The 42444-nt window shown below is 41.5% G+C and carries 36 protein-coding genes and 1 pseudogene; 10 read left to right on the top strand and 27 right to left on the bottom strand.

Annotated elements, in window-relative coordinates; translation table 11 throughout:
- Positions 1 to 43: 43 nt before the first annotated feature.
- Positions 44 to 354: pseudogene (locus tag AAEY99_RS19065) on the bottom strand (transposase); the annotation flags it as partial.
- Between the two features lie 320 nt (positions 355 to 674).
- A complete protein-coding gene (locus AAEY99_RS19070; RefSeq protein WP_162022577.1) occupies positions 675 to 1559 on the bottom strand; it encodes a LysR family transcriptional regulator in 885 nt (294 codons plus the stop codon).
- Positions 1560 to 1733: 174 nt separating this feature from the next.
- On the opposite strand from AAEY99_RS19070, the gene AAEY99_RS19075 reads away from it, so the two are divergent.
- Entirely contained in the window at positions 1734 to 2411 is a 678-nt protein-coding gene (locus AAEY99_RS19075) for a pirin family protein (protein ID WP_162022576.1), read from the top strand.
- 155 nt (positions 2412 to 2566) lie between these two features.
- Positions 2567 to 3106 carry an NADPH-dependent FMN reductase gene (locus AAEY99_RS19080; RefSeq protein ID WP_162022575.1) on the top strand — a complete coding sequence of 180 codons (540 nt, stop codon included), beginning with the start codon at positions 2567 to 2569 and terminating at the stop codon, positions 3104 to 3106.
- Between the two features lie 920 nt (positions 3107 to 4026).
- Here the strand turns inward: AAEY99_RS19080 and AAEY99_RS19085 are convergent.
- The 4 genes from AAEY99_RS19085 to AAEY99_RS19100 all read right to left on the bottom strand — a co-directional run bounded on the left by AAEY99_RS19085 (position 4027) and on the right by AAEY99_RS19100 (position 7651).
- Complete coding sequence (locus tag AAEY99_RS19085; protein WP_011636566.1) at positions 4027 to 4371, bottom strand: zinc ribbon domain-containing protein YjdM; 345 nt, start codon at positions 4369 to 4371, stop codon at positions 4027 to 4029.
- A gap of 285 nt (positions 4372 to 4656) precedes the next feature.
- Positions 4657 to 4848: a ribbon-helix-helix protein gene (locus tag AAEY99_RS19090; protein ID WP_101085561.1), complete on the bottom strand. Its 192-nt coding sequence runs from the start codon at positions 4846 to 4848 to the stop codon at positions 4657 to 4659.
- A 196-nt stretch (positions 4849 to 5044) separates the two neighbouring features.
- Positions 5045 to 6367, bottom strand: coding sequence for a leucine-rich repeat-containing protein kinase family protein (locus AAEY99_RS19095; RefSeq protein ID WP_351011601.1), 1323 nt, complete (start codon positions 6365 to 6367; stop codon positions 5045 to 5047).
- A 240-nt stretch (positions 6368 to 6607) separates the two neighbouring features.
- Entirely contained in the window at positions 6608 to 7651 is a 1044-nt protein-coding gene (locus tag AAEY99_RS19100) for an alkene reductase (protein WP_351011586.1), read from the bottom strand.
- 145 nt (positions 7652 to 7796) lie between these two features.
- On the opposite strand from AAEY99_RS19100, the gene AAEY99_RS19105 reads away from it, so the two are divergent.
- Positions 7797 to 8393, top strand: coding sequence for a TetR/AcrR family transcriptional regulator (locus tag AAEY99_RS19105; RefSeq protein ID WP_101085568.1), 597 nt, complete (start codon positions 7797 to 7799; stop codon positions 8391 to 8393).
- Between the two features lie 99 nt (positions 8394 to 8492).
- Here AAEY99_RS19105 and AAEY99_RS19110 read toward each other — a convergent pair whose 3' ends face one another.
- Entirely contained in the window at positions 8493 to 8750 is a 258-nt protein-coding gene (locus AAEY99_RS19110; RefSeq protein WP_101085570.1) for a TIGR02922 family protein, read from the bottom strand.
- A gap of 607 nt (positions 8751 to 9357) precedes the next feature.
- Here AAEY99_RS19110 and AAEY99_RS19115 point away from each other — a divergent pair.
- Positions 9358 to 10083 carry a YebC/PmpR family DNA-binding transcriptional regulator gene (locus AAEY99_RS19115; RefSeq protein WP_059746407.1) on the top strand — a complete coding sequence of 242 codons (726 nt, stop codon included), beginning with the start codon at positions 9358 to 9360 and terminating at the stop codon, positions 10081 to 10083.
- Positions 10084 to 10654: 571 nt separating this feature from the next.
- Positions 10655 to 11728 carry a GGDEF domain-containing protein gene (locus tag AAEY99_RS19120; protein ID WP_101085573.1) on the top strand — a complete coding sequence of 358 codons (1074 nt, stop codon included), beginning with the start codon at positions 10655 to 10657 and terminating at the stop codon, positions 11726 to 11728.
- Positions 11729 to 12046: 318 nt separating this feature from the next.
- Here AAEY99_RS19120 and hpf read toward each other — a convergent pair whose 3' ends face one another.
- The gene (gene hpf, locus AAEY99_RS19125; RefSeq protein WP_011636558.1) at positions 12047 to 12403 is read right to left on the bottom strand and encodes a ribosome hibernation-promoting factor, HPF/YfiA family; all 357 of its coding nucleotides are present in this window, start codon (positions 12401 to 12403) and stop codon (positions 12047 to 12049) included.
- A 425-nt stretch (positions 12404 to 12828) separates the two neighbouring features.
- On the opposite strand from hpf, the gene AAEY99_RS19130 reads away from it, so the two are divergent.
- Positions 12829 to 13479: a DsbA family oxidoreductase gene (locus AAEY99_RS19130; protein ID WP_101085574.1), complete on the top strand. Its 651-nt coding sequence runs from the start codon at positions 12829 to 12831 to the stop codon at positions 13477 to 13479.
- 70 nt (positions 13480 to 13549) lie between these two features.
- On the opposite strand, the gene AAEY99_RS19135 is transcribed toward AAEY99_RS19130, so the two are convergent.
- Complete coding sequence (locus AAEY99_RS19135) at positions 13550 to 13828, bottom strand: early set domain-containing protein (RefSeq protein ID WP_101085576.1); 279 nt, start codon at positions 13826 to 13828, stop codon at positions 13550 to 13552.
- A gap of 331 nt (positions 13829 to 14159) precedes the next feature.
- Here AAEY99_RS19135 and AAEY99_RS19140 point away from each other — a divergent pair, with 331 nt between their 5' ends.
- A complete protein-coding gene (locus AAEY99_RS19140; RefSeq protein ID WP_101085578.1) occupies positions 14160 to 14597 on the top strand; it encodes an OsmC family protein in 438 nt (145 codons plus the stop codon).
- A gap of 115 nt (positions 14598 to 14712) precedes the next feature.
- On the opposite strand, the gene AAEY99_RS19145 is transcribed toward AAEY99_RS19140, so the two are convergent.
- From AAEY99_RS19145 to AAEY99_RS19160, 4 genes are all read right to left on the bottom strand, one after another.
- Complete coding sequence (locus AAEY99_RS19145) at positions 14713 to 18009, bottom strand: S41 family peptidase (RefSeq protein ID WP_351011591.1); 3297 nt, start codon at positions 18007 to 18009, stop codon at positions 14713 to 14715.
- A gap of 203 nt (positions 18010 to 18212) precedes the next feature.
- A complete protein-coding gene (locus AAEY99_RS19150; protein WP_101085582.1) occupies positions 18213 to 19061 on the bottom strand; it encodes a hypothetical protein in 849 nt (282 codons plus the stop codon).
- Positions 19058 to 19675 carry a sigma-70 family RNA polymerase sigma factor gene (locus AAEY99_RS19155; RefSeq protein ID WP_351011603.1) on the bottom strand — a complete coding sequence of 206 codons (618 nt, stop codon included), beginning with the start codon at positions 19673 to 19675 and terminating at the stop codon, positions 19058 to 19060. The genes AAEY99_RS19150 and AAEY99_RS19155 overlap by 4 nt, the downstream gene beginning before the upstream one ends.
- A 21-nt stretch (positions 19676 to 19696) precedes the next feature.
- A complete protein-coding gene (locus AAEY99_RS19160) occupies positions 19697 to 21529 on the bottom strand; it encodes a vWA domain-containing protein (protein ID WP_351011593.1) in 1833 nt (610 codons plus the stop codon).
- Positions 21530 to 21833: 304 nt separating this feature from the next.
- Here AAEY99_RS19160 and purE point away from each other — a divergent pair, with 304 nt between their 5' ends.
- Entirely contained in the window at positions 21834 to 22325 is a 492-nt protein-coding gene (gene purE, locus AAEY99_RS19165) for a 5-(carboxyamino)imidazole ribonucleotide mutase (protein ID WP_101085588.1), read from the top strand.
- Entirely contained in the window at positions 22325 to 23410 is a 1086-nt protein-coding gene (gene purK, locus AAEY99_RS19170) for a 5-(carboxyamino)imidazole ribonucleotide synthase (protein WP_351011594.1), read from the top strand. The genes purE and purK overlap by 1 nt, the downstream gene beginning before the upstream one ends.
- A gap of 284 nt (positions 23411 to 23694) precedes the next feature.
- Here purK and AAEY99_RS19175 read toward each other — a convergent pair whose 3' ends face one another.
- The 5 genes from AAEY99_RS19175 to AAEY99_RS19195 all read right to left on the bottom strand — a co-directional run bounded on the left by AAEY99_RS19175 (position 23695) and on the right by AAEY99_RS19195 (position 30238).
- Positions 23695 to 24312, bottom strand: a complete 618-nt coding sequence (locus tag AAEY99_RS19175) for a transglycosylase SLT domain-containing protein (RefSeq protein ID WP_162022564.1) — start codon at positions 24310 to 24312, stop codon at positions 23695 to 23697.
- A 186-nt stretch (positions 24313 to 24498) separates the two neighbouring features.
- Positions 24499 to 24933 carry a hypothetical protein gene (locus tag AAEY99_RS19180; RefSeq protein ID WP_162022563.1) on the bottom strand — a complete coding sequence of 145 codons (435 nt, stop codon included), beginning with the start codon at positions 24931 to 24933 and terminating at the stop codon, positions 24499 to 24501.
- Positions 24934 to 24935: 2 nt separating this feature from the next.
- Positions 24936 to 26573, bottom strand: a complete 1638-nt coding sequence (gene gshA, locus AAEY99_RS19185; RefSeq protein WP_502959514.1) for a glutamate--cysteine ligase — start codon at positions 26571 to 26573, stop codon at positions 24936 to 24938.
- Between the two features lie 327 nt (positions 26574 to 26900).
- A complete protein-coding gene (locus tag AAEY99_RS19190) occupies positions 26901 to 29744 on the bottom strand; it encodes a M16 family metallopeptidase (protein WP_351011605.1) in 2844 nt (947 codons plus the stop codon).
- 65 nt (positions 29745 to 29809) lie between these two features.
- Positions 29810 to 30238, bottom strand: coding sequence for a YqaA family protein (locus tag AAEY99_RS19195; RefSeq protein WP_351011595.1), 429 nt, complete (start codon positions 30236 to 30238; stop codon positions 29810 to 29812).
- A 577-nt stretch (positions 30239 to 30815) separates the two neighbouring features.
- Between AAEY99_RS19195 and AAEY99_RS19200 the strand changes: the two genes are divergently transcribed.
- The gene (locus AAEY99_RS19200) at positions 30816 to 32063 is read left to right on the top strand and encodes a dicarboxylate/amino acid:cation symporter (RefSeq protein WP_162022561.1); all 1248 of its coding nucleotides are present in this window, start codon (positions 30816 to 30818) and stop codon (positions 32061 to 32063) included.
- 213 nt (positions 32064 to 32276) lie between these two features.
- On the opposite strand, the gene sugE is transcribed toward AAEY99_RS19200, so the two are convergent.
- From sugE to AAEY99_RS19245, 9 genes are all read right to left on the bottom strand, one after another.
- Positions 32277 to 32597: a quaternary ammonium compound efflux SMR transporter SugE gene (gene sugE / locus AAEY99_RS19205; protein ID WP_101085602.1), complete on the bottom strand. Its 321-nt coding sequence runs from the start codon at positions 32595 to 32597 to the stop codon at positions 32277 to 32279.
- 145 nt (positions 32598 to 32742) lie between these two features.
- On the bottom strand, positions 32743 to 33225 hold the full coding sequence (locus AAEY99_RS19210; RefSeq protein WP_351011597.1) for a DUF3465 domain-containing protein: 483 nt from the start codon (positions 33223 to 33225) through the stop codon (positions 32743 to 32745).
- Between the two features lie 357 nt (positions 33226 to 33582).
- A complete protein-coding gene (locus AAEY99_RS19215) occupies positions 33583 to 34746 on the bottom strand; it encodes an alginate export family protein (protein WP_162024291.1) in 1164 nt (387 codons plus the stop codon).
- A gap of 179 nt (positions 34747 to 34925) precedes the next feature.
- Positions 34926 to 35798 (bottom strand): ABC transporter ATP-binding protein, encoded by an 873-nt coding sequence (locus tag AAEY99_RS19220; RefSeq protein ID WP_351011599.1) that lies wholly within the window; start codon positions 35796 to 35798, stop codon positions 34926 to 34928.
- Between the two features lie 10 nt (positions 35799 to 35808).
- On the bottom strand, positions 35809 to 36741 hold the full coding sequence (locus AAEY99_RS19225) for an ABC transporter permease (protein WP_197708419.1): 933 nt from the start codon (positions 36739 to 36741) through the stop codon (positions 35809 to 35811).
- A 72-nt stretch (positions 36742 to 36813) separates the two neighbouring features.
- Positions 36814 to 38199, bottom strand: a complete 1386-nt coding sequence (locus AAEY99_RS19230; RefSeq protein ID WP_351011600.1) for a CmpA/NrtA family ABC transporter substrate-binding protein — start codon at positions 38197 to 38199, stop codon at positions 36814 to 36816.
- Positions 38200 to 38592: 393 nt separating this feature from the next.
- Positions 38593 to 39723, bottom strand: coding sequence for a sodium ion-translocating decarboxylase subunit beta (locus AAEY99_RS19235; RefSeq protein WP_101085612.1), 1131 nt, complete (start codon positions 39721 to 39723; stop codon positions 38593 to 38595).
- A gap of 9 nt (positions 39724 to 39732) precedes the next feature.
- Positions 39733 to 41511 (bottom strand): sodium-extruding oxaloacetate decarboxylase subunit alpha, encoded by a 1779-nt coding sequence (oadA, locus tag AAEY99_RS19240; protein ID WP_101085614.1) that lies wholly within the window; start codon positions 41509 to 41511, stop codon positions 39733 to 39735.
- 13 nt (positions 41512 to 41524) lie between these two features.
- Complete coding sequence (locus tag AAEY99_RS19245) at positions 41525 to 41767, bottom strand: OadG family transporter subunit (RefSeq protein WP_101085616.1); 243 nt, start codon at positions 41765 to 41767, stop codon at positions 41525 to 41527.
- Between the last annotated feature and the right edge of the window lie 677 nt (positions 41768 to 42444).

Below are 42444 nucleotides of genomic sequence, written 5' to 3' on the forward strand. Positions count from 1 at the left end.
TTCATTACTTTTTTACACCGTTTTATCTTAAAGGAAGTTTACCTCAATCGGTGTACAGATTCATTAAGCCACAATACAGCCAGCGCTGGCAGTTTGAAGCGCTTTGCGTCGTTTTCGCTCTTGATGCTCACAATCTTCTGTTAAGGCAGGTAACGCCCCGACTGCACCTTTAAATAAGGCACCAAACTCTGTGGTGATTTTTAACCAGTTTTCAGCGGGTATATTCAGTCTATTGAGAATATCTTGGTTACTTTAACTCATTGCCCATCGCTTATCTTGACGAATAATTCGCCCGGTATCTTTAACCAGCACTATGTAGTCTTTTACACAGAACATTAAACCATTAGGTATGTTTACACCTGTCTTGGACTAGCCATCATTCATTACCTGCAAGTAAATATAGATAACTAAAGACTAGAGTGATGGTTAAATATTCGCCAATAATTTGGAGTGGCCTTGTTATTAAGGTTCAATCTCGCCGTAAATAATTCAAAGGTTTACGGCAGGAAATCCGATATTGCAGCCATTAACCTTTTAGATAATTTAAATGAAATAGAATCTTATTCTTAACTAAAAGCAGTCTAGTGAAGTGGATGAAATGCATGATTTTTAGGCTACTGACCACTTAATTTAGCCTAAAAAAGTTATGAATTTACTTCTTTAATATGTGCGTGTTATTTATTACATTCACGAAATTTATCGATGAACCATCTTATTGCCCTGCCTTTGTTATTTGTTCTCCAGCCAATGAACAGAGGAGTTAATGGTGCATCTTTAGCGATCTTAAGGGAAACCAGCTCCCCAGTTTCAAGGTGATTAGTAATACGATGCGTTGGTAAAAAACCAACTCCTAGCCCTCTAATTTGAGCTGATATCTTTTGCTCCATCGAGGCAACTCGTAACACTGTTTGCTTCTCAAATATCCTATGAGTCATGGCGGGGGACCTTTTTGAAGAATCTTTAATGATAATTGAATGAAATGGCTTGATATCATCTTCTGATAAAGGGAGATCGTATTCGAGTAAAGGGTGATTTCTCCCTACCACAAATTGCCAATCTGCTACTTTAATTTCTTCAAACTTAATTCCTTGAGTGTTTATTTCTGGGTGGGGTGCACCGATGACTAAGTCAGCTCTATTTTCAATAATTGCATCCCAACTCCCTGCTAATACTTCTTCAGTGATATTAACTTCAACACGGGTTTGAAGTTTATAAAACTCTTCAACGACATTATATAACTCTTCAATATCATAAATAGTATCGAGTGCTATAGTGATATGAGATTCCCAGCCACTGTCTACTTGTTTTGCTGTTTCTACAATACTTTGAGCTGCTTTTAGTAACTCTCGACCTTGATCAAGTAGCACTTTACCCGCAGGCGTTAAGATTGATCTTCGACCTTCTCGTCGATAAATCATAATCCCTAAATCTTCTTCTAATTTCTGTACCGTATAAGTAATTGTGGACGGTACGCGATATAGAGCGGCTGCGGCTGCGGCAAAGCTGCCTTTTCTGTCTATCGCATCCAACACCTCACAAGCTTCTAAAGATAATTTCACTAGCCACCTATTGATACTTTGATACTGATATTAATGTACAGTCAATTCGAACATATTTGTCAGTATTACTTTATTTTAATCAAATATTTTAAATATATAATAGCTTTACAGTTCGAAAAGACCAAACAGTAAGTTGATTTTTGTTATCAGCTAGTAATGAAAGAGGAAATTAAAATGCAGTTATTAAGTAAAGATTCATTACACAGAGGTGGATTTGCAGGATTAAAAGAAACCCGTCTTGTTGTTGATAACAAAATTGGCGGACAAAACGATACATGGAATGGACTTGGCAACTTTATATATTTAGCTGATGCGCGTTTTACGCCTAAAGGTCAAACGGGCATGCACCCACATAAAGAATTGGATGTCATTTCGGTTATGCTTGAAGGAAGTATAGAGCACCAAGGCTCTATGGAAAACGGCAAGTCAATGCAAGCCAATCAAGTGCAAGCACAACGTGCTGGTGGTGAAGGTTTTGTACACAATGAAATTAACCCTGATAATGTAGAAAACAGAATGCTGCAATTATGGGTCTTACCTGAAGCGGCCGGTGAGCCTGCAAGTTATAAATTTCATGATCTTAAAAAAGACCAAATGATACGTGTTTATGGTGGCAATAAATCACAAAGTGTCACACTTGATAGCGAAACTGTTATTGAAGTTGGTTTGCTCAGCAAAAATAAGAATGTCACCCAGGAGGGCGAGTTTATTGCTTATGTCACTGGTGGTGAAGGTGTTCTTAATGGTGTTGAAGTAAAAGATGGTGATTTGGTACGTGATGAAAAATTAGATTTTACTGCGCTCAGCGAACAAGTTCATCTAACACTTATTTATTTAAATAAGGCGAATTAAATATGTTATTACTTAAGGTTATCACTGCTGAGAGAACGGCTGGAGATTACGCTTTATTAGTACTAAATTAGCTATAACTAAAAAATTAATTTAAAAACCAAAAGGATTAATTGTTAATTCAACAATCAATCTTTCATAATATAGGAAATTTAATCTTGACAAAAATACTCACCGTATCAGCAAGTAACAGTAAAAACTCTATCAATAGAATGCTACTAGAGTTAGCGTCGAGCAAAATTGAAGGGCATGACGTTGCCATGCTAGATATTCGAGATTATCCAATGCCTTTCTTTAGTTTAGATAGAGAAGAAAGCGAAGGCCATCCTGAAACGGCTCAACAAGTACGTGCGTTATTTGCTGAATATGATGCTTTCATCATTGCTTCTCCAGAGCACAATGGTGGAATACCTGCAGAATTTAAAAATTTAATCGACTGGGTTTCTCGTTTAGGCGATTTACAAAATCCAATGTTTGCAACGAAGAAACCAGTATTGTTACTTAGCACTTCTCCAGGCCCTAATGGTGGTGCTACTAACCTTCAAACATTATCGCAATTAATGCCGTGGTGGGGAGCCGATATTAAAGGTACGTATAGCTTAGGTCGTTTTTATGATTACTTTGTTGATGGTAAATTAAATGCTGAAAAAGATCAGGAGCTTACAAACGTTGTAACAGCTTTTGTCAGCGCAGTTTAATATCCTTTCAGGTCTAGGCATTATTTTGTGATACTCAACTCTTTTTTGTAGTCCAAACGTCAACAATAAGGGGTTCTGGTAAGGCCTGGGAACGCTAGAAACATTTGGATTAGAGTTAAGTAGGTCATTCCATCTTCAATTTCTCGAAACTGGCGAGTCTAAGCAAAATGAAATGGGGAGAAAATGATTTGCATACCTTGCTTGCAATTGGCGTGATTCAACTCTGAACTTGATGACGTTGAAGACTCTTTACAACAGAATGCATGAGCTGATCCATAGTTTCAGGCTTAATAACAATTGAGGCCGTTGAAGACTCTTTACAACAGAATTCGTGAGTCTGACAGGCCTTTCTCGCACATCTGATCTATATGGATATTGGAAATGTCATTATGATGTCGGGAACATCATTGACCATGTGCTATAAGGCATCCTACCTATTAGATGCCTATCGGAAACGTTAGCATTTTCACTTTTTACTGCAAGATGGGCCGAAGCAAGATTCAAACGAAGTTAAAAGCTGGATCTATCCCCATGACGACCTTTTCGCAGCTGTTGTTTAATCCATTTGGAAAATGTTGTGGGACGGCTTGTAATGGCCAATTCTTGAGCAAAGAGCAAAGAGCAAAGAGCAAAGAGCCAAGAGGGAATAGCCGTTGATTTCCTCTTGGTCGGGTGTGGGCAAAGCGCCACGACGTTGATGTTAGTTTAAAAATGAAGTTAATGTATAAAGTTACCATGCAAAAATGGACAAAGAAAAAGGGCTTAGCATTGTTGCTAAGCCCTTCTATAAATTGGTGGGGCGGCGGGACTTGAACCAGTGTCCATAAAAAATCCCTGCTGGCATTGCTGCCTGCGGGGATTTTTTGTTAATCAGCCACAAGCTGATTAATGGTCACTTATAACAATTAGATTAATCGTTATTAGCTTTGTTTTTTCACAAACTTCGATTTCAGCATCATTTGGCCATTGCCATCGACTTTACAATCGATATCGTGGTCGCCGTCGACAAAGTGGTTGATCACTGCTTTAGTGCCGACTTTAAGCACGAGTGATGAACCTTTTACTTTAAGATCTTTGATTAAGGTGACTTTGTCGCCTTCTGCTAATAAGTTGCCGTTGGCATCTTTTAAAATGATGGCGTCTGGATCAACCACTTCTTCATTTGGGTTCCATTCATTGGCGCATTCTGGGCAAATTAACAATGTGCCGTCTGAATAAGCGTACGGAGACTCACATTTTGGGCATGGCGGGATTACATCACTCATATCTTTACTCTCTGTGTTCTTGGCAGTTGTCGAATAAGTTAATAGCGCTAATACGCAGTTCGACAGGCTTTATCGATTGGCGTGAGATAGAAAAGTATCTATCCTGCCGAATATTGTAATGACATTATAATGCCATTATCACAAATTGACTACCCTAGGGTGATAAACCAGCTGATCCACTTGCCCGCTAATGTAACGGCTAGCGTAACGACTAGCGTAGTAATTTGCATAGCCACTAGGTGACTAATAGTGTCACCAATAGCCTAACAATAGGCGAATTAAAGCTTAGCTTTTTACCTGTGGGTTCGGACGACTTTGATTGTCAGCAAAACTCACATCATGCTTTTCGAGGTATTCGCGAATAAGCTGACGGGTGACTTGTGATGGGGTGAGATCTTGCGCAGCACACAGTTGTTCAAATGCCTGCTTTTTTAGCGGGTCCATTAATACAGTAAAACGTGCAGTTTTATTTTCCACAGTGGCTAGCCTTTCATTACGACATGATAATTTGATTATAATCCAGTGTGTGGCTAAAGACCATATTCTGGATTTTTTATTCGCCGTACTATTAGCTCGATCCATTCACTCAGGCCATTAAATAGATCTATTCACTCGAGCTAAACAACTAGGCTGGTTAAACCTAATCATGTCTTAGCCCGAGTGTGTTTATCTGTTAAGCAATGCTCGCTAAACGGGGTAACAGCGCTTTAAAACTCGGTCTTGTTGATGAACTATGCTGCAAGCAATCTTGCACTAACTGGCGCAACATTGCCGCTTGTGGTGTGTTTGGGTTATCGATGAGGTTTAGCATGTCATCGACCAAATAACCAAACGCCCTAACCTCAATCGCTTGCATTAATTGCAAATGCTGTGGGGTAAACTGCTTTAAATTTGAGGCGGCACCAAAGTCACCAAACAACACGTTATCGTGGGTATTTATCATGATGTTGTGGGCATAAATATCACCATGGCTTATACCATTTTGGTGTAAATGAGCTAAAATATCAGCCATTTGGCTGGCAATATGAGTAATGCGCGCCCAGGTAAATACCGTTTGCGCTTCAAAAGTGTCACGGCTACAGGTTTGCAACGACGGCGGTAAACCTAAATTACCGTAGCTTGGTGGAATAAGTTGCATCACTAAACCCAGTTGTTCTGGTTGATTAATTTGTGCCACCACATTAATCAGATTAGGGTGCTCGCCAGCGGTTAAGCAACAATCAAGCTCATCTGCTGGATAACCATCACTGGTCACCATGCCCTTAAACAACTTAATTGCGACATCAGCGTCGCAGCTAAAGTTTGCCTCAACTGAGTTTTCTGTATGGTGAGTCGCTTGATAAATCAATCCTGATGCACCCTGCCCGAGTAACTGACCTAAGGTAAACTGGGTTAATGGCACGATAGGTACGCGAGTATTATCGCAATGTTCTACATGACTAAACGCGTTACCTGCAAAAGCCAACCAGGCTAAGTTAGGTAGCTCAAATAACCAATGTGGTAAGGCGGTAAGCTGGTTAGCCGATAAACGGATAAGAGCCAATTGATGACAATTAGCCATGCTATTAGGCAGTGCGGTTAATCGGTTACCCGCTAACGCGAGTTTTTCCAGACGATGACATTGACCTAAACTGTCTGGCAACTGCTCAATGTGGTTATCGGTTAATATTAACCAACGGGTTTGCTTTGGAATGGATGCTTCGGGTACGGTGCGAATTTGATTAGCTTTAAAACCTATCATTTCGAGCTTTGGACACTGGCCTAATACTGCTGGCAGATGATCAAATAGGTTATTCGACACAAACAAGATTTTAAGTTGATACAAGTCAGCAAAGTTATCGGGCAATGACGATAATTGGTTATTGCCAAGATCGAGCACTTCTAGGGTATCGGCTAACTCAAACAGTTTTACAGGAAATTCCGTCAGTTGTTCTGCGATACTGACCCGTTGATAACCTAGTAACAAACCATCATTTAATTGTTGCAGTGTTTGCATCATGTTTCTCTTTGCCGAAAATTGTCGACATAGTAATAGAGTGCACTCACTGAGACAAATTTCTGCCAAAAAAAAGACCACAGCAAAAGCTGTGGTCAAGACGGATGCTAAAAAACACAAATTGGGGTTGATAGTTTTAGCGCCATTTCTAGCATAGAAAATACTGCTTAGAAATGAATTCCTACAAACTACGTTTGACTAACCTCTGCTGAAATCAGTAACGTAAAACAATAAACTAGGTTAAATCAATTCCGTTAACATGGTGTCGGCGTATGCCACTAATTCGCCGCCATCACGCACTTTTGCCACATAATCTGGATTAGCAATAAATGGACGGCCAATCGCCAACAAATCAAACTTATTGTCGCTAATGGCTGCACTGCCCGTTTCGGCGGTATAGCTACCTACACCCACTAACGTGCCAGTGTAAACACTGCGTAGGTAGGTCGATATGCTGCCACCTAAGTAATCAAACTGCATTGAGTCGTCAAAAATACCGCCATGTAAAAATGCTAAATTGCGTTTAGCCAACTCAGGTAATAAATAGTCAAACACGCCACGGTCGCGAGGATCGGCTGCCATATTAAAATAGGCACCAGGAGATACTCGAATAGCGGTGCGATCTGCGCCAATTCTAGCCACAATAGCGTCAACCACTTCTAAGGCAAAGCGTGACATATTTTCAGGAGTTTGGCCGTATTCGTCTTCACGACGGTTACTGTCATGATGTAAGAATTGGTCAATCAAATAACCATTTGCAGCATGAATTTCGACGCCATCAAAACCAGCATCAATCGCATTTGCAGCGGCTTGAGCATAGTCAATCACTAACTGCTTAATATCATCTAATGTGGCAGCCTTTGGCGTTTGGTAAACTAATTCGCGCATTCTAGGCACAGTACCTTCTACAGCTTGAGCAGAAGCAGATAACACGTCGCCACCATCAAAAAAGTGTGAGTGTGCGACACGGCCAGTGTGCCAAAGCTGAGAAAAAATTTTGCCATCATTTTTGTGCACCGCATCGGTCACTGCGCGCCAGCCGTCGATTTGAGCTGGAGTAAATAAACCAGGGGTATTTGGGTAGCCTTGCGCATCTGGACGGATAATTGTCGCTTCACTGATTATTAAGCCTGCTTCAGCACGGCGAGCATAATAGTCTGCAATAGCTTGAGTAGGAACAAGATCATCATCCGCCATACAACGCGTTAATGGTGCCATTAAAATCTTGTTTGATAATGTTAGGGTGTCATTGAGTTTGTATGGTGTAAATAAACTTGCCGTCATGTGACGATCTCCTTTCTTGAATATACATTCAAGATTAATCTTAATTGAATACACATTCAAGTATTTTTTGAATAATCGATCAAATTTAGTTAGACTCGAGCGTTATGAGTTATCACGCTTTGATGTTGACCAGAAGTGACCAGATATGAGACACGCTGAATTTAATAGAGAAACGGTTTTACGTGCTGCCATGAGCACCTTTTTAGTGAATGGATACGCTAAAACCAGCATGCAAGATCTCACTAAAGCAACGGGGCTACATCCGGGGTCAATTTATTGCGCTTTTGACAATAAAAAAGGCTTGTATATTGCGGCTATTGAGCAGTACCAACAAGATCGCAATGAACAGTTTCAGCAATTGTTTGCTAATGACCGTTCAGCAGTAGACAACTTAGGGGCTTATTTAGCCTTAATTGTACAAGAATGCTTAAGTTGTGATGCTACTCAGGCGTGTTTACTGACCAAGTCACTCAGTGAGATGGGCGAGCAAGATGAGCAAATTAAACAAATGACTTGTCAGTTTTTGCAGCTATGGCAGCAGTCATTAGTAATGGTGTTCGATACAGCAAAAGCGCAGAAGCTAATAGCTCAAGACTGTGACAGCCAATTTTTAGCACAGTATTTAGTGATGGGAATTTACGGTTTACGAACGGTAGCTCACACCCAGCCTCATGAGCAAGTATTACAGCCTTTAGCAGATAAACTGTTAGCCGACTTATTACGCTGCGAGTCGCTAAACTAGCATGCCTAACTCTTGCCGTTAGCTCATGCGTGAAAGGCAACACATACAAAAATTACAAAAAAAAGACACTTTACGTGTCTTTTTTTACTTAAGGTTCATTTAATTGTCTATTTTGCTCATAACTCGTTGCGAATACACTCGCTCACCCAGTGAGTTAAGTATTTTGCACTCGCCTTCTAATACCGCAATAATAGATTTACCTCGACGAAATGATTCAGGGATCATTACACGCCCAGTTTGGCTGATTTGCAGATCGGTCATCACAGCATTATGCATTTCTAAACCGACTGGGGCTTCGTAATACAAAATAGTCACCGTCGCATTTGACGTTTGACCTTCAGCAGATTCAGATTTCATATTTGGACTCTCATTTCTAGCATACTAATTAAGTGTAGAAATGATATTGATCATCTAACTCATCAATTCATCTCAGGATAAAATGGATCAAACTATGGACTTTCAATATTGAGTTAACCCAATAGAGAAATCCTTTTTCTTATTTTTATATTTAGGCTTTATACGCTAATACTCTACTAAATTGTATTATCGATTGAAGCTTCATGATACATAAACTTAACACATCTGATGTGTAAATATGAATACTTATGTCCTGTAAGTGCGAAGCACTAGCGCTTTATTTTACCGTATTTACAATGTAAACAAACCGACTAAACCTCATCTCGGGATGATAAATAGGCCCGTTCAAAAAGTCAGATGATTTCAAGTAGATCATCGACATCGTTTTTGTTGTCTTACAAACAGTGCAAATTTACTTGGCAAAGGCAGGTCTATGGTAAGTGAATCCAACTAGTGACTAGGGCAAAGGACTGTTTGATAACCTTTTATTATTTTGCTAAAAGATTATTTATGCAAAATTTAGAACCAGCACCTAAACAGCACAACTTATTCCTGCTAGAATCGATGACAATTTTTAGCCTTAAACATTTAATAAAACGAGATTAAGATGGGCAGAGCATATCAAAATAAAAAAGAGTCCATGGCGAAAACCGCTGGCCAAAAGACACGAATTTACTCACGTTACGGTAAAGAGATTTATATTTGCGCTAAAGGTGGCGTCGACCCAGACGGCAACCTAGCACTACGTAGCTTGATTGCCCGCGCGAAGAAAGATCAAGTTCCGGCACACGTTATTGAACGTGCCATTGAAAAAGCTCGTGGTGGTGGTGGTGAAGATTATGATACCGCCCGCTATGAAGGTTTTGGTCCTGGCGGCTGCATGGTGATTGTTGACTGCTTAACAGACAACGGTAACCGTACCTTTACTCAGGTTCGCCAAGCATTTGTTAAAAATGATGCCAAGTTAGGTAGCCCTGGTACTGTTGGCCATATGTTCGAACATCAAGCCGTTTTTGTGTTTGAAGGCGAAGACGATGAAGCTATTCTTGAATTGCTTATGATGGCTGATGTCGACGTTGCCGATGTAGAGCTAGAAGATGGCATCATCAGTGTATTTGCACCCGTATCAGAGTTTAACAATGCGCGCACGGTGTTAACTGAAGCCTTTCCAGAGATTGATTTTAAGGTAGAGAATTTAGCATTTGTGCCACAAACCATGACTGAACTTACTGGTGAAGATATTGAAAGTTTTGAAAAGTTCTTAGCCGCTCTTGATGATTGTGATGACGTTCAGAACGTTTACCACAATGCAGACATTAACGACGACGAATAACTCAAACTTAGGCTGTTAAAGTGTTCTAAGCCTACGTACTAGAACACTTTTCAGCTTGTTTCTATTAAAGCCGTCACGTCTTTTTTTCACTCTCAAGATCCACAACCTAAACGCCTCAATGTTAAAATGCCAAGACGCTTCGCTGATAAATTCTATAAAAACGATAATGCTGAAACGCTAAAAGTTCAACAGTCTAACCGAATCCCCCTTCCTGCTTTATTTTGCTATAGCTTTATGTTGCTATAGCTTTATGTTGCTATAGCTTTATGTTGCTATAACTTTATGTTGCTATAACTTTTTAGTGATCGACGTAAGTGAAGCATGCGCTTTTCATCGTTGTTATCTGCCTAATAATCCACCGAACACTTTATTAGCAATGCATTAGGGGTTATCACCCTTACCGATGTTACCGCTTTGATTACTTTAAGCATGATCAAAAAAGATCATTGGATAATAGCTCAATTCATGTCACTCTAAATAATACTCTTTATACATGTTATTTTTGAATAGCTAACATCGCTAAAATCAATTCAAATGTCATATCGGCACCAAACATTTAAAGGATGACCCATTGCTAACATTCATTAAAAATGAAAGTAAAAGTAACGGAGAACTTCAGCAAACTCACGTTATATCCCTGTTTTCATTGGTCGGAATGTCGATGACTTTTGTGATGGGAGTAATAAGCTTATTTAACAGTAATTATGTGTTAACCATCACTCTATTTGTCTCCAGCATTATTTATTGTTTGGCTTACGTGGCGCTAAAAAAATACAACAAGCTTAACCTTAGCTCTTTTATTATCATTTACTCGTTATATATACTGATGTTCTACTTAGTCTTTACTGGCGGGGTGGAACAAACAGGTCCATTGTGGATATTTATTGTGGCGCCAGTTTCCGTTTATGTACTGGGATTAAGTTATGGTCTGGTTAACCTGCTATTTTTCATAAGTGTTGTCGCTATTATTATGTTTTCACCGATAGAGATGCCTCAATATGCAACTTACTCAACTGAGTTTAAAGTCCGGTTAATATTGTCATTTTTAACCACTACCTTCCTCTCCGCGTTATATGAATATTCAAGAATGTTATCCTACAATAGTGCGCTGAAGCTCGGTAAAAAATATCAACAACTCGCGTTATCAGATCCATTAACGACACTGGCTAACCGACGTAATGCATTAACTATTTTACAGCAGGAAAAATCAAGAGTATCAAGAAACAACGAATCATTATCCGTTTTGCTGTGCGATCTTGATCATTTTAAAATGGTCAATGACAAATACGGTCATAATTGCGGAGATATCGTGCTTACCGAGCTAGCGCAAGTGTTTAAACAAAGTGTGAGGCAACAAGATTGCGTTGCACGCTGGGGTGGCGAAGAGTTTCTGTTTATTCTGCCGCAAACCTCGGCGGAACAAGCTTTTATCATTGCTGAAAAAATTCGTACTAATGTACAACATCATAAGGTGCTTTTTCATAAGCAAGAGATTAGCCTAACCATCAGTATGGGTATTTCACAGTTAACCGATAACCAAACTATTGATGAGCTTATCAACAATGCCGACAGATATTTGTATCAAGCGAAAAAGAATGGCAGAAACCAAGTATATCCACAGCAAACAACATCTATCGACCTATGAGCCGATTGGAGTGTTTTCCATCCCATAAATGTTGTACTGTTTTATATCCAACAATAAATGCTAAATGCTAGAACGCTTCGCGGCTAGATTCTATAAAAGCGATAGCGCAGATGCTTTACAAACTTAACAAGCTGCAACGAATGTATTGATGCTTTACTGCGCTTAGCTTTTTAACAATGCAGCGTTCTAGCAAGTTGAAGTTAGCTTGAGTTGCTAGGTTGTTATGACTGCACAAGGTTAGTTTTTATGATGCTTTAACAAAAAACGCAGCCTAGGCTGCGTTTTGGATATCGTTGAATAAACGACTAGGGTTAACGGTTAACGTAAGTCCATTTCTTGAACTTTTTCGTAAGCGATTTCAGGTGCAGTTACATCTGGTTTTTCATGTAAATCTGCTTTTAATTGGCCTTTACGATGCTTTAGTGCCGCATCTAATTTTTTAGCGGCGCTCGTGATAGCGGGATACATGACTAAGTCAGTACCTTTGGCAGCAATGCGAGTTCCTTCATAGTTAGTTCTAATTTCAACATCATATTCACCATGCTCTTTAGCTATGATGATATCTAGCGAGATAAGCGTCGGGAAATGGCTAGCTATTTTAGCGAATTTTTCATCTACGTGTTGTTTGACAGTATCAGTAACATCAACATGGTGACCAGAAAGATTTATTTTCATAGATTATCCTTAAAAGAATTTACTTGCCAAATGTATTGCGTATTACAATTGCATGCTGACATAAATAGTGTTGTTGTACAAATGCAGGCTGACATATTTAGACATGGAACGTGTGCTTTGTATCACAAGTGCTCAAGCCTATAATGTGTTTTATATCTACTTGTATACTTTAACAGCGACAACATTGATAAACGTGCATGGGGTATATCTAATTGACCTAACCCTTACATTGATTAAACATCAGATTACTGATTAAGTATAGACACAATTTAGTCCCAAAGGTTGCAACTTTTGTGTTGTTTACACAAGTGATGGTAAACCAATCAATTAACCGCTAAAAACAGTTAATTTATAAGCAATTATACTTATTTTATTTTTATAGACTTAGCTAAATTAAGTCGAATTAATCATTAACAGGAACATTTATGACGACTAATCAGCTCCAAATTGACATTATTTCCGACGTAATGTGTCCGTGGTGCATTGTCGGTTATCGCCGACTTGAACAAGCATTGAGCAAATTTGATGATTTAGAAGTTACATTGCAGTGGCATCCGTTTGAGTTAAATCCAGCAATGGGGCCTGAAGGGCAACATTTAGGCGAGCACATTGCTGAAAAATACGGTTCAACACCTGAGCAAAGTGCTCAAAATCGTCAACGGTTAACCCAAATGGGTGCCGATTTAGGCTTTGAGTTTAACTTTTCCGACTCATCACGTATTTACAACACGTTACTGGCCCACCAGCTACTGTATTGGGCTGCCGAGTCTGGTAAGCAAACTGACTTGAAATTGGCGCTGTTTAGCAGCTATTTTACTGAGCAGAAAAACCCCGATGACATTGAAGTACTCATTGAAGCTGCAGCAAAGGTAGGGTTAAATGCTGATGAGGCTCGTGCTGTGCTCACCGACAAACGCTTTGAAGCTGCTGTAAAAGAGGAAGAGCAACTGTGGATCAGCCGCGGAATTCAAGCCGTACCTGCCATTGTGTTTAATCAACAATATTTAGTCTCTGGCGCACAAGATCCCGACACTATTGCTGAGTTGATTACCAAACTGACTACAGAAGAAGCTTAAGCCGTTTTCATTAAACAAACAAAACCCAGCTTTAGCTGGGTTTTGTTTGTTACGAGGCAATCACTTAAGCCTAGTTCAACTTGGTAACTAATAAGGTTGGCGATTCAGTGCTTGAACCTGTCACCGTAAAGCAATAGGTACCGACGCTTGTGGCATTAAAGTGCATGTTGGCGCCTTTTTCCACTAAGGTTTTCAACACCCCTTCAGTCACAGCGTCATCACCGGCTATTGCGCTAAAGTCAATTGTCGACCAATCTGCTGTCGCTATTTTAAATTCATTATCATCGGTAGCTAACGCAATATCGACGTGGTAAATGACATAGCACAGCACATATGCATTGATTACCAATAGATAGTCTTCCGTTTTTTTAAAACAGATAGTCTTTCGTTGTTTTAAAACAGATAGTTAAATAGTAATAAATCCATCTAAAAAGCTGATTTAAATGGTATTTAAATCGCTTTAATGGAAAAGGCTTTATCAATTTTGTTTGTATCGATTTCGCCACATGTAGTGGTCGTTTCGGTTTGACTATTTAGCTCAAATTAATGGACATTAAGGTACGCCTAGTGTTGAATCAATAGAGATGTGTTACCGTTTGGTGAGTGACCGCTTTTCAGGGTAATACACGCTAAATTAAGTTGTTATAAACACCACTTTTATGTGGTTTGGGGAGTACAAAATGGGCTTTAAATTAACGGTAAATTGGCAGTCTTCACCAAGTGAGGAAGGTGAATTTAATCGCGACCATGAGGTTAAGTTTGGTACAGGGCAAACGATTCAAGCGTCATCAGCCCCTGAATACAAAGGCAATGCCGATAAAGTGAATCCAGAAGAAAGCTTACTGGCTGCTTTGTCTTCTTGCCACATGTTGACCTTTTTAGCGATTGCCCATTTAAAGCGACTGCCTGTTGCCAATTATGTTGATAATGCTACTGCTGATTTAGGTAAAAATGAAGCAGGTAAAGTCGCCGTGGTTAAAATGACATTAGTGCCTAAAGTGACGTTTGCAGAAGGGATTGAAGTTGACGCAGAAACGTTAGCGAAGATACATGAAAAAGCCCATGCAAATTGCTTTATTGCTAACTCATTAGCATGCGAAGTTGAAATAAAGCAATAAGCTTTTTACTGTTTCGCTGTTTTAATGTTTTAATGTTTTAATGTTTTAATGATAACCCTCTCAACATGACGCTGAGAGGGTTATTTTTTATTGGTTTACTGAAGCCAATTTAAAGTTATTTGGCTTTTATGTCAGATGCTTTACCTATTTTTGGCATTGGCAAGCCTTGTAATGGCGCAATAGGTTGTTGTACTAGTTCATCTTTCAAATAACTGATAGCAGCATCAAGTTGTGCATCTTTACCGCTAAAAGTGGCATAAGGTAAGTTATCGACTTCAATGTCTGGCTCAACCCCGTGACCTTCAACAACCCAACGCCCATCGATGGCATATTGTGGGTATTCTGCCACTCGTGCCATGCCTTTATCGGTCACCGAATTGCGACCCGATAACCACACTCCAGCGCCCGCAGTTTGCTTACCGATAATAGGCGCAATGTTTAGCGCTCTAATTCCGGCAGAAAAAGTCTCACCATCTGAGTAGGTCATTTGATCGGCTAATATCACTAAATGGCCTCTAAAGGTTTGCTGCATGTTTGCGTTGGTGCTGCCATGAGTTGGCTGCCAAAATGCCCATGCACGGCGTAACAGTTTTTCGATAATCCAACTGTCGATATTGCCACCACGATTGCGACGAACATCGATGATTAAGCCATCTTTGTCGTAATTGGTATAAAACTCGCGAGCAAAGCTTTCGACATCACCGCTGCCCATGGCATATAAGTGTAAATAACCAATATTCCCTTTAGAGGCTTTAGCCACTTTGTCGCCGTTATGCTCAACCCAATCAAGGTAACGCAGCTTGGCATCGGTACCTATATCATGGGGAGTTACTATGGTATTGATGGCTGTTTTACCACGGACTAAACCGAGCAACACTTGCTTGTTGCCTTGGTTTCGCAGTAGTTGAGTCACATCAGCAATGTTAGTGATTTTCTTACCATTGATGCTCGCAATCACATCACCTTCTTTCGCATCAACCTCAATACGGGCCAGTGGTGAGGCTGATAACGGCAACTCAGGGTCGGTTTGATAAATATGGCTTATGACCACGCCTTTATCGGTTTGTGTCAGCCTAGCTCCTAACGCAGCGGCTTTGGCTGCATCGGCATCTTGGGCAATATCTCCACCTCGTACTTGTGAATGTAATGAGTTCAGTTCACCCATCATTTGGGTGAAAATATCATTCAGCTCATTACGATCGGTCAGTCTGTCTACCAAAGGTTGATATTTAGCTTTAGCTGCTTGCCAATCTACGCCGCGCATTTTTGGATCAAAAAACGAATCGCGATGCATTAACCACGCATCTTCAAAAATTTGTTGCCATTCTTGCTGCGGAGAAATACTTAATTGCCATTGGTCGGTGCTGACTTTGGCGCGCGATACATCGCTGGGCAGTTTGTCACCGGCATCGACAATCATAAGGCTTTTAGGATCAGACTGTTTGCGCAGCATGATTTTACTGCCATCTTTTGATAACGAATATTGGCCGACATCTTCACCAAAGGTGTCGACTTTAATATTGAGCGGGTCAAACTTAATCAGTTTTAGCTCGCTTTTATCTTGGCTGCCATCTAATAAATACAGCTTATCTTTGGTTGCGGTTAAGCTATTGTAGTTACCTGCATCAACTGGCACTTGCCATAAGCGTTGGTTTAATCCGTCCCACTCTACTTTGACTTTTGCTGGGGTGTCTTGGTCTTTACTGTCAGCTTTTTTAGCGTCTTTGTTAACGGTAAGCTCGGTTGGTTTGGCAAACGGAAACGACGCTTTAGCATCTAACGCTAAGGCAAACACTTGAGTGCGCTTGTCAAAAATCGGCCCCATGTTACGGTCGCCCCAAGGCGAGCCAGGATTGGCTTTAAATTCGCGGTTAGACAAGAAATACAACCATTTACCGTCGTGGCTAAAACTAGGCGAAAAAGACTCGTATTTGTCTGTAGTCAAGGTTTGTGATTTTGACTCGTTAATGGAATACAACACAATTTGCGGACGTTGTTTGCCAATCTCAGCCTTGGTTAGCGCAATAAATTGACTGTCGCCAGACCATTTTATGTCTTGGTAAGGGCCTAAACCTTCGCCATTTTTAATGATTTTTTGGTTATTGTTGCGACTTAAATCGAGTAACCACACATTACCCATGTAATCGTCATGCACTAAATAACGGCCATTTGGTGATAACGATAAACTGGTGCGTAAGGTGCTGCCATCTTTAGTAAGTTGCTTAGCACCGGCAGAACCGTCGGCAGGATATTGCCAAATTTCTTGTTCGCCAGACGCATCGCTAATGCCATAAACCCATTTGCCGTCATCACTTAATAGTGCATCACGTACACGACTATCGGCGGGTGAATCTATTTGCACTAAACGGCGACCGTCGTTGCTGGCAATAGCTACATGGCTACGGGCCGTTATGACGACGTTATCGCCTTGATGAGAAAATACTGTCGAGGTGGCGTAATCCATTGGGTCGTTAACCCACTGTTCGCGGCGATGCGTAAAGTCGCTGGTAAGCTCTATGGCTACTGTTGATTCCGCAAGATCGGCTAGATTAAGTAACTTAATGTCGGCGCCCTGCTGAAACACAATACGGCCGTTATTAAGCTGAGCGTCACGCACTTGCCAGTCGGAATATTGAGTGTGTTGCTTAATGTCTTTGCCATCTAGGGTCATTGACCAAATGTTGTCATTGCCAGATTGATCACTGACAAAGTAAACACGTTGGTTCCATAGCATTGGCTGTTTAACCGAGCCTTCGTGGGCGTTGGTTAACTGTTGTGCTTCTTGTTTACTGCCTAACTTATAACGCCAAATTTCACCTTTAGCGCCGCCGCGATACACTTTGACATTGTCGCCGCTAACTTGCAGACCAAATTGGGTAAAATAAACATATTCACCTTTATCATCAATGGTGCCTTCGACTGCGTCAGCTAACGGTAAATCGGTAATGGTTAAGGATTGTGGGTCAACGGTTTTAAGCACCCAAAAGTTAGCCGGGCCAAAGGCGTTGTCGGTTGAATACAATACTTCGCCAGATGCCGTCCAACCTTGCAGACGTACTCGACTGTTTTCAAAGCTCACCCGTTTAGCTACGCCGCCTTGAATCGGCATCACATACACTTCGGTAGCGCCTTCATAATTGGCAGTATATGCCACCCATTTACCGTCTTTAGAAATGGTTGCGTCCAACTCTTCAGCCGCTAAACTGGTTAAGCGGCTGGCTTTAGTTTGGTTATTTTTTTGACTGAGTTCTGTGGTCCAAAGATCGCCTTCGGCAGTAAACACTAAGGTTTGATCGTGTAATGCAGGAGCGCGGTAATAGCCTTGATTAGAGGCGTTGGCGAATATCAATGATGAACACGCTAAAGTGCCTAGTGCCAACATACAATGCGCAACGGAGCGACGAAGTTTCATGGTGAGGAGCTTCCTTATAAAGTCGATAATTAGAGATAACGCGTTATCGAGTAGGCTATTTTTATTGATTGATTCACGTTATCAGAGTTATGCCAATTGTTGCAGTACAAAAATGTAACGAACCTCTACAGGGAACAAAAAACGGCTAAGCAATAATTGCTTAGCCGTGGGTATTTTACCGTCTTAGTATTCTGGTATTTTGCTTACTGCGAAGTCAGTTGCAGTACAATTTTATGGTATTGCTCATAAAGTGGATGCGACGGATCTGATAACTCAGGAAAGCGTTGATCTATGGTGATCATATAACGCTCAGCTTGAATCAGTTTATTGTCGGCCATTAATACTTTTAAACGAGCCAAGGCAACATCAGCAGTATCTAACTCAATGTCCCCTTTTAACGAACCATTAAATGACTGTTTCACTTGCTGTACCTCCTTGGCATTACTGCGTGATTGCAGATCTAATGCTTTCTTTTGTGCTTCTGTATTTACTTTGGCAGGTGCTGGCGCTGCACTCATTGCCGCGGACGATGTATCTGCCATTTGAGATTCAATGGATCCATTGCTATCAGAGCGATTGTCATCAGATGCTTCACTGATTGCATCGCGATTTCTTGACTGATTATTTACAGGTGCCGATTTCATCGACAATCCCTGCACTGCAATGGATTCTGCTGCTGCGGCATCTTCAACTGGTGATTCAGTTAGTTTAGGTACATCCGATGTCGATTTGGCCTGCTTAAATGGTGGCTGCTGAGCAGGTACGCTTTGCTCCAAGTCAGAACCAAGGTTTTTTTGCAAACTTGGATTTAATATAAATAATCCCGCCACCAGCAACACTGAGGCAGCACTTGAGTACACCCATGCATTGCGTTGCCAGATTGATTTTTTAGCTGAACTGGCTTTAGATACATTAGCCTCCGAACGCGCCTTGGTTAATATGGCTTCATCAAGTTTTGCAGAAGGTTGCTCTAATGGTTGTTGATGATAAGCATCTTTGATTTCAGTTTGTAATGCAGTGAACTCTGCATCATGATCTTGTTGCTGACTCATAACGTTGTCTCCTGCCTTTGGGTAGCAATACATTGCTTAATACTCTGATATGCATAACGAATACGACTTTTAGTTGCTTCTAAAGTCACATTAGCAATGTCGCTTATCATGGCGGCGGTCATGCCCATTTCAATGTTGAGTAAAAAAGCTTCTTTTTGCACTGGCGGTAACTTAGCAATGCAACCCTTCATCATATCGGCTTGTTGCTGCTGCTCAACTTGTGGCTCGGGCGAAGCTTGATCGTCGGCTTGTAAGCTGTCCATGGTTTGATCTTCACCAAGCGGGGTCACTTTATCGAGAGGCTTAACGGCTCGCACGTGGTCAATCAATAAATTATGGGCAATTTTATATAACCAAGTGGTGAATTTGGCGGTGACTTGATATTGCCTCGCCGCATTAATCACCTTACCCCAGGTGTCTTGATACAAATCTTCGGCGAGCTGCTGGTCATGTAATTGACGCACAAAATAACGATACAAAGGGCCTTTGTGTTTAAGGTATAAGGCCTCGAACGCGCGGACGTCACCCGCTTGGTAGTCGAGCATCAGTTGCTCGTCACTTCCCACTTGGGGAATTAACGGCTCATCCTTAGGGTATATTGATGTTTGCACCATTTTATCCTTTTTGTGACGCATTTATTGGCTAACCCAACGAGTATCAGGTTCAGTCATCATAACCTGACCGTCGAGTACACTTGCAGTTTTTAACATTTGCACAAACTCATGACGATAGCCAAAACGGTCTTGGCCCATTGCAGACTCAGCAAGTGTAATTAACTTAGCATAATCAGTATCGTGGACATAATTATTCTGGTTAAGCAGCTGACAAAATCCAGCGACTGCCGCGGCAAACCTAAAGTCATCGCTGGCTTGATGCAAATGAGTCAGCTGCTGCTCACGACTAATAGGATAGGCGATTAATTGACTGGTTTGTTCGCCAATCGCTTTATAACGCAGCTTTAAATAAGCCACTTCATTTACAGTGTGTTGATGAACTTTAGCATCATCTATTTGCGTTGATTCCGTGGCGGTATAACGCAGCGGATCAACTAGGCGATTATGGCTGTCGTTATAACGGATTTCATATAATGCAGTAACGGTATGACCCGCACCAATCTCGCCAGCATCAACGGCGTCGTTATTAAAGTCACTACGATTTAACAAGCGATTTTCGTAACCAATCAGTCGATATTCTGAGACCACTGCGGGGTTAAATTCAATTTGCACTTTAACATCGTGAGCAATGGTTAACAGTGTGGCACTGAGTTGATCAACTAGTACTTTTCGTGCTTCATTTAAGGTGTCGATAAAGGCATATTGACCGTTAGCTTTATTCGATAATTGCTCCAACAAATGGTCGTTGTAACTTGCAGTACCCGAACCTAGGCCAAAACCAAGCGTTGATAAGCCAATACCCTTTTTACTTTGACTGGCAACGAAATCGACCAATTGCTGATGATCTGTTATTCCCAAGTTAAAGTCACCGTCGGTGGCTAATATGACTCGGTTACTGCCGTTTTCGATAAAGTGCTTTTGCGCTAATTGATACGCCAACTCAATACCTTGGCTGCCGTTAGTGCCACCTTGCGCGTTTAACTGACTTAGGGCTGTTTTAATGGCAGTAAAGTCATTACCTGCGACACCGTCAAGCACTACACCGCTGGCACCGGCGTACACCACAATCGATACTTTATCTTGCGCCGATAATTGCTGACTCAGCATCAGCATGGCTTGTTTCAATAATGGCAATTTATCAGCAGATGACATAGAGCCTGACACATCAAGCAGTAACACCAAATTACTTGCACCAAGCTTATCAGCCGCAACATCAAAGCCTTTAATACCAATGCGCAGTAATTGAGTATCAGCATTATACGGTGATGGTGCTAATTCAGTATTAACCCTAAATGGTTGCTCAGTGGTTGTCGGTACTGGATAGTCATAGCTGAAGTAATTGACTAACTCCTCTACCCTAACGCTATTCTTTGCCGGCAGTTGGCCTTGACTGATTAATCTGCGCGTAGTGCTGTAACTGCCAGTATCAACATCGATTGAAAACGTCGATACCGGCGTTTCACCTGCTACCATATTGCCGTTTTGTACTAGCGACTCAAATTTGTCATTAACATTAGGGGCTAATAACAAGCTGCGATCGCTTGCGCTGACATGCTGAGGACTCACAATACGCTCCGCCATTGACGATGCCATGACTTTAGCGCTGCGATGCACCTCCTTTGATCCTTGGTATGCATCAGCCTGTGGCTCAGATGCCATCACTAAACCTGCTACCTCAGATAACTCGGGACGCGCTTGTGCAGAGGAATCCGTTTTACTCGCGGATTGAATTTTAGAAGCGGGCTGACTTTGTTTCGCACTGTCTTTGGATTCTTGCGCACAACCACCGATAATAATCGCACTAATCACGATGGCTAATACACTGCGAGTGAGTTGCTTATGGGTATTGTTCATGGTTATTTTCCTCATCTATCGACTGATTCTTCATTTTGGTCACGTCAACAAAGTGACTTTGCATACAGCTAATAACGAGCGCGATGAGCAAAAGGGTTATTGATATAAAATGTGTTTAAGTAGTTTTCGTATTTAGAAACTGAGTGTTAGCCTCAAGAAACACTGAAATGAAGCCAACAGAGCATGGCTTATGCTATTATCTAGCACCTTTTTTATCGCCTTAATATTGACGTTAACCGCCGCTATACTCTAGTGAGCAAATTAACTAAATATACTAATAGAATAAGTACGTTAAGGAGTTAACATGCAAGCCCTAGTTGCTGTTGTAATGGGTTCGAAAAGTGATTGGCCTACAATGGAAGCCGCCGCTGAAATTATGGATAAGTTACAAGTGCCTTATCATGTTGAAGTTGTTTCAGCTCACAGAACACCAGACAAGCTAATGGAATTTGCAAGTTCTGCTGCAGATAAAGGCTATAAAGTCATTATTGGTGGCGCAGGCGGAGCAGCCCATTTACCAGGCATGATCGCCTCTAAAACGCGTTTGCCAGTGTTGGGTGTCCCAGTACAAAGCAAGGCGCTATCTGGTATGGACAGTCTATTGTCTATTGTACAAATGCCTAAAGGGATTGCCGTTGGCACCTTGGCCATTGGTACTGCCGGCGCGTTTAACGCCGGTTTATTAGCCAGCCAAATTTTGGCGATTAGCGATGCCGCTTTAGCTGAGCGTTTAGAAGCATTTCGTGATGAGCAAACTCGCTCGATCCTTGATAATCCCGATCCGAGAGAAGACTAATGACGTTGCCAAAAAATCTTTGGGTATTGGGTGACGGTCAATTAGGTGCCATGCTCAGTCATGCTGGTCAGCCGTTAGGCATTAATGTGCGCCCAGTCGATATTATGACGCCATCCGATGTACAATTACCGCTAGAAGCTGACGACATCATTACCGCTGAACGTGAACAATGGCCTGAGTCGCAGTTAAGTTTACAACTAAGCCAACACCCACATTTTATTAATGGTCCTGTGTTTGGCCGTTTAGCAGATCGTTTTAGCCAAAAAAGTCTACTCGATGAATTAGCGGTCGCCACATCACCATGGCAATTAGTTGATGACAATACCAGCACTGAAGCGTTACATAAGGCTTATGGTGAACGGGTATTGTTAAAACGTCGCACCGGTGGTTATGACGGTAAAGGTCAACACTGGCTTAAACAGGCTGAAGCAACAACCATCCCTGCCGATTGGCGCAACGAAGCCATTGCAGAACAAGCGATTAACTTTGATGAAGAAGTGTCGTTAGTCGGCGTGCGCACCCAAGATGGCCGCTGCTTATTTTACCCACTAGCACTTAACCTGCATCAAGACGGTATTTTAATGGCCTCTATCGCGCCATTAAGCCGCTTAGCACCTTTGCAAGCAGAAGCTGAAGACATGTTAAGCAAGGTCATGGATGGCCTTGAATATGTGGGTGTGATGGCAATGGAATGTTTCCGTGTTGGTGAACACTTAATGGTAAATGAGTTAGCGCCACGGGTGCATAATTCTGGCCATTGGACTCAAGCAGGTTGCCACATTAACCAGTTTGAATTGCACTTACGTGCCTTATGCAATTTACCTTTGCATCAACCACAAGTGAACTTTCAATGTGTGATGGTTAACCTAATTGGTGTTGATAAAGACGACCGTTGGTTAAGCCTGCCAAATGCTGAACTGTTTTGGTACAACAAAGACGTTCGTGTTGGTCGCAAAGTGGGTCACTTGAACCTGTCAGTGCATAATAAAACGATGTTAGATGACAGTATCAGCCAACTAAAAGCGTGGATGCCACAGCAATATCAAGCACCATTAGATTGGATTTTGGCAGAGTTTGCCCAATAGCTGGGTTAAACAGGCTGGTTAAATTAGTTTGTAAAATCAATTAAACAAGTCATCAAATCTGTTTATTCGGACGTTACCTAAAGACACTCGAAAAAAGGAGCCTAGGCTCCTTTTTTGTTATTGATTTTTTGTGATTGAATGATTTTTTATGATTAAATACTTTCTTGTGACTGAATACTTTCTTGTGATTGAATAGCTAGGGCTTTCGCTTAAAAATCGCTAACCACGTCAAATGTGTTCGCTGTGGTCAGTAAGCCGCTGCACAAAGTGACTTATACTTAAGCTTAATCAAAGAATACTCGCCATAACCAAGACGAATCTAAATCTTCTTTACATTGATGATATTGCGCAGCGTAGCGTTTTGAACGTTTGTCGACTTTATTGGCTACAGGCGTTAACCATTTTTTGGCTTTATAGCTGCCACGTTTATAACCGCCCCAGCCTTCGTGATAATTTAAGTATTGGTTTTTAGCATCCCACTTAGACACACCATTAATTTTATGGGTTTTGTAAATAAACCAGCCCATAAAGTCCATCGCATCATCAAAATCACTGCGGCTAGACCAATTGTTACCGGTTTCGCGAACGTAATCGTCCCACGTCATGGTTTTAGCTTGTGCGTAGCCATAGGCATCGCTGGCTCGTCCGGTGGGGATAAAACCTAAAAAGTATTCCATTGGTGGTGCGGCATTGTGTTTGAATGAACTTTCTTGGTACATCATCGCTAAAGGGACATGTACTGGAACGCCCCATTTTTCACGGGTATCTACTGCGGCTTCATACCAAGAACGGTGTTCTTTAAAAATAGCACACAGATTATCAGGCTCTTTCGGAGGCGAGGTGGCACAACCTGCTAATGACAGTAATACAATTGCGCTAACGACACCTAAAAAAAACTTCATAACACCTCTACCAGTACCTAAGATATTGATTCTTGGCTCAGTTTTACATCAATTAAAAACCAATGCAATTATCGTTACATTTTTTGTTGCATTGTTTTATAAGGGAACAACCATTATTTCAACAATGCGCCTCAAACTGAAAAGACTGAGTGACTCTGATTGAGCACATAATGAATGGAGTGGGTATTATCGTTTCATTTCACATTGATGAGATTCTGTTTGCCAAATGATTGGCTGCCAGTAGTCCTGATTCTGACCAATATAGATTTTATCGGTGTTGAATTGAGCTGCTATATGATAACGCTGATCGAGTTCAACATTAACAGTCAACACTTTCACTTTACGGGCCGATAATGACACTTTTAATTCTGGTGAGTTAATCAGTTCTGCCACTGTAAATGCATGCTCACCTGGCGATAATAGGTAATTGGGTCTTGAAATAACCGCCACGCCATCTAAGTGAGTGACCACGACACGGTATAAGTTGGCACTGTTATCAGGTGCTAAATAACTCGACACAGTACCGCACTCTACCATTTCATCTGGCGATGAAGCACAGCCATGTAAAGCTAATGCCGCTACCGCTACAAGCAGTGCTCGCCAAGATGAATAAGCTTGCATGATTACTTCGCCTCGAAAGTGCCTGCAGGAACAAGATCACTAAAATAGTGAGCGAGGAAAGTCGCAAAATTATCTTGTGGTTGAGCCTCTAAACTGTGCTGCTCAAGCAAAGATTTTTTAGCCTCGTTTTCATAGCTTTGCTCGACTTCATCACTCAATGGGTAATGGCTTAAAAATTCATGATAATCATTTGCCAGTTGTTTAACCCACACGCTATGGTCGGTGCCTTTAACCACGACTTCGTTGATCACTCGCCCTGATAAGGTTTTATCTGGATCATCGATAGCTTCAGACCAAGTGCTTAAGGCTGTTTGGTAAGCATGGCTATCATCACCGTCGAGTAGCTTCGCGATTGTGTTTAATTGTCCAAATAACTCGTGCATCCATTGCGTTAAGCTAATGGTCTTACCGTTACGTTGTAATTCAAGTCCAGGTTTACGGCCTTCTAATACTACGGCTTTCAAGTTAGCGGCAATCTCTGCGTCGCCGACGGCATCGGTATCTTCAGATGGCGATAATAAGCAGTACAATAAAAATAGGTCTAGGAAACGTACTTGAGTTGCATCTATCCCAACAGGGCTAAATGGATTAACGTCTAAGGCACGTACTTCAATATACTCAACACCTGCACGTGCTAAAGCTTGTGAAGGTTTCTCGCCTTTTTGGGTGACACGTTTTGCACGGATTGGCGCGTAAAATTCATTTTCAATTTGCAAAATATTACTATTGAGTTGGCGGTATTCACCGTCGACATTAATACCAATCTTTTCAAACTTTTTCGATGGCATTTTAATTGCTGCGCCGACGCCTTCAAGGTAGTCAGGCAATGAGTTATAGCTAATATTAAGCGTGTCTTGTTCTTTATTGGTATAGCCTAGATCACTCATGCGCAATGAGGTTGCATAAGGAAGGTATAAGGTCCCTTTACCGGTTTTTTTAAATTCGAAATCGACGTCTTGATCTTTTATAAATGAACTGCATAATGCTGGCGTTGAACCAAATAAATACGGTAACACCCACACTAAACGACGGTAGTTACGGATCAGTCCAAAATAAGATTCTGAGATAAAGTCTTCAAAGCTGATATTTTTACTGCAACAAGCGGCACCGTTGGTCATCTTGTCATCATACAAACGTTGCCATAAATCTTGCGACACCGAAAAGTTAAAATGAACCCCAGAAATGATCTGCATTAATGCACCATAACGATGGGTTAACCCTTTACGATATAAGGTTTTCATTTTACCGTTATTGGAGCTGCCATATCGTGCGACAGGAATATCACTGACTTCACCTACGTAACATGGCATGCTGACAGGCCACAATTTTTGGCCGTTAAGGTTACGCACACTGTAAGCGTGGGTTTGCGTTAACCCCTCGAGCAAATCATCAATACTGTGACAGACTGGCGTAATAAATTCTAATAAGGCTTCGCTGTAATCAGTGGTAATGCGCGAATGGGTCAGAGCAGAACCGAGCGCTTCTGGGTGTCCGTCTTGTGCTAAATGGCCGTTTTCATCAATACGCAATGCTTCACGTTCAATACCACGTAACATGCCCAATAAAGCCTCACGGCCTTGAGTGTCGCTTAAGTGTTCGACTTTTTCATTGAAAGACTTCAATTTACTACTCTCTTTTATGGATTCGCATTGCGAGTAAACAGCTAGACCTGATAATAAACGAGATTATTACTGAAAACGCGAAAAAAAATGTAACTCAGTATAATTAGCGTGTTTATGGGTGTTAAATTAAAAAACGGCAACACAAGTTGTCACCGTCGATAGAGCCTTAAACATTATCTTTTATTTGCCAAAATAACCAACACCGTATGGTATTACGATTAAAGCACATAATTTAGCTCAACCTATATTTATAATAGACTGAGCTAAGTATACATCTCATGTATATGAGGTTAACACTAGCTTATTTCAAGGCTAGTGTTAACCCTTGTAGTAACAAGTGTTCAACTAGTCGGCAAGTGTCATCATTTCAATCTGATACCCAAGGGCTTTTAATTGAGGTACAACGGTGGTTTTATCACCCACCACCAGCATTACCATATCATTGATATTTAATAACTTACTGGCAAGTTTGTTTAACTCATCTGTCGAAATGTTTTTCACAATTTTGTCTTGCTTAGCCGTAAAGTTTTTATCGAGCTGATAACGTTGGATCATTCTTAGAAAACCGGCTTTTTGATACGGGGTTTCGTATTCTAATGCCTGGCTTTGCGCAATCGAACTGCGCATAAAGGCACTTTCTTCGTCGGTCATACCCGACGCTTGGTATGCATTAATTTCGTTAACAAACTCAGCTAATGCTAACCCTGTTACATCGCTTCTTACGCTAGCATACGCCATAAACTGACCGGTATCTTCTGCGCCACCAAACTGAGTACGCGCACCATAGGTGTAACCTTTATCTTCACGCAGATTAAGATTAATACGGCTATTAAACGCATCTCCTAATGGGTAGTTCACCAAATAAGCTTTAAAGTAATCGCCTGTTGCATCATACGGTAACGACACTTGGCCGATATTAATCACCGACTGTGCCGCACCAGGTTTATCAATCAAATAAATAGTGTTTTTAAGGTGTGTTGGCAATGCTGGCAGTGCTGCAACCTGAGTCGCCTCGCCTTGCCATTCATTAAATATCGACAACTTAGGCATTATTTGTTGTTGATTTAAGTCTGATACCACAACCATTTGAGCATTACCTGCACGGTATTGCTGTTGGTAAAATTGCTTTACGTCATCTAGCGTTAATGCCGATATTGATTTAATCGTACCATTACTGCTGATCCCTAATGGACTATTGTTGCCATATAACAAGGCAGCAAAACCACTACGGGCTAGATAGTTAGCATCGGACATTTGATGTTGCAAACCTTGCAACTGCTGTTGTTTGACTCGTTCAAAGTCTGCAGCAACAAAACCGGGACTGAATAAACGCTCTTTAACGATGGCAAGCGTGGCATCTAGGTTTGCCGTTAAACTCGATACTTTAAGGTAGCTTTGTGAATCGCTGGCGCCAAAACTAATCGACGAGCCCAGCATATCAAGCGCTCCAGCTAAATCTTCGCTGCTGCGTTGCGCACTCGACTCATTAAGCATAGATGCGGTTAACTCAGCAAGACCCGCCTTATTATTGGGCGTTAAACGATGGCCGCCATCCAAATAAATAAGCAATTCAACCGTTGGTGTTTCGTCACTTTCAGTGCCCATCACTTTAATGCCATTTACCAGCTTGCTGTCCCATAATTGCGGCACTGTCAGTATCGGGGCCGCGGCTGATGCCGGTATTTTATTGCGATCAAATGAAGATTTAGCGAAAGTGATATCAGATAATCCGGTTACCGCTTCTTGCGCGATAGGCAAAGTAGTCGGTTCAAAATTATCCGCGTGGGCGATTAATTGTGTTTGTCCTTCTGGCACAATACTCATCACCACCATTGGCTTATTTTTAATGTAGGTATTAAATACCCGCATTACATCGGCTTTGGTGACATTAGCATAACGGGCTAAATCAGCTGCCACCATGTCTGGCTTACCAAAAAAGGTTTGATTAGCGGCAAGTGTAGAGACTTTACCGGCGACACTTTGCATGCCAAAAATAGTGTTGGCTTCGAACTGTACTTTGACTTTTTGCAAGTCATCGTCGGTTACGCCACGCTGTTCAAACTCACTGATAGTTTGATTTATTTTAGTTTCAAGATCAGCAAGACTGCCACCTTTACTCGGGTTCGCGACAGCGTAAAGAGATAACTGACAAGTAAGCTCTTGGCATGGATGACTTACCGCAGCTTGGACCGCATAACCATCTTTGACCAAATTTTTATAGATAAGTGACGTTTTACCGCCACCGAGAATATTAGCGAGCAAATCGAGTGCAGCTTCGTCTTTATGTTGCGCGTAAACAGTGGGGAATCCCATGTATATTAATGGCAAATGTACTTTGTCTTCCATCGATATATAACGGGTTTTATCCAATGTCACCATGGTTTTAGCTTCAGGCTTAACCGTAGGCCCGGCTGGAATTTCACCAAAGTATTTATTTACCCAAGCCAGCGTTTGCATCTCATCAAAGTCGCCACCAATGGTTAAGGTCGCATTGTTAGGCCCATACCAACGTTGAAAAAAATGTTTCACATCATCAACTGTGGCGCGATCTAAATCATCTGGCCAACCAATAACAGGCCAAGAATATGGATGACCCGCTGGATAAAATGCTTGGTTAAAACGTTCATTTAAACGGCCATAAGGACGATTATCAATCCGTTGTGCACGTTCATTTTTGACGGTTTCACGTTGCACTTCGAATTTTTCACTCGTGAGGGCGGGCAGTAAAAAGCCCATACGGTCAGACTCTAACCAGAGCATTTTCTCTAGTTGATTACTTGGCACAGTTTCAAAATAATTGGTTCTGTCGGTATTGGTAGTGCCGTTTAATGTTCCGCCCGCTTCAGTAACCACTTTAAAATGCTGTTCATCACCAACGTGTTGTGACCCTTGGAACATCATGTGTTCAAATAAATGCGCAAAGCCACTGCGTCCGGCTAATTCACGGGCTGAACCGACATGATAGGTCACATCGACATGAGCTAATGGATCTGACTTATCTTGATGTAAAATCACTGTTAAGCCATTGGCTAACTGATATTTTTTATAGGGAATGCTAACTTGATTTTCTATCGGCGTGGCGTTTTCAATTAAGGTAACGCCTTGGGGCAAACTCGACGACTGGTACCCATCATATGCGCAGCCACTTAACGCTGCACTGATGGCCGCTGCTAATATCCATTTATTCAAATTTAGTTTCAAAATCGACTCCTTCCTTAAAACAAAAAAACCATCGTTGCAGAAGTAACGCGGTATCAATACTCAAACGTATACGTCATCAGTAATACAATGATGCTATAACGTAATAATTTACCAATAAACATAAATAATGAGGCGGGTAAGATAGGTATTTTTAACCATCCAGCCAGTAAACATAGCAAATCACCGATTATCGGCAACCAAGATAATAATAAGGCCCACATACCATATTTTTCTATCCATGCGAGTGCATAGCGGTATTGACGACGTTGAATATCTTGTGGATTTTTAGCTAACCGCCCTGCTCGACCAAGACCATAACTGGTTATCGCACCAAGCGTGTTACCAATAGTGGCCAGTATTAATAATTCGAACCATAAAGATGGCGTTTGATTAAGTAATGCCACCAGTAACACTTCTGAGCCGCCAGGCAAAAGCGTTGCAGCAAAAAAGGCGCCGCTGAACATTAACCATAAACTCGTCATCGATAAATCTTATTGTGCACTAGCATATTCATTCCAATGACTATTCATTTTATTTTTATCGTACCTTCACAATGAATATCTGCACAGCATAATATGAATATATTGAACGCGATAAATCTTAAATTAACTCACCAGTATCTCAAGAGTGCTTTAAACACTATACAGATACACAATCACGATACCGTTCATTGTGACGTAAACATGCAAGGTTACCCCACTCAATATACAAAAATTGAGCAACAACAGCGCGAATACGTTAATGAATAGTAAAAAAACTTAAAGTTATAATAACAAATTTAGTTATTCATATAAGTTATAATAAAATAACGTTGTTTGTCATTCGCTCACTTCATACAATGCGATTAATGTTTATTAACCTCAACGGGTTTATTAGGACATTATTTAGCGTAAATACTTCGCATAGTCCTAAAAAACTAGACAGTAATACAGCGTCACATCGCCATTGTAGGGTTTAGCTTTTAGTAATTAATCACTCATTAGTGAACTAATGGGTCACGTACAACGATGTTGCCTAATCATATTTAGCGACGTCACAATGACATAATTTGGAACTTTCATGATATTGCAAACGCTCAAACGCATCCCTTTTTGGCAGAAAGTCATTGCAGGTTTTGTTTTAGGAACCCTCACTGGCGTCGGATTAGGCGAGTCAGCCGTGATGTTAAAGCCTCTTGGCGATCTGTTTATCAGTGCCATTAAAATGCTGGTTGCCCCTTTGGTATTTTGTGCCATTGTGGTGAGCATTACCTCGCTGGGCTCACAAGGTAATTTAAAGCGCTTAAGTTTTAAAACTTTAGCCATGTTTATGTTTACCGGCACCATTGCTTCATTTATTGGTTTAACTGTCGGCAGCCTTATCGACATGGGCGGTAACCTAGCCTTAGCCACATCAGAAGTTCGCGAACGTGATATTCCAGGCTTTGCTCAGGTATTACTCAATATGATCCCGGTGAATCCGTTTGCCTCATTAGCCGACGGCAATGTGCTTCAAATTATTGTCTTTGCCGCGTTAATTGGCATTGCCATTAATGCTGTGGGCGAGAAAGCAGCACCGCTTAAAAACGTGATTGAAGCTGGCGCTGAAGTGATGTTTCAACTAACGCGTATGGTATTAAAACTGACACCTATTGGTGTATTTGGTTTAATGGCTTGGGTTGTGGGCGAGTATGGCTTAAGTACATTATTACCATTGGGTAAGTTTATTATTGCGATTTATATTGCCGCGTTAATTCATATTATCTTTGTGTATGGCGGTTTAGTTAAATTTGCTGCGGGTTTAAGCCCACTGCAATTTTTCCGTAAAGCCATGCCGGCTCAAATTGTGGCCTTTAGTACCGCATCAAGCTTTGGTACTTTACCTGCCAGCACACGTAGTACTGAAGCAATGGGCGTATCGAAACGTTACAGTGCTTTTGTACTGCCACTCGGCGCAACTATGAACATGGACGGTTGTGGCGGTATTTATCCTGCTATTGCGGCCATTTTTATTGCGCAAATTTACGGTATTCCGCTTGATATGACGGACTACATGTTGATTGCGGTAACGGCAACGGTAGCGTCTGTCGGCACAGCAGGAGTTCCTGGTAGTGCGATGGTGATGTTAACCGTGACTTTGGGCGTGATAGGCTTACCTCTAGAAGGTATTGCCTTTATCGCAGCCATAGACCGTATTATTGATATGATCCGCACGGCAACTAACGTGACTGGCGATATGATGACTGCGGTTGTGATTGGTAAATCGGAAGGCCAATTGGACGTAGAGCAGTTTTATTCAGATGAAAAACCAGTTGAGCAAACCGCTTAACAATATTTTCATTGTATGGTTTGACCTAAAATACCTTGATCATTTTTAAACAAGCCAGCACTTTTTAGTGCTGGCTTTTTAGTGCCAATCGTCAAAAAAGATAAACGCCCATAAATGAGTGAAGGCTATTGAGCTAACGCTGGAATGACTTAAATTGGAAAAGTGCTCCACATCCAAAAATCTAGGTCAACAGTCGTCTACATCAGAAACGATCTACGTTGAACCCGACAGTTTCAATCCGATAATGCCAATAACAATTAACAGTAGACTCACTAATCGAATCAATGTGACTGACTCATTAAACAATACCATTCCTAGTATTGCAGTCCCTACCATTCCCACTCCAACCCAAATAGCATAAGCCGTTCCAACGGGCAACGATTTCATCGCAATGCCCAGTAGCCCAACGCTAATCAACATGGCGACAATAGTACCGACGCTTGGCCATAAACGAGTAAAACCTTCGCTATATTTAAGTCCTATCGCCCATACAATTTCAAATAATCCCGCTACCACCAAAATAAACCAAGACATACACACCTCTGTGTTACGGGGCCGTCCCCGGATGAAATAGAGAGGTAAGGTCGTCCTCACGTCACATAAACAGATATCGGTATCACAAAAACAACCTAAGCCATTATCTTGTGATTAGGGCATTCACTGAGTAGGTTGCGATCTACTATTGGTACATTTTACCCTGATGCATCAACCAACCATTAAGGTGGCGGCCATTAGGATCGTCATGAGTCCAATGCACTACGCCGCCTTTGTTATTCCATTCATACACACCGTAAAATTGTATCTCATCACCGACCGATATCGCATCAATCCGTGGCGCCAAATCAATATTATGTGCAATTAATACGGTGAACGAAGAAGATATTTTAACAATTAATCTTTGATGTCTAGCACCTTTATTGTCATCTGGTAGCAGTTTAACCACGGTTCCCAGACCTTGTACCTGAACATTTTCCTGCTGGCGCTCAAATGCTTGCTGAATGAGTGCATTGTTATTTTGGGCTACAGAATATTGCACTGTGGAGTTAGATTTGAGTGCGGTGGTTGGTGTATCGGTGAATGATTCAGCCACACTATATTGCGGTAAAACGAACCATTGATATGACGAAAAAATTATAACGAGTAACGCGAGCCATTTTTTCATGTGTTGTGCTTTCCTTAGCCTAATTAACAAGATAGTTAAACAGATATTATACGATAACAACCCAAAAGGAACACAAGATAATGATGATGACGAGTATACAGGATGACTACAAATCTTTAGATTACAAATTGATTATGCAGGCAGTGAATTTTATCTAATCCAGTCTAATTTAGCACCGTTAGAGACCACGGATTAGCAGCAATTTTAGGCTCTACATAAGATAGTAGCAGGAATAGTTAACTGACTTGGTTGAGCTTAGGAGGGTAAATAGATTTCAAAACTGGACACAAAAACGCAATGTAAAAAAGATTAAAGCGAGTATCAATTGATACTCGCTTTTTTCACTAGCTTGCCAAATTAGAACTTAGCGTTTGCCCAAAGCCACACTTTATCAGTATCAACTTTACCGGCTCCAGCATCGCCTGCTGAATAAGCGGCGTATTTAACACCTACGGTATAATTTTTATCAATTGGTAAACTGAATACGGCGTCAATTTCGTCGCCTAAATCGTTTACCGTAGCGCTAGATTCGTCAGCTTCAAAATCATGGTAAACCAACGCCCAATTACCACCAACAATACTACCACCAATAGACACATAGGTATCGGCTAGCCCTTGGGCTGGCGTCCCTAAAAATTGATCAGACCAACCATTAAATGCGTGTAAAGTGGCAAGCGGTGTTGCAAAACCATATTCACCATTATCAGACCCAAGCAGCTCGTATCCTAACTTGACGGTCAGCCCGCTAAAACCTACGCCAACTTCGCCCAATAAATAATCAGCAGAATAAGATGTAGTTGCGGTATCGGCATCTTGTGTGGCGTATTCTACCGTATAAAGTAGTTTGATTTTGTCGATATCTTTAGCACCAGCAAAGCGCACGCCATAGGTGTCAACGCCGTTATCAAGGTTGGTATCTTCCTCAAGCAGATAGCCGTAAGCACTTAGCTTACCCAAGCCTAAATTATATGATGCATTGATGATGTGATCTTTTGAATCTATGTCTTTTATTTCTGCAAAAATACGGTTGCGCTTGTAGATATAGCCATAGTCAACGCTAAAGTCATTCATTGCATATTGCATAGTAACGGCATCGAATGTTTGGCGATCTTGACGCCAGCCAACATGGCCGATAAAACGTTGGTTATCGATAGCAATAACTTGACGCCCAGCTTTAGCAGTAAAACCATTACGCTTGTATTGTAAGAAAGCCTGGTCTAATTCAGTTGTTTCAGGGTCTGCAATCACAGAGTAATCAGCATTGTTGCCAATCGCGTCATTATAATCATTAACCCCTGCTAAGCTGCGTGAATCCTCAAACTCAACTAAAGCTGTTAAGCCGTAATATTCAGCGGTAGCAAAGGTTAAACGAGTCCGAAGTGTCAATGCATCAGCATCTTTTAACGCATTGTCTTGATCGACAGATTCATAACGCAAATTCAAATCTACATTTGCTGTTCCCTGAGTCACTGCATCAGCGATTGATGTGACTTTAACATCCGCTGCAGAAGCATTTCCCATAGCCAGTAATAGTGAACAACTAAGTACCGATAAGGCACATTTTTTTGTAAAGGCAGAATTTAGGCAAGCCTTATCCGCAACTTGACTCGCAAGCAGTTTTTTATTCATCTTACATCCCAAATAGTTATTTTAAGTTAAGTTATCAACACGCTGTAAAGCGTAACAGTGCGACTAGCAAACTAACTGTTGCTTACTTTAACGGCTTCATTAATTGGTGTCTGTGATTTATCTTGCATTTTAAATACTTGTTTTGTTGCTGACAGTGATTCTATCTTGCGTTGTTTTTCATACAGGAATTTAAGTACCTCAGAACGCAGTCGGTTGTACTCAGTATCTTGAGCTAACGCTAGGCGGTTTCTTGGCCTTTGAAGGTCGACTGTTAAAATTTCACCCACTGTGGCTTCTGGACCATTGGTCATCATGACAATTTTGTCAGACAACAACACCGCTTCGTCTACATCGTGGGTAATCATAATCACGGTATTATTTAACTGACTTTGGATCTCCATTAACGAGTCCTGCATGTGTCCTCGTGTTAACGCATCTAATGCTCCAAATGGCTCATCCATCAGCAACACTTCCGGTTGCATAGCAAGCGCCCTTGCAATACCGACTCGTTGTTTCATTCCACCAGAAATCTCTCCTGGACGTTTATGCATAGCATGATCCATCTGCACTAATTGCAGGTTATGTTCAATCCACTGTTTCATTTCTGTTTTGCTCATCTTGCCAGCAAACACTTGTTTTACAGCAAGCTCAACGTTTTGATAGGCACTTAACCAAGGGAGTAACGAATGATTTTGAAATACCACCGCCCGTTCAGGTCCTGGCGCTTTAACTTCAGTACTTTTTAAAATGACCCCACCAGAGCTGGCTTGGTATAAACCTGCAACAATATTCAGTACGGTCGATTTGCCACAACCAGAGTGACCAATCAAAGAGATAAACTCGCCTTTATTTATCTTCAAATTCACGTCTTTAAGCGCTGTAAAAGATCCTTTAGGCGTGGGAAAAACCATATCAACGCCGCTAATCTCTAAAAATGTGCTCATGTTGTTACCCTCATTGATCCCAAGATACCCAATGCTGTAAGGCCAGAATGCCTCGGTCTAATAAAAAGCCAATAAAGCCAATCACAACCACCGCGGCCATAATTCGCGCTAATGAATCAGAACTACCATTTTGAAATTCATCCCAAACAAATTTTCCAAGCCCCGGATTTTGCGCCAGCATTTCCGCGGCAATCAATACCATCCACGCGACCCCTAGGGATAAGCGCATACCGGTAAAAATCATTGGGATAGATGCTGGTAAGACGATTTTTTGCACATGGGTTATTGCCGATAACCGCAATACTTTGCTGACATTGATTAGGTCGCTGTCGATACTCGTCACGCCGATTGTAGTGTTGATAATCATTGGCCAAACACTGCACAAGGTGACAGTGAGCATGGAGTTAATAAATGATTTAGACACTAGCGGATCCGGCGAGACATACAGCGCACTGACCACCATGGTAACTAAAGGCAACCAAGCGAGTGGCGATACGGGTTTAAAAATTTGAATAATGGGGTTAATTGCTGCCTGCAAACTGCGACTTAACCCCATCCAAATCCCCAATGGAATAGCAATAATGGCCGCTAAGATAAAACCACTCATGACGGTAATTAGACTAGTGACAATTTGATCCCAAAAAGTTTCTTTACCTGTGTAAGCACGTACTTTGGCGACATAACTTGGATCGTTAGCAACACGCGCCTCATTTCGTGTTTCTTGACGTTGATAAAAAGCCTCGGCCTTTTCGCGCTCAGTTATATGCTCCTGATACAAATTGTCAAATTGCGACACGACAGCAACCGGTCCCGGAAACTTACCCAGAGAGGTTTCAATACTATTAGCTGTCACCGCCCACAGAGCTAAAAATATCGCAATGCCGATAAACGGTAATAGTATCGCCCTACTTAACTCGGCTATTTTCAGCATAACAACTGCCATGTTGCCTCGTTCAATTAAGCGATTTTGTGCAATAGAATAAAGACTGTTCATCCAAGACTCCTTAACGGGTTGTTACAGCTTGTCGCCTTGCTTTAATCCAATTACAAATGAATTAATGTAAGCATTAGGCTTGCTGCCGTCATAAACTAAGTTATCAATAAAGTGAGTTTGCGGTGCTTTGAAACCGGTTTCTTTACTGAAATCTGGAAAGTCAACTGCGGGGATGAGCTTATCGTCGATGAGTGATTGCGCGGCTTTAGCATAAATATCTGGACGATAGACTTTTGCGGCGATGTCTTTATACCAATCGTCAGATTTATCTTGTTCAATTTGGCCCCAACGGCGCATTTGAGTTAAATACCAAATCGCATCTGAGTAATATGGATAAGTTGCGTGATGCCTAAAAAATACATTGAAGTCTGGAACCGCGCGCTTATCGCCTTTTTCATATTCGAACGTACCCGTCATACTATTAGCAATCACCTCATAGTCAGCACCAACATAATTAGATTGAGACAGTATTTTTACCGCTTCTGGGCGGTTAGCATTGTTATTGTCGTCTAACCATTTAGCGGCGCGGATCAACGCACGAGTAAGGCGTATAGTGGTATTTGGATATTTTTCGGCAAACTCGGCTGTAATACCAAACACTTTTTCCGGATTATCTTTCCAAATTTCATAATCGGTCACCACAGGTACACCAATGCCTTTAAACACAGCTTGCTGATTCCAGGGCTCACCAACGCAATAGCCATTAATTGTGCCCGCTTCCAGTGTCGAGGGCATTTGTGGGGGCGGAGTTACCGACAGCAAAGCTTGTGCATCAATCTGCCCTGATGTATCTCCTTTATGAGGTGCGTAAAACCCAGGATGAATCCCACCAGCGGCTAACCAGTAACGCAATTCATAGTTATGTGTAGAAACCGGAAACACCATACCCATATTAAATGGCTTACCAGCCGCTTTAAATTCTTCTACTACGGGCTTTAGTGCATCAGCTTTAATGGGATGAACGGGAAAACCGTCTGCCTGTTTAGCAATGTGCGGCTTCATTTTGGCCCAAACGTCGTTTGATACCGTAATTGCGTTACCATTTAAATCCATCGAAAATGGGGTAATAATGTGCGCTTTAGTACCGTAACCAATTGTTGCAGCAATTGGTTGACCCGCTAACATGTGGGCCCCATCTAATCGACCATCAATCACACCATCGAGTAACACTTTCCAATTTGCCTGCGCTTCAATCGTGACGTATAAACCTTCTTCTTCGAAATAACCTTTTTCATAAGCAACCGCAATAGGTGCCATATCAGTTAATTTGATAAAACCAAACCTGAGCTCTTCTTTTTCAGGAAAGCCCACTTCGGCACTTACAGTGTTGATACACAAACTTGCCCCAATACTGACCCCCAGTAATAAAGACTTAATCTGCTGAGTTAACGATATTTTCCAGTTCATATTATTTCCCCGTTATGAAAATTGACAATAAAAAAAGGCGCTTCGGATATCCATTTAGGAATATCTCGATAGCGCCTTTGCTAAAATTGAATTTATTAAATATTATTTATCAGTCAGTTAGTTGTAAAACTGATAACCTGTACTGTCTAAAAAGACTGGATATGGCTCATCAAATATACAACCTTTGCTATCCATTTTTCATGCCAAAACATTAACAGGTTGATTTTAAATAACTTTAATTTTAACAATTAAGTAACGTAATGCTACTACAGTGCAATAAAGCAGTTTAAGTGCACCAATATGCATCAAAAGAGGTATAAGTAATTTTGTACCAGTAGATAAAAACAAAAAAGCCAACGCAAAGGCATTGGCTTTTGAATCATCGGGTAAGTTTTAGCCTAGTACTGCCAGCAAAACACCTGCAGCAACAGCACTGCCTAGCACACCTGCTACGTTAGGTCCCATAGCATGCATGAGTAAGAAGTTTTGGTTGTTAGCCTCTAAACCTACCTTATTCACTACTCGTGCAGCCATTGGCACAGCAGAAACGCCTGCTGCACCGATAAGTGGGTTAATTTTTCCGCCAGAGAGCTTACTCATTAATTTAGCCATCAATACCCCAGAAGCAGTACCAATACTAAACGCAACCGCGCCAAGGATTAAAATACCTAGCGTTTCGATACGCAGAAATTGATCTGCTGATAGCTTAGACCCAACAGCAAGACCTAAAAAGATAGTCACTATGTTGATTAACTCGTTTTGCGCCGTTTTCGATAAACGATCCACTACGCCCGATTCGCGCATTAAATTGCCCAAACAGAACATGCCAATTAATGGGGTTGCTGCAGGTAAAAATAAAATGGTTAACCCTAGCACCATCAGTGGAAAGATAATTTTCTCTTTCTTACTGACTTCACGCAATTGTTCCATTTTAATTTCACGTTCGGCTTTAGTGGTTAGCAGTTTCATGATCGGCGGCTGAATTAATGGCACTAACGCCATGTATGAGTATGCAGCAACAGCAATAGCACCTAACAATTCAGGCGCTAGTTTAGACGCTAAGAAAATTGCCGTTGGACCATCTGCTCCACCAATAATGGCAATAGCTGCAGCATCTTGCATACTAAACTCAAACCCAGGTACCCAATTTAAGGCAATAGCACCAAGTAAAGTGGCAAAAATCCCAAATTGCGCCGCTGCCCCTAACAATAGTGTTTTAGGGTTAGCAATTAGCGCACCAAAATCAGTTAATGCACCCACCCCCATGAAGATGAGCAATGGGAATACCCCAGTCTCAATCCCGACATGGTAAGCGTAATACAGTAAGCCACCTTCATCGGTAAAACCTGCATTAGGAATGTTGGCTAATATGGCGCCAAATCCGATAGGTAATAACAATAACGGTTCAAATCCTTTAATTATCGCTAGAAATAACAATAAACAACCAACAGCCATCATTAGCAGTTGGCCACCAGTAAAGTTAGCGACACCCGTTTCAGCCCAAAAAGCCAATAATCCTTCCATTTCGACCTCTTATGCTAATGACAACAATGTTGAACCTACAGTTACACTGTCACCCTGCTTAACCGCTAACTGAGTTACAACACCATCTTGTTGAGCACGAATTTCGGTTTCCATTTTCATCGCCTCCAGGATAATGATCACTTCACCGGTTTTAACCGCTTGACCATTACTGACTAACACTTTGAAAATATTTCCCGATAACGGCGCGGCCATGGTGCACTTAATCTCACCCGTAGGCGCTGAGGCGACCGTTGCAGACGCTGCCGTAATAGGTGCAGCTGATGCTGGCGCGATGTGACCAATCTCACCACCTTCACTCACTTCGACCACAAAATGTTGACCATCGACATCGACGGTATAGGTTTGTGGGCCTTTATCGGCTTTCACTTGTAAATCATCTGCACTTGGGACAGGTTCAAACGCATCCGGATTGCCGCGATTTTTAAGAAACTTAAGACCAATTTGATTGAACAACGCATAAGTCATTACATCGTCATCTGATTCTGCAGCTAAACTAAAGCCCTGCTCTTTGGCGGCTTCGGCAAGCTCGACACGTAACTTATCTAATTCTGGTGCAATTAAATCGGCTGGGCGACACGTAATTGGCTGTTCGCCTTTTAGCACTCTGGCTTGTAGTTCTGCATTAACTGGCGCTGGCGTCGCACCATATTCGCCTTTTAGTACACCTTCGGTCTCTTTGGTCATCGACTTGTAACGCTCACCCATCAGCACATTGATCACCGACTGTGAGCCAACAATTTGCGATGTTGGGGTAACGAGAGGTAAGAAACCAAGATCTTCACGTACCCGCGGGATCTCTTCAAGCACGGCATCCATTTTGTCTGCTGCGCCCTGCTCTTTTAATTGATTTTCCATATTGGTTAGCATGCCGCCAGGTACTTGAGCACGTAAAATACGTGAATCAATGCCTTTTAGTGCACCTTCAAAACGGACGTATTTTTTACGCACTTCACGAAAATAGGCTGCTATCTCTTCTAGCAACACCATATCGTAACCGGTTGCCCTGTCGGTATCTTCAACCATTGCCACTAACGTTTCGGTAGCGCTGTGGCCGTAGGTTTGGCTCATTGAAGATATTGCCGTATCAAGCACATCAACGCCCGCTTCAATCGCTTTTTGATATGTAGCGCTGCTTAGGCCCGTTGTAGCATGACAATGCATCGACACCATTAAGTCCGTTTGTGATTTTAAGCGGCTAATGAGGTCATAAGCTTGCATTGGCTTAAGTAAACCCGCCATATCTTTAATACATAAAGAATCTGCGCCCATGTCTTCTAGGCGTTTAGCCATATCAACCCAAGTATCAATGTTGTGAACAGGGCTAGTGGTAAATGAAATGGTGCCTTGGGCATGGCCGCCCACGTTTTTAACCGCTTTAACCGCGGTTTCAAGATTACGGACATCATTCATTGCGTCGAAGATACGAAATACATCAACGCCATTGGTATGAGCTCGTTCTACAAAACGCGTAACGACATCATCAGCATAATGTCGATAACCTAATAAATTTTGGCCTCGAAGCAACATTTGTTGCGGGGTATTAGGCATGGATTTTTTCAATTCGCGAATACGATCCCATGGATCTTCGCCTAAATAACGAATGCATGAATCAAAAGTTGCGCCGCCCCAAGACTCAAGTGACCAGAAGCCTACTTTATCTAATAACGGTGCTATAGGTAACATATCGTCAATACGTAAACGTGTTGCCAATAATGATTGATGTGCGTCACGCAGGACGACATCGGTTAATGCTAATGGCTTGCTCATAATGACTCCAAATTTATTTCGCGCGGTATTGATGTATCGCAGAGGTAATAGCGGCAACCAGCTTAGGGTCTAAGACGGTATGTTTAGGCACATTAGCACTTACCGTTGCTAGCGTAGGAACCTCTACTGGGGCCGGAAAAAGCTTGGCAACAATGCCAATACCGATGATTAAGATACTCAAAAAAATAAATACTAAGCCCATGCCCATTACCATAATGCCTAGCGCATCGGATAACTGCTCAGATATCGATGTCATGTGTCCTCACTTTATCTGTTAAACATCAAACCAATACGTTGACTATTCTGTACCGTCCCTCAATGTGCTATCACGGTGCAATGTCACAAAACGTGCACCAAGACAACAACATCCTTAACGACTACAGACATAACTTGACTACTCAAGAAGCATAAATATTCAAACTCAACGCTTATTCAATGAAGGTGTATTTCATGGTAAAAACCGCAAACTGAGTTTGTAAACCTAAAATCCTGTCACAAAATATAAACAATTTACACCAACAATGCTATCTTTTTGTAAATTGGTCTTACCAAAATAGAGAGAACCAATTAAACAAAATCAATAAAATACAAAAAAAATGATAATAACCTGATGAATCATCAATAAAATCACTATATTCACTTTAAAATTAACAAATTCATAATTCAATGATAAAAATCACTCACACTTTATTGGTTTAACAAATTGATGAAATAGATGATTAAACATGACATGAGTAATAAGTGAATAAAGATGTGAAAATCAAATTTTATGAGATAAAGCGGCTGCAGTAAGATGAGAAAGACAATGAAAAGTAAGCAAAAAAAAAGCCCTGCATTGATGCAGGGCCTTTTTATTATGGTGCGCGTGGGAGGAGTCGAACCTCCGACCGCCTGGTTCGTAGCCAGGTACTCTATCCAGCTGAGCTACACGCG

This window comes from Shewanella sp. S1-58-MNA-CIBAN-0166, assembly GCF_040310085.1.
Taxonomy (GTDB): Bacteria; Pseudomonadota; Gammaproteobacteria; order Enterobacterales; family Shewanellaceae; genus Shewanella.

Bases quoted from the DNA above. Each gene is read 5' to 3' on its own strand.
- AAEY99_RS19235 (WP_101085612.1), bottom strand. From the start codon at position 39,723: ATGGAAGGATTATTGGCTTTTTGGGCTGAAACGGGTGTCGCTAACTTT.
- AAEY99_RS19150 (WP_101085582.1), bottom strand. From the start codon at position 19,061: ATGAGTCAGCAACAAGATCATGATGCAGAGTTCACTGCATTACAAACT.
- sugE (WP_101085602.1), bottom strand. From the start codon at position 32,597: ATGTCTTGGTTTATTTTGGTGGTAGCGGGATTATTTGAAATTGTATGG.
- AAEY99_RS19095 (WP_351011601.1), bottom strand. From the start codon at position 6,367: ATGCAAACACTGCAACAATTAAATGATGGTTTGTTACTAGGTTATCAA.
- hpf (WP_011636558.1), bottom strand. From the start codon at position 12,403: ATGAAAATAAATCTTTCTGGTCACCATGTTGATGTTACTGATACTGTC.
- AAEY99_RS19160 (WP_351011593.1), bottom strand. From the start codon at position 21,529: ATGAACAATACCCATAAGCAACTCACTCGCAGTGTATTAGCCATCGTG.
- AAEY99_RS19130 (WP_101085574.1), top strand. From the start codon at position 12,829: ATGACGACTAATCAGCTCCAAATTGACATTATTTCCGACGTAATGTGT.
- purE (WP_101085588.1), top strand. From the start codon at position 21,834: ATGCAAGCCCTAGTTGCTGTTGTAATGGGTTCGAAAAGTGATTGGCCT.
- purK (WP_351011594.1), top strand. From the start codon at position 22,325: ATGACGTTGCCAAAAAATCTTTGGGTATTGGGTGACGGTCAATTAGGT.
- AAEY99_RS19180 (WP_162022563.1), bottom strand. From the start codon at position 24,933: ATGCAAGCTTATTCATCTTGGCGAGCACTGCTTGTAGCGGTAGCGGCA.
- AAEY99_RS19085 (WP_011636566.1), bottom strand. From the start codon at position 4,371: ATGAGTGATGTAATCCCGCCATGCCCAAAATGTGAGTCTCCGTACGCT.
- AAEY99_RS19115 (WP_059746407.1), top strand. From the start codon at position 9,358: ATGGGCAGAGCATATCAAAATAAAAAAGAGTCCATGGCGAAAACCGCT.
- AAEY99_RS19175 (WP_162022564.1), bottom strand. From the start codon at position 24,312: ATGAAGTTTTTTTTAGGTGTCGTTAGCGCAATTGTATTACTGTCATTA.
- AAEY99_RS19145 (WP_351011591.1), bottom strand. From the start codon at position 18,009: ATGAAACTTCGTCGCTCCGTTGCGCATTGTATGTTGGCACTAGGCACT.
- AAEY99_RS19075 (WP_162022576.1), top strand. From the start codon at position 1,734: ATGCAGTTATTAAGTAAAGATTCATTACACAGAGGTGGATTTGCAGGA.
- AAEY99_RS19215 (WP_162024291.1), bottom strand. From the start codon at position 34,746: ATGGGAAATGCTTCTGCAGCGGATGTTAAAGTCACATCAATCGCTGAT.
- AAEY99_RS19200 (WP_162022561.1), top strand. From the start codon at position 30,816: ATGATATTGCAAACGCTCAAACGCATCCCTTTTTGGCAGAAAGTCATT.
- AAEY99_RS19245 (WP_101085616.1), bottom strand. From the start codon at position 41,767: ATGACATCGATATCTGAGCAGTTATCCGATGCGCTAGGCATTATGGTA.
- AAEY99_RS19230 (WP_351011600.1), bottom strand. From the start codon at position 38,199: ATGAACTGGAAAATATCGTTAACTCAGCAGATTAAGTCTTTATTACTG.
- AAEY99_RS19155 (WP_351011603.1), bottom strand. From the start codon at position 19,675: ATGGTGCAAACATCAATATACCCTAAGGATGAGCCGTTAATTCCCCAA.
- AAEY99_RS19140 (WP_101085578.1), top strand. From the start codon at position 14,160: ATGGGCTTTAAATTAACGGTAAATTGGCAGTCTTCACCAAGTGAGGAA.
- AAEY99_RS19220 (WP_351011599.1), bottom strand. From the start codon at position 35,798: ATGAGCACATTTTTAGAGATTAGCGGCGTTGATATGGTTTTTCCCACG.
- AAEY99_RS19195 (WP_351011595.1), bottom strand. From the start codon at position 30,238: ATGACGAGTTTATGGTTAATGTTCAGCGGCGCCTTTTTTGCTGCAACG.
- AAEY99_RS19110 (WP_101085570.1), bottom strand. From the start codon at position 8,750: ATGAAATCTGAATCTGCTGAAGGTCAAACGTCAAATGCGACGGTGACT.
- AAEY99_RS19225 (WP_197708419.1), bottom strand. From the start codon at position 36,741: ATGGCAGTTGTTATGCTGAAAATAGCCGAGTTAAGTAGGGCGATACTA.
- AAEY99_RS19100 (WP_351011586.1), bottom strand. From the start codon at position 7,651: ATGACGGCAAGTTTATTTACACCATACAAACTCAATGACACCCTAACA.
- AAEY99_RS19210 (WP_351011597.1), bottom strand. From the start codon at position 33,225: ATGAAAAAATGGCTCGCGTTACTCGTTATAATTTTTTCGTCATATCAA.
- oadA (WP_101085614.1), bottom strand. From the start codon at position 41,511: ATGAGCAAGCCATTAGCATTAACCGATGTCGTCCTGCGTGACGCACAT.
- AAEY99_RS19105 (WP_101085568.1), top strand. From the start codon at position 7,797: ATGAGACACGCTGAATTTAATAGAGAAACGGTTTTACGTGCTGCCATG.